This window comes from Pseudomonas juntendi, from assembly GCF_021560075.1.
Taxonomy (GTDB): domain Bacteria; phylum Pseudomonadota; class Gammaproteobacteria; order Pseudomonadales; family Pseudomonadaceae; genus Aquipseudomonas; species Aquipseudomonas juntendi.
Genome location: NZ_CP091088.1, coordinates 169,786 through 225,573 on the forward strand (window position 1 = coordinate 169,786; position 55,788 = coordinate 225,573).

General features: G+C 63.0%; 52 protein-coding genes and 1 tRNA gene (2 of these 53 cut by a window edge). 29 read left to right on the forward strand and 24 right to left on the reverse strand.

Annotation, left to right across the window (positions count from 1 at the left end; translation table 11 throughout):
• From L1P09_RS00705 to L1P09_RS00735, 7 genes are all read left to right on the forward strand, one after another.
• Positions 1 to 258: the 3' portion of a tetratricopeptide repeat protein gene (locus tag L1P09_RS00705; protein ID WP_192441389.1), read on the forward strand. 537 nt of this gene lie to the left of the window's left edge; 258 of the gene's 795 nt are visible here — the last part of the coding sequence; its start codon lies beyond the left edge, outside the window; the stop codon is at positions 256 to 258.
• 210 nt (positions 259 to 468) lie between these two features.
• Positions 469 to 921: a MarR family winged helix-turn-helix transcriptional regulator gene (locus tag L1P09_RS00710; RefSeq protein ID WP_029885345.1), complete on the forward strand. Its 453-nt coding sequence runs from the start codon at positions 469 to 471 to the stop codon at positions 919 to 921.
• Positions 918 to 3,005: an FUSC family protein gene (locus tag L1P09_RS00715; protein WP_235768311.1), complete on the forward strand. Its 2,088-nt coding sequence runs from the start codon at positions 918 to 920 to the stop codon at positions 3,003 to 3,005. Before L1P09_RS00710 ends, L1P09_RS00715 begins: the two co-directional genes overlap by 4 nt.
• Positions 3,002 to 3,214 (forward strand): DUF1656 domain-containing protein, encoded by a 213-nt coding sequence (locus tag L1P09_RS00720; protein WP_009682394.1) that lies wholly within the window; start codon positions 3,002 to 3,004, stop codon positions 3,212 to 3,214. The genes L1P09_RS00715 and L1P09_RS00720 overlap by 4 nt, the downstream gene beginning before the upstream one ends.
• Entirely contained in the window at positions 3,211 to 4,086 is an 876-nt protein-coding gene (locus L1P09_RS00725; RefSeq protein ID WP_009682395.1) for an efflux RND transporter periplasmic adaptor subunit, read from the forward strand. The genes L1P09_RS00720 and L1P09_RS00725 overlap by 4 nt, the downstream gene beginning before the upstream one ends.
• Positions 4,083 to 5,501, forward strand: a complete 1,419-nt coding sequence (locus L1P09_RS00730) for an efflux transporter outer membrane subunit (protein ID WP_029885348.1) — start codon at positions 4,083 to 4,085, stop codon at positions 5,499 to 5,501. Before L1P09_RS00725 ends, L1P09_RS00730 begins: the two co-directional genes overlap by 4 nt.
• 229 nt (positions 5,502 to 5,730) lie before the next feature.
• Positions 5,731 to 6,678, forward strand: a complete 948-nt coding sequence (locus L1P09_RS00735; RefSeq protein ID WP_029886225.1) for an IS110 family transposase — start codon at positions 5,731 to 5,733, stop codon at positions 6,676 to 6,678.
• A 406-nt stretch (positions 6,679 to 7,084) separates the two neighbouring features.
• On the opposite strand, the gene L1P09_RS00740 is transcribed toward L1P09_RS00735, so the two are convergent.
• Positions 7,085 to 7,540 (reverse strand): REP-associated tyrosine transposase, encoded by a 456-nt coding sequence (locus tag L1P09_RS00740; RefSeq protein ID WP_235768312.1) that lies wholly within the window; start codon positions 7,538 to 7,540, stop codon positions 7,085 to 7,087.
• A 218-nt stretch (positions 7,541 to 7,758) separates the two neighbouring features.
• Here L1P09_RS00740 and L1P09_RS00745 point away from each other — a divergent pair, with 218 nt between their 5' ends.
• A complete protein-coding gene (locus tag L1P09_RS00745) occupies positions 7,759 to 9,702 on the forward strand; it encodes a cytochrome c/FTR1 family iron permease (RefSeq protein ID WP_235768313.1) in 1,944 nt (647 codons plus the stop codon).
• Between the two features lie 155 nt (positions 9,703 to 9,857).
• On the opposite strand, the gene L1P09_RS00750 is transcribed toward L1P09_RS00745, so the two are convergent.
• Positions 9,858 to 10,103 carry a TIGR02647 family protein gene (locus L1P09_RS00750; protein ID WP_054905600.1) on the reverse strand — a complete coding sequence of 82 codons (246 nt, stop codon included), beginning with the start codon at positions 10,101 to 10,103 and terminating at the stop codon, positions 9,858 to 9,860.
• A 69-nt stretch (positions 10,104 to 10,172) separates the two neighbouring features.
• On the reverse strand, positions 10,173 to 10,472 hold the full coding sequence (locus L1P09_RS00755; RefSeq protein ID WP_054905599.1) for a hypothetical protein: 300 nt from the start codon (positions 10,470 to 10,472) through the stop codon (positions 10,173 to 10,175).
• A 149-nt stretch (positions 10,473 to 10,621) separates the two neighbouring features.
• Here L1P09_RS00755 and L1P09_RS00760 point away from each other — a divergent pair, with 149 nt between their 5' ends.
• A complete protein-coding gene (locus L1P09_RS00760; RefSeq protein WP_192441396.1) occupies positions 10,622 to 11,284 on the forward strand; it encodes a glutathione S-transferase in 663 nt (220 codons plus the stop codon).
• Between the two features lie 89 nt (positions 11,285 to 11,373).
• Here the strand turns inward: L1P09_RS00760 and argH are convergent, their stop codons facing one another.
• Positions 11,374 to 12,768, reverse strand: coding sequence for an argininosuccinate lyase (gene argH, locus L1P09_RS00765; RefSeq protein WP_029887272.1), 1,395 nt, complete (start codon positions 12,766 to 12,768; stop codon positions 11,374 to 11,376).
• A gap of 296 nt (positions 12,769 to 13,064) precedes the next feature.
• Between argH and L1P09_RS00770 the strand changes: the two genes are divergently transcribed.
• The 7 genes from L1P09_RS00770 (at position 13,065) to L1P09_RS00800 (ending at position 19,487) form a co-directional block, all read left to right on the forward strand.
• On the forward strand, positions 13,065 to 13,808 hold the full coding sequence (locus L1P09_RS00770; protein ID WP_009682195.1) for a LytR/AlgR family response regulator transcription factor: 744 nt from the start codon (positions 13,065 to 13,067) through the stop codon (positions 13,806 to 13,808).
• Positions 13,809 to 13,971: 163 nt separating this feature from the next.
• The gene (gene hemC / locus L1P09_RS00775) at positions 13,972 to 14,913 is read left to right on the forward strand and encodes a hydroxymethylbilane synthase (RefSeq protein WP_110678957.1); all 942 of its coding nucleotides are present in this window, start codon (positions 13,972 to 13,974) and stop codon (positions 14,911 to 14,913) included.
• A complete protein-coding gene (locus tag L1P09_RS00780) occupies positions 14,910 to 15,677 on the forward strand; it encodes a uroporphyrinogen-III synthase (protein WP_054905596.1) in 768 nt (255 codons plus the stop codon). Before hemC ends, L1P09_RS00780 begins: the two co-directional genes overlap by 4 nt.
• Positions 15,678 to 15,722: 45 nt before the next feature.
• Positions 15,723 to 16,823, forward strand: coding sequence for a uroporphyrinogen-III C-methyltransferase (locus L1P09_RS00785; RefSeq protein WP_235768314.1), 1,101 nt, complete (start codon positions 15,723 to 15,725; stop codon positions 16,821 to 16,823).
• Entirely contained in the window at positions 16,820 to 18,058 is a 1,239-nt protein-coding gene (locus L1P09_RS00790) for a heme biosynthesis HemY N-terminal domain-containing protein (RefSeq protein WP_029887267.1), read from the forward strand. The genes L1P09_RS00785 and L1P09_RS00790 overlap by 4 nt, the downstream gene beginning before the upstream one ends.
• A gap of 221 nt (positions 18,059 to 18,279) precedes the next feature.
• On the forward strand, positions 18,280 to 18,786 hold the full coding sequence (locus tag L1P09_RS00795; protein ID WP_054905595.1) for a disulfide bond formation protein B: 507 nt from the start codon (positions 18,280 to 18,282) through the stop codon (positions 18,784 to 18,786).
• 230 nt (positions 18,787 to 19,016) lie between these two features.
• A complete protein-coding gene (locus tag L1P09_RS00800; protein ID WP_054905594.1) occupies positions 19,017 to 19,487 on the forward strand; it encodes an Rsd/AlgQ family anti-sigma factor in 471 nt (156 codons plus the stop codon).
• 9 nt (positions 19,488 to 19,496) lie between these two features.
• Here the strand turns inward: L1P09_RS00800 and L1P09_RS00805 are convergent, their stop codons facing one another.
• Entirely contained in the window at positions 19,497 to 20,135 is a 639-nt protein-coding gene (locus L1P09_RS00805; RefSeq protein WP_054881269.1) for an FKBP-type peptidyl-prolyl cis-trans isomerase, read from the reverse strand.
• Between the two features lie 270 nt (positions 20,136 to 20,405).
• On the opposite strand from L1P09_RS00805, the gene L1P09_RS00810 reads away from it, so the two are divergent.
• Entirely contained in the window at positions 20,406 to 21,365 is a 960-nt protein-coding gene (locus L1P09_RS00810; RefSeq protein ID WP_235768315.1) for an AlgP family protein, read from the forward strand.
• On the opposite strand, the gene L1P09_RS00815 is transcribed toward L1P09_RS00810, so the two are convergent.
• Complete coding sequence (locus tag L1P09_RS00815) at positions 21,341 to 21,823, reverse strand: TIGR02444 family protein (protein ID WP_009682207.1); 483 nt, start codon at positions 21,821 to 21,823, stop codon at positions 21,341 to 21,343. The two genes, L1P09_RS00810 and L1P09_RS00815, sit on opposite strands and share 25 nt — an antisense overlap.
• 50 nt (positions 21,824 to 21,873) lie before the next feature.
• On the opposite strand from L1P09_RS00815, the gene L1P09_RS00820 reads away from it, so the two are divergent.
• The 5 genes from L1P09_RS00820 (at position 21,874) to L1P09_RS00840 (ending at position 26,238) form a co-directional block, all read left to right on the forward strand.
• On the forward strand, positions 21,874 to 23,784 hold the full coding sequence (locus tag L1P09_RS00820; protein ID WP_009682208.1) for an ATP-binding cassette domain-containing protein: 1,911 nt from the start codon (positions 21,874 to 21,876) through the stop codon (positions 23,782 to 23,784).
• The gene (locus L1P09_RS00825; protein ID WP_009682209.1) at positions 23,784 to 24,371 is read left to right on the forward strand and encodes a mechanosensitive ion channel family protein; all 588 of its coding nucleotides are present in this window, start codon (positions 23,784 to 23,786) and stop codon (positions 24,369 to 24,371) included. The genes L1P09_RS00820 and L1P09_RS00825 overlap by 1 nt, the downstream gene beginning before the upstream one ends.
• A gap of 103 nt (positions 24,372 to 24,474) precedes the next feature.
• A complete protein-coding gene (locus L1P09_RS00830; protein ID WP_054905592.1) occupies positions 24,475 to 25,107 on the forward strand; it encodes a LysE family transporter in 633 nt (210 codons plus the stop codon).
• Between the two features lie 180 nt (positions 25,108 to 25,287).
• Positions 25,288 to 25,530, forward strand: a complete 243-nt coding sequence (locus L1P09_RS00835) for a DUF2789 domain-containing protein (RefSeq protein WP_029884786.1) — start codon at positions 25,288 to 25,290, stop codon at positions 25,528 to 25,530.
• Positions 25,531 to 25,599: 69 nt separating this feature from the next.
• Positions 25,600 to 26,238 carry an NADH:ubiquinone oxidoreductase subunit N gene (locus L1P09_RS00840; protein WP_235768316.1) on the forward strand — a complete coding sequence of 213 codons (639 nt, stop codon included), beginning with the start codon at positions 25,600 to 25,602 and terminating at the stop codon, positions 26,236 to 26,238.
• Between the two features lie 6 nt (positions 26,239 to 26,244).
• On the opposite strand, the gene L1P09_RS00845 is transcribed toward L1P09_RS00840, so the two are convergent.
• The 3 genes from L1P09_RS00845 to L1P09_RS00855 all read right to left on the reverse strand — a co-directional run bounded on the left by L1P09_RS00845 (position 26,245) and on the right by L1P09_RS00855 (position 28,871).
• A complete protein-coding gene (locus tag L1P09_RS00845; protein ID WP_009682213.1) occupies positions 26,245 to 26,682 on the reverse strand; it encodes a CBS domain-containing protein in 438 nt (145 codons plus the stop codon).
• 220 nt (positions 26,683 to 26,902) lie between these two features.
• Positions 26,903 to 28,633 (reverse strand): dipeptidase, encoded by a 1,731-nt coding sequence (locus L1P09_RS00850; protein WP_235768317.1) that lies wholly within the window; start codon positions 28,631 to 28,633, stop codon positions 26,903 to 26,905.
• Between the two features lie 161 nt (positions 28,634 to 28,794).
• Positions 28,795 to 28,871, reverse strand: a tRNA-Arg gene (locus tag L1P09_RS00855).
• A gap of 315 nt (positions 28,872 to 29,186) precedes the next feature.
• Between L1P09_RS00855 and gabD the strand changes: the two genes are divergently transcribed.
• From gabD to L1P09_RS00870, 3 genes are all read left to right on the forward strand, one after another.
• Positions 29,187 to 30,629: an NADP-dependent succinate-semialdehyde dehydrogenase gene (gabD, locus tag L1P09_RS00860; RefSeq protein ID WP_009682215.1), complete on the forward strand. Its 1,443-nt coding sequence runs from the start codon at positions 29,187 to 29,189 to the stop codon at positions 30,627 to 30,629.
• Between the two features lie 182 nt (positions 30,630 to 30,811).
• Positions 30,812 to 32,089: a 4-aminobutyrate--2-oxoglutarate transaminase gene (gene gabT / locus L1P09_RS00865; protein WP_029884784.1), complete on the forward strand. Its 1,278-nt coding sequence runs from the start codon at positions 30,812 to 30,814 to the stop codon at positions 32,087 to 32,089.
• Between the two features lie 135 nt (positions 32,090 to 32,224).
• Positions 32,225 to 33,487: a response regulator gene (locus L1P09_RS00870; RefSeq protein WP_232892835.1), complete on the forward strand. Its 1,263-nt coding sequence runs from the start codon at positions 32,225 to 32,227 to the stop codon at positions 33,485 to 33,487.
• A 21-nt stretch (positions 33,488 to 33,508) separates the two neighbouring features.
• On the opposite strand, the gene L1P09_RS00875 is transcribed toward L1P09_RS00870, so the two are convergent.
• Both L1P09_RS00875 and desA read right to left on the reverse strand, forming a co-directional pair.
• Positions 33,509 to 34,537, reverse strand: coding sequence for a GGDEF domain-containing protein (locus tag L1P09_RS00875; protein ID WP_054905588.1), 1,029 nt, complete (start codon positions 34,535 to 34,537; stop codon positions 33,509 to 33,511).
• A gap of 99 nt (positions 34,538 to 34,636) precedes the next feature.
• On the reverse strand, positions 34,637 to 35,821 hold the full coding sequence (gene desA, locus L1P09_RS00880) for a delta-9 fatty acid desaturase DesA (RefSeq protein WP_232892834.1): 1,185 nt from the start codon (positions 35,819 to 35,821) through the stop codon (positions 34,637 to 34,639).
• A gap of 146 nt (positions 35,822 to 35,967) precedes the next feature.
• Here desA and dibA point away from each other — a divergent pair, with 146 nt between their 5' ends.
• Positions 35,968 to 37,863, forward strand: a complete 1,896-nt coding sequence (gene dibA / locus L1P09_RS00885; protein WP_054905586.1) for a phosphodiesterase DibA — start codon at positions 35,968 to 35,970, stop codon at positions 37,861 to 37,863.
• Between the two features lie 31 nt (positions 37,864 to 37,894).
• Here dibA and L1P09_RS00890 read toward each other — a convergent pair whose 3' ends face one another.
• From L1P09_RS00890 to tcyJ, 9 genes are all read right to left on the reverse strand, one after another.
• On the reverse strand, positions 37,895 to 38,539 hold the full coding sequence (locus L1P09_RS00890) for a methionine ABC transporter permease (RefSeq protein WP_054905585.1): 645 nt from the start codon (positions 38,537 to 38,539) through the stop codon (positions 37,895 to 37,897).
• Positions 38,529 to 39,638 (reverse strand): methionine ABC transporter ATP-binding protein, encoded by a 1,110-nt coding sequence (locus L1P09_RS00895; RefSeq protein ID WP_110678933.1) that lies wholly within the window; start codon positions 39,636 to 39,638, stop codon positions 38,529 to 38,531. The genes L1P09_RS00890 and L1P09_RS00895 overlap by 11 nt, the downstream gene beginning before the upstream one ends.
• 1 nt (position 39,639) lies before the next feature.
• Entirely contained in the window at positions 39,640 to 40,440 is an 801-nt protein-coding gene (locus tag L1P09_RS00900; protein ID WP_029884778.1) for a MetQ/NlpA family ABC transporter substrate-binding protein, read from the reverse strand.
• On the reverse strand, positions 40,433 to 41,830 hold the full coding sequence (locus L1P09_RS00905; protein ID WP_054905584.1) for an LLM class flavin-dependent oxidoreductase: 1,398 nt from the start codon (positions 41,828 to 41,830) through the stop codon (positions 40,433 to 40,435). The genes L1P09_RS00900 and L1P09_RS00905 overlap by 8 nt, the downstream gene beginning before the upstream one ends.
• On the reverse strand, positions 41,830 to 43,011 hold the full coding sequence (locus tag L1P09_RS00910; protein ID WP_054905583.1) for an SfnB family sulfur acquisition oxidoreductase: 1,182 nt from the start codon (positions 43,009 to 43,011) through the stop codon (positions 41,830 to 41,832). The genes L1P09_RS00905 and L1P09_RS00910 overlap by 1 nt, the downstream gene beginning before the upstream one ends.
• A 150-nt stretch (positions 43,012 to 43,161) precedes the next feature.
• Positions 43,162 to 44,403 carry an SfnB family sulfur acquisition oxidoreductase gene (locus L1P09_RS00915; protein WP_197886234.1) on the reverse strand — a complete coding sequence of 414 codons (1,242 nt, stop codon included), beginning with the start codon at positions 44,401 to 44,403 and terminating at the stop codon, positions 43,162 to 43,164.
• Between the two features lie 300 nt (positions 44,404 to 44,703).
• Positions 44,704 to 45,462 carry an L-cystine ABC transporter ATP-binding protein TcyN gene (gene tcyN, locus L1P09_RS00920; protein ID WP_029884774.1) on the reverse strand — a complete coding sequence of 253 codons (759 nt, stop codon included), beginning with the start codon at positions 45,460 to 45,462 and terminating at the stop codon, positions 44,704 to 44,706.
• 2 nt (positions 45,463 to 45,464) lie between these two features.
• Positions 45,465 to 46,133: a cystine ABC transporter permease gene (gene tcyL / locus L1P09_RS00925; protein ID WP_009682229.1), complete on the reverse strand. Its 669-nt coding sequence runs from the start codon at positions 46,131 to 46,133 to the stop codon at positions 45,465 to 45,467.
• Positions 46,130 to 46,924 (reverse strand): cystine ABC transporter substrate-binding protein, encoded by a 795-nt coding sequence (gene tcyJ, locus L1P09_RS00930; protein ID WP_235768318.1) that lies wholly within the window; start codon positions 46,922 to 46,924, stop codon positions 46,130 to 46,132. Before tcyJ ends, tcyL begins: the two co-directional genes overlap by 4 nt.
• Before the next feature lie 307 nt (positions 46,925 to 47,231).
• Here tcyJ and epsC point away from each other — a divergent pair, with 307 nt between their 5' ends.
• Both epsC and betT read left to right on the forward strand, forming a co-directional pair.
• Positions 47,232 to 48,164, forward strand: a complete 933-nt coding sequence (gene epsC, locus L1P09_RS00935; protein ID WP_235768319.1) for a serine O-acetyltransferase EpsC — start codon at positions 47,232 to 47,234, stop codon at positions 48,162 to 48,164.
• A 329-nt stretch (positions 48,165 to 48,493) separates the two neighbouring features.
• Complete coding sequence (gene betT, locus L1P09_RS00940) at positions 48,494 to 50,455, forward strand: choline transporter BetT (RefSeq protein WP_192441754.1); 1,962 nt, start codon at positions 48,494 to 48,496, stop codon at positions 50,453 to 50,455.
• 123 nt (positions 50,456 to 50,578) lie between these two features.
• On the opposite strand, the gene tauD is transcribed toward betT, so the two are convergent.
• From tauD to tauA, 4 genes are read right to left on the reverse strand one after another with little or no spacing between them, the layout of a single operon-like run.
• On the reverse strand, positions 50,579 to 51,412 hold the full coding sequence (tauD, locus tag L1P09_RS00945; protein WP_110678917.1) for a taurine dioxygenase: 834 nt from the start codon (positions 51,410 to 51,412) through the stop codon (positions 50,579 to 50,581).
• 48 nt (positions 51,413 to 51,460) lie between these two features.
• On the reverse strand, positions 51,461 to 52,300 hold the full coding sequence (tauC, locus tag L1P09_RS00950) for a taurine ABC transporter permease TauC (RefSeq protein ID WP_192441411.1): 840 nt from the start codon (positions 52,298 to 52,300) through the stop codon (positions 51,461 to 51,463).
• Positions 52,297 to 53,085, reverse strand: coding sequence for a taurine ABC transporter ATP-binding subunit (gene tauB / locus L1P09_RS00955; protein WP_029884770.1), 789 nt, complete (start codon positions 53,083 to 53,085; stop codon positions 52,297 to 52,299). Before tauB ends, tauC begins: the two co-directional genes overlap by 4 nt.
• A gap of 13 nt (positions 53,086 to 53,098) precedes the next feature.
• Positions 53,099 to 54,070 (reverse strand): taurine ABC transporter substrate-binding protein, encoded by a 972-nt coding sequence (tauA, locus tag L1P09_RS00960; protein ID WP_235768320.1) that lies wholly within the window; start codon positions 54,068 to 54,070, stop codon positions 53,099 to 53,101.
• A gap of 604 nt (positions 54,071 to 54,674) precedes the next feature.
• On the opposite strand from tauA, the gene L1P09_RS00965 reads away from it, so the two are divergent.
• Positions 54,675 to 55,788: the 5' portion of an OprD family porin gene (locus L1P09_RS00965; RefSeq protein WP_009682238.1), read on the forward strand. 218 nt of this gene lie beyond the right edge of the window; 1,114 of the gene's 1,332 nt are visible here — the first part of the coding sequence; it begins with the start codon at positions 54,675 to 54,677; its stop codon lies beyond the right edge, outside the window.

Consider the following 55,788-nt stretch of genomic DNA (forward strand, 5'->3'; position numbering starts at 1 on the left):
GAGCGTGGCGAAGCGCGTTGCCGCTTCGAGGTGGGTTATCGCTTGATGCACGGGTTGTATGTGGAACCCGACATCAAGGCTGCATTGTACTGGCTGGAACTGGCGGCAGCCGCAGGGGTGGTACAGGCGGCCGAAGAGCTGGCGGTGCATTTCAGCAGCCGTGACAGCGTGCGCTACCTGCAGTGGCGCGACCGCGCCTTGCAGATGGGCAGCACACTCGCCCTGACCATGAAGCTGGAAGACCAGATACACTCCTGATTCCCTCGCTCGCACAGGCGACCACAGGCTGCAGTATGTGTGCAATACCTGTGGGAGCCGGCTTGCCGGCGATAGGGCCAGCACAGGCAATACACCCTCCAGCATGCACAACCATTCATCCATACCCCTCGTCACCCGCTGTTGACGACAGGGGGAGGTACGAGCGTATATTGATAGTTAGCAAACTATGAATATACCTGGATACTGTTCATGTCCCTTGATCTCCTGCGCCTGCAGGTCAGCAGTGGCATGGTAGTTGCGGCTCGCCATTGGCGGCGCATCTGCCATTGCGCGTTGACCAGTTACGGCATCTCCGAGGCCTGCGCTGCGCCGCTGCTGATGATCGTGCGCCTCGGCGACGGTGTGCATCAGGTAGCGGTGGCCCAGGCAGCCGGCCTGGAAAGTCCGTCACTGGTACGCCTGCTCGACCAACTGTGCAAGGCCGGCCTGGTCTGCCGCAGTGAAGACCCCCTGGACCGTCGCGCCAAGGCCCTGAGCCTCACCGCTGAAGGCCGCCGCTTGGCCGAAGCCATCGAAGCCGAACTGGTGCGCGTGCGCAGGGATGTGCTGCAAGGCATCGACCAGGCTGACCTGGAAGCCGCCTTGCGCGTGCTGCGCGCCTTCGAGGCTGCCGGCCTGGGCGGTGCAGGCGGGGTGGCATGAACGGCTTCTTCAGCTCGGTCCCCCCGGCGCGGGACTGGTTCTACGGTGTGCGCACCTTCGCGGCCTCGATGACCGCCCTGTACATTGCCCTGCTCATGCAGTTGCCGCGGCCCTACTGGGCCATGGCCACGGTGTACATCGTTTCCAGCCCCTTCGTTGGCCCAACCAGCTCCAAGGCGCTGTACCGTGCCGTGGGCACCTTGCTCGGTGCCGGGGGGGCGGTCCTCCTGGTGCCACCGCTGGTACAGTCGCCGTTGCTGCTGAGCATTGCCATCGCCCTGTGGACCGGCACCCTGCTGTTCCTTTCGCTGAACCTGCGCACGGCCAACAACTACATGCTGATGCTGGCCGGCTACACCTTGCCGATGATCGCACTGGCGGTTGTGGATAACCCCCTGGCGGTGTTTGAGGTCGCGTCTTCCCGCGCCCAGGAAATCTGCCTGGGGATTGTCTGCGCAGCCGTCGTTGGCGCCATTTTCTGGCCTCGCCGGCTGGCCCCAGTGGTGGTCGGCGCCACCGGCAACTGGTTTACCGAGGCCCTCAACTACAGCGATACCTACCTGGCCCGCGCTGGCAGCACCGACAAGGTCGGCGGCATGCGCGGGGCGATGGTCACCACCTTCAACTCGCTGGAGCTGATGATCGGCCAGCTCGGCCACGAAGGGGCTGGCCCGCACACCCTGAAAAACGCCCGTGAGCTGCGTGGGCGGATGATTCACCTGCTGCCGGTCATCGATGCGCTCGATGATGCGCTGGTCGCCCTGGAGGGCCGGGCCCCGGCCCAGTTCGCCCAGTTGCAGCCTGTGCTCGCCGCCGCTCGCGAATGGCTGCAAGGGACTGCCGCCAGCCCCTCTGTCGCCCGCTGGGCTGCGCTGCACGAGCAGATCGAGCGCCTGCAGCCCGCTGCCGCCATGCTCGACCAGCGCGCCGAGCTGCTGTTATCCAACGCCCTGTACCGGCTGACCGAATGGGCCGACCTGTGGCAGGACTGCTGCACCTTGCAACATGCCCTGCGCACTGACGATGCCACGCCCTGGCGGGCCGTGTACCGGCACTGGCGCCTGGGCCGCCTGACACCGTTCTTCGACCGTGGCCTGATGCTGTACTCGGTGGCCACCACGGTGCTGGCGATCATCGTCGCTTGTGGCCTGTGGATTGGCCTGGGCTGGAACGACGGCGCCAGCGCGGTAATTCTCGCGGCCGTGTCGTGCAGTTTCTTCGCGGCCATGGACGACCCGGCACCGCAGATCTACCGGTTCTTCTTCTGGACCTTGCTGTCGGTGATCTTCTCCAGCCTGTACCTGTTCCTGGTGCTGCCCAACCTGCACGACTTCTCGATGCTGGTGCTGGCCTTTGCCGTGCCGTTCATCTGCGTCGGCACCCTGACCGTGCAACCGCGTTTTTACCTGGGCACGTTGCTGACCATCGTCAACACCTCGACTTTCATCAGCATCCAGGGCGCCTATGATGCCGACTTCTTCACCTTCCTGAATTCCAACCTGGCCGGCCCTGTCGGCCTGCTGTTCGCCTTCATCTGGACGTTGGTCATGCGCCCCTTTGGGGTAGAGCTGGCTGCCAAGCGCATGACCCGCTTCGCCTGGCGCGACATTGTCGAAATGACCGGGCCGGCGACCCTGGCCGAACACCGCAAGCTTGGCGTACAGATGCTCGACCGCCTGATGCAGCACCTGCCGCGCCTTTCGCAAACGGGCCAGGACAGCGGTGTAGCGCTGCGTGACCTGCGTGTGGGGTTGAACCTGCTCGACTTGCTGGCCTACCTGCCGCGCGCTGGTCAGCAAGCCCGTGACCGCCTCAACACCGTGGTTACCGAGGTGGGTGCGCACTACGCCGCCTGCCTGCATGCTGGCCAGCGCCTGCATGCGCCGGCCGCGCTGCTGCGCAACATGGAGCGGGCGCGGCTGGCGCTGAACCTGGATGAACTGTACGAGCGTGGCGATGCCCGCACCCACCTGCTGCATGCGCTGAGCGGCCTGCGCCTTGCCCTGCTGCCAGGTGTGGAGGTGATGCTCGAACCCGACGAACAACTGCAACTGCCTGCCGGCCTCGACGGAGCGCCCCTGTGATTGGTGAACTGGATATCAGCGGGGTGTTCCTGCCCACGCTGTTGGTGATGATGCTTGGCACCTACCTGCTGTTCCTTGGGCTGCACGCGGTGCTGGTGCGCATGCATTTCTACCGCCTGGTCTGGCACCGGGCGTTGTTCAACGTTGCCCTGTATGCCGTGCTGCTTGGCGCGGTGGACCACTTTTGCCGAAACCTGATGCTGCCATGAAAAAACCTTTGCTGACCCTGGGCCGTGTGGTCCTGACCTTGCTGGTAGTGACCTTCGCCGCCGTGCTCGTGTGGCAGATGGTCGTCTACTACATGTTTGCACCCTGGACGCGTGACGGCCATATCCGCGCCGACGTGATCCAGATCGCCCCCGATGTGTCGGGCTTGATCCAGAAAGTCGAGGTGCACGACAACCAGACAGTCAAGCGCGGCGACGTGCTGTTCACCATCGACCAGGACCGCTTCACCCTGGCCCTGCGCCAGGCCAAGGCCACCCTCGGCGAGCGCCAGGAAACCCTGGCCCAGGCCTCCCGCGAAGCACAGCGCAACCGCAAGCTGGGCAACCTGGTGGCGGCCGAGCAACTGGAGGAAAGCCAGTCCCGCGTGGCCCGCGCCCGCTCGGCCGTCAGCGAGGCACAGGTGGCAGTCGATACCGCCCAGCTCAACCTCGACCGCTCGGTGGTACGCAGCCCGGTGGACGGTTACCTGAACGACCGTGCGCCGCGTAACCACGAATTCGTCACCGCCGGCCGCCCGGTGCTGTCGGTGGTCGACAGTGCCTCGTACCACGTCGACGGTTACTTCGAAGAAACCAAGCTTGGCGGCATCCACCTCGGCGATGCCGTGGATATCCGCGTGATGGGCGACAACACCCGCCTGCGCGGCCATGTGCAGAGCTTTGCCGCCGGCATCGAAGACCGCGACCGCAGCAGCGGCGCCAACCTGCTGCCCAACGTCAACCCGGCGTTCAGCTGGGTGCGCCTGGCCCAGCGTATTCCGGTGCGCATTGCGTTTGATGAAGTGCCAGAGGACTTCCGCATGATCGCCGGGCGTACCGCCACGGTGTCGATCATCGAGGGCCAGCACCCATGAAACAGCTCATCCTGGCTGGCCTGTGCCTGTCGCTGGGGGCCTGCATGATGGTCGGCCCCGACTATGAGGTGCCGAAGGACGCGGCGGTGCAACGCAGCGACCTTAATGGCCCGCTGCGCCAGGATGCCGACAGCGTGGTTTCGGCGCCGGTGCCCGAGGACTGGTGGCAGCTGTATCAGGATCAACGGCTGAACGAGCTGGTGCGCCAGGCCCTGAGTGCCAATACCGAGCTGCGCGTAGCCGCGGCCAACATCGCCAAGGCCCGCGCCCAGGTCGAAGTGGCCGAGTCGCAAGGTGGCTTCAACGGCGGCGTCAAACTGGGTGCCCAGCGCTTGCAGGAGTCTGGCGAAGCTTTCCTGCAGCCTGAGAAGGTGCCGGTGGCCAACATTGGCGAGGCCATCATCAGCGCTTCGTATCAGTTCGACCTGTGGGGCACGTTCAAGCGTGGTACCGAGGCTGCAAAGGCCAATGCAGACGCGGTGCAGGCTGCTGCCGATACCGCCCGCATCACCTTGGTGGCCGACGTGGTCAAGGCGTATACCCAAGTGTGCTCGGCCAACGAGGAATACCACATCGCCCGCCAGTCGCTCGACTTGCAGGAGCAAAGCGTAAAGCTTAACCAGCGCTTGCGTGATGCAGGTCGTGGCGATGAAACCCAGGTCACCCGCTCGCAGACCCAGTTCAAGTCCTTGCGCGCCGAACTGCCGCGCTTCAAGGCCGAACGTGAAACCGGCCTGTACACCTTGGCTGCGTTATTGGCCAAACCGGTAGACCAGTTGCCCGCCGGAACCGCCGATTGTGCCGAGCTGCCGCACCTGAACCAGTTGGTGCCGGTGGGCGACGGTGCTGCGTTGCTCAAACGCCGGCCTGATGTGCGCCAGGCCGAACGCCAGCTGGCCGCAGCAACTGCCTCTATCGGGGTTGCTACCGGCGCGCTGTACCCGGACATCAGCATCGGTGCCCAGGTGGGCACGATTGGTATTCTGGAAAACCTTGGTGAGCCGTCGACCAACCGCTGGGGTTTCGGCCCGCAGATCAGCTGGAGCATCCCCACCAACGGCACACGCGCCCGCATCCGCATGGCCGAAGCCTCTACGCAAGCAGCCTTGGCGAATTTCGACGGTGTGGTGCTGAACGCCATCCGCGAGACCCAGACTCGCCTGGCGCAGTACAGTGCCCTGCTGGACCGGCGTGACGCACTGGCCGAGGCAGAGAAGTCGGCCAAGGATGCGGCTGACCAGACGCACCGGTACTACCAGGCCGGGCGTGAGTCGTTCCTGGCGGACTTGCAGGCGACCCGCACCTATACTGACATGCGCGCGCAACTGGCAGCGGCCGATAGCCAAGTGGCGTTGGGGCAAATTGGTGTGTTCCTCGCCCTCGGTGGCGGCTGGAAGGACACCTCAAAGCCTTGAGGCCCAATCGCCGGCAAGCCAGCTTGTATGGTTAGACTTGAAGGGAGGAGGAGGGACAAAGCCAGCTTCTGACTGTTAGCGCAGTACAGACCGTGGGAGACCTCGCCCCTCCTCCCTTTTCACCCAAGCGCCGATAAAGAATGCTTCCGGGCTCGGACCGACGAAAGACACAAGCCAGCGCCTCTGGGTGACCCTTCAAGTACTCCAACACTATCGAGGAGAGTTGCTCATGGCAATGGTGGTTGCTGATTCAAAGCGGCTGATTGGCGTGGATGTGGCCAAAACAGAATTGGTCATTTGGGACGATGAATCAGCAGAACTCATAGCAATCCCCAATACTAAAGCAGCTATCAAGAAATGGCTCAAAGGCCTCTCGGGTGCGATGTCCGTCGCTATCGAAGCGACCAACATCTATCACGTCCTGTTTACGGATCTGGCCTTTGAGTTCGGGCATACGATTTACGTGGTAGATGGGTACGCCCTGAGCCATTACCGTAAAGGTGTCAACGTACGCGCTAAGACAGATGCAATTGATGCCCAGCTGTTGGCCCGCTATCTGAAGAACGAAGGGCAGGACCTAACGCCCTGGGCGCCGCCACCGGCTATCTATCGACAGCTTCTGAGCTTGTTCCGGCGACGTGCAGGACTGGTCCAGGCACGAACCAGCCTGACTCAGGGGTGGGCCAATGAACCGCTACTCAAAGCCGCCTTCAAGACGCATCTGCGTGCGATGCAGCGGCTTGAGCTGCTGGTGGAGAAGATGATCAAGGGCCTGCTGGAAAAGGCCGGGCTGATGCCTCAGGTAAAGCGCTGCATGAAGGTCGAAGGGGTGGGTTTTCTAACTGCTGCTCGCCTGACAGCGACGTTTCAGCGTGGCAACTTCAGCGGGGGTGATGCGTTTATCGCCTTTTTGGGTATGGATCTGAGGATTGCGCAGTCGGGGCAGAAAAAAGGGCAATCCAAGCTCACGAAGCGAGGAGACCCCGAAGCTCGACGCCTCCTTCACAACGCGGCTATGTCAGCATCCCGCACAGCAGCATGGAAGTCGTACTACGAAGAGCGCCTGGCGCGTGGTTTTAGCACGACAGCATCGCTTGTCATGCTCGCACGCAAACTGGCGCGAGTAGTATTTGCCCTACTGAAAAGCGGAGACGAGTATCGGTCAAAAGCCGCTTAAAAAACTTCCCTAAAACCATAGAATCTCCCACAGGGATCGCTTTAGGGCTGACAGGTGTTTGCCACAAGGTATGGCAGCGCCTGTGAGATCGAGCGCCGCCCGCGCGGCGCAATCGCGAGCTGCGCTCGCTCCTATGTTTGTTTCGGGCCAGTAACCCCTGTGCCAGATGCGCGCGGCCGCCTTGTTCGTACGACGCGATTTTGAGGCATGCGCCAAGGCGTTCGCGCGCAAATCCCACAGGAATAATTGGCCCGAAACAAACGTAGGAGCGAGCGCAGCTCGCGATGCGCCGCGCGGGCGGGGCTCGCTCTAACAGGCGCTGCATACCTTGTGGCAAACACCTGTCAGCCCTAAGGCGATCCCTGCGGGGCTTGCCTGCGATAGGGCCCCCGCAGGCAACATCTGGTCAGAGCCAAATCGCATCCCAATGCGGATAATCCCCAGCCCTCGCAACAAGACCCGCCCGCTTGGGGTTCATGACGATATACCGCGCCACATCCTGCACATCCTCCTCACGCCGCACGGCCCGGTCATGAAACCCCTTCTGCCAGAGCTGGCCGCTTCGCCCTCGATGCCTGTTGATCATCATGGTGCTATGGGACTTCACCCTGCGCATCAGCCGCTTCAGGCTGGCCGGCCCGAGCTCGACCAACCAGTGGAAATGGTCAGGCATCACCACCCAGGCAAGCGATCGGGCGCTACCTTCCTCTTCAGCCTGGCGGAGCTCGGCCACCAGCAAGCGGGCTGAGCGAAAGTCATTGAAGATTGGGGCTCTTGCCAGGGTGGTGCTGGTAAGCAAATACAACCGACGGGTTTCCGAAAACCGGCCAAGCCGTAGCTGCTTTGAATGGGGACGATCCATGTTCCCTGCCTCTTGAATAGTGGCTCAACAGGCTAGTGGGTAGGGGCCTACCCGCGGTGAATTATTTGGTACCCGGTGTTTCCTGTCGCATAGGTGCCTCCTTCATCGCCGGCAAGCCTGCTCCCAGGTACCGTGCCATCCCGCGTGATCTTATTTGTACCAGGATTTTTCATGAAATCCGCCCAGCACCCTTGAGTGAAGCAAAGTGGAAGTGAACAATGTTCTCTTTCGCATTCCCTTCGAGACTGGCCATGAAAACCCGTTCCCGTCCGCTTGCCTGGCTGCCGGCTTTATTGCTCGGCACGGTGCTGGCGCTGTGCAGCGCTGCGGCACAGGCTGAAGCCCCTGCCGAAGCTACCAAGGCCCTGCACCTGCTTGACTACATTGGTGCCGACTACCCGCCAACCGTGAGTGACGGCAAGGTGGTCGACAGCGGCGAATACGACGAGCAGCGCGAGTTCGGCGCGGTAGTGGCCGAACTGGTCAAAGGCCTGCCTGCAAATGCCGAGCACGCGGCACTGGAGCAGGGCGTGCACGCGCTGCGCCAGGCCATCGACCAGCGCCTGGACGGCCCAGCGGTATCCAGGCAGGCCCGGCAACTGGGCGCACGCCTTGCGGTGGCTTATGAGGTGAGCCAAGCCCCGATAATCACCCCGGACCCGGCCCGTGGTGCTGCCCTTTACGCACAAAACTGTGCCATCTGCCACGGTGAAAGCGGCGCGGGCGATGGCCCGGCAGGCGTCGGCCTGGAGCCCGCGCCGGCCAACCTGCGCGACGTCGCGCGCCTTGACCAGTTGAGCCTGTTCGACCTCTACAACACCCTTGCCCTGGGCATCGACGGCACCGAGATGCCGTCCTTTGCCGACCAGCTGGACGACCGCCAGCGCTGGGACGTGGCGGCCTACATCGCCAGCTTCACCGCCAAGCCGGAAGCCGGCAAAGGCGACAAAACCTGGAACATCGCCGACCTGGCCCGCCAGACCCCGGCCGAAATCGCCGCCAACGAAGGCACAGCGGCCGTGGAGGCATTCCGGGCCCAGCGTGCCCAGCCGCCGCAGGTCAAGCGTGGCCCTGCGCAATTGCTCGAATACACCGCCAGTACGCTCGACAAAAGCCTGGCCGCTTACCGCGCAGGCGACCGCGACCAGGCCTATGACCTGTCGGTTGCGGCCTATCTTGAGGGCTTCGAGCTAGTAGAAAGCTCGCTGGACAACATTGATACCCAGGCGCGCAAGGCCACTGAAAAGACGCTGATGGCTTACCGCCAATCCTTGCAGGATGGCCTGCCCGTGGGCCAAGTCGAGCAGCGCCTGGGCAAAGCCAAGGTCAAGCTTGAGCAAGCGGCAAAGCTGCTGGGTAGCGACGGCCTGAGCTGGTCGCTGAGTTATGTCTCAGGCCTGCTGATTCTGTTGCGTGAAGGCCTTGAGGCGATTCTGGTGCTGGCGGCGATCCTGGCGTTCCTGCGCAACACCGGCCAGCAGTCAGCGGTACGCAGTGTCAACATTGGCTGGGGCCTGGCGCTGGTCGCCGGCTTCGCTACCTGGGCGCTGGCCGCCTATGTGATCGATGTCGGTGGTGCCCAGCGTGAGTTGCTGGAGGGCTGCACGGCGCTGTTTGCGGCCGTGATGGTGCTGTGGCTTGGGGTATGGATGCACGACCGACGCCACGCCGCTGCGTGGACGGACTACATCAAGAACAGCCTGGTCAGTGGTGGCGGGCGCTTTGGCTTCGCGGTGCTGGCGTTCTTCTCGATGTACCGCGAGTTGTTCGAAGTGATCCTGTTCTATGAAACCTTGTGGCTGCAGGCGGGCCCTGCCGGGCACCAGGCGGTGCTGGCAGGCGGCGCCACGGCGCTGGTGCTGCTGGTGGGCCTGGCTTGGGTGATATTGCGCGGTTCGGCCAAGCTGCCCCTGACGCTGTTCTTCAGCATCAATGCGGCACTGCTGTGCACGTTGTCAGTGGTGTTCGCCGGGCACGGCGTGAAGGCGCTGCAAGAAGCTGGGGTGCTGGGCACGCGCCCGGTAGCGTTCTTCGAGTTTGACTGGCTGGGGATTCATCCCGACGTCTACTCGCTGTCGGCGCAGGCGGTGGCGTTGCTGGCGATCATCTTGCTGTACGGGCGCTCGCGCCTGGCAGAGAAGCGCAGGGCAACTGCTAACTAAAACCTTGCGCCGTCCCCCTGTAGGAGCGGCCTTGTGTCGCGATCGGGCCGCAAAGCGGCCCCAGGATTTCGGCAGCGCTGCACAAATTGTCGGGGCCGCTCTGCGGCCCGACCGCGACACAAGGCCGCTCCTACACACTTGACCGCGAAGGGCACTCAGGCCGGCTGTGGCGCCTTGAGAATGTTCTGCAACAGCTGCACACTTTCAACCGCGTCGTGACCCAGGCTGGTCAGGTAGCCGCCATCCGGTTGATCGGTCAGCCCCTTTTCATGCAGGCGCTGCGCAGCGGCGATCAGGGAGGGGGATGCAGTGCTGGTTATCTTGATGCCTTCCTGGCTGCTGTCGTGCTTGAACAGCGCGAGTACTTCCATTTCATCGATAAGATCGGGGGTAAAAGGCATGGTAACTCCTGACTTCCAGACGAGGATTACGGCACTTTCTACGGTGCCTGATCTTCGAGTGTAGCCGGGTTATTCGTCCTCGCCTTGATCCATCTCAGGTGGCAGCTCGGGCAGCGCACGCAGGGCATTTTCGTACCACTCGCCGTTGAACGCGCGGTCTTCTGCCAGCATGTTGTCAATCTCGTAGGCCAGCACATGGGCCATCACGTTGAGAATGTCTTCACGTTTCCAACCAACCAGCGTCAGCTTGTTGAAAGTGGCCTTGGCCGCCGGCGGCTCGCCGCTTTCGATCTGGTTTTCGATGGCTTGGGTCAGTGTTGCCTCGGCGAAGGCTTCGTCGTCATTGTCGATGTCGGTGGGCTCGCTCATTGGCGGTACTCCTGTGGTGGGATGCACAGTGTGCCACGCCTGTAGCGGCAATGCCCGGGCATTGACGAGGTGCATGACGCTGGTCAGGAACAGGCTTACGGTCTATAAATGCCGAGCCAAACCCCTTACGGCCCGGAGGCTGTTACCTCATGCTCAAGCTTCATGGATTCTCGGTCAGCAACTACTACAACATGGTCAAGCTGGCGCTGCTGGAAAAAGGCCTGCCTTTCGAAGAGGTCACCTTCTACGGCGGCCAGGCGCCAAAGGCGCTGGAAGTGAGCCCGCGGGGCAAGGTGCCGGTGCTGGAAACCGAACACGGCTTTATCAGCGAAACCAGCGTGATCCTCGACTACATCGAGCAGACTCAGGGCGGCAAGGCGCTGCTGCCGGCCGACCCGTTCCAGCAGGCCAAGGTACGCGAGTTGCTCAAGGAAATTGAACTGTACATCGAGCTGCCAGCCCGTACCTGCTACGCCGAGTCCTTCTTTGGCATGGCGGTAGAACCACTGGTCAAGGATAAGGCACGTACCGACCTGCTGGCCGGCTTCGCCACGCTCAAGCGTAACGGGCGCTTTGCGCCGTATGTAGCGGGTGAGCAACTGACGCTGGCAGACCTGATGTTCTGCTTCTCGGTCGATCTGGCTTATGCGGTGGGTAAGAAGGTGCTGAACATCGACCTGCTGGCGGACTTTCCGCAAGCCAAGGCGTTGCTCCAGCTGATGGGTGAGAACCCGCACATGGCGCGGATCGTGGCAGACAAGGAGGCAGCGATGCCGGCCTTCATGGAGATGATTCGCAGCGGTAAGCGCTGAGCCTGGTGTTGAGCCCTTCGTGGGCACGCCCGCTCCCACTGTGGGAGCGGGCGTGCCCACGAACGAGGGCGAAGCCCTCGCCTTGGGGCTTAGCGAGACGCCAACAGGGCTTTGCCACGAACAACGGCAGCCCGCACCTGCGCCGGCGCCGTACCACCAATATGGTCACGCGCATTCACCGACCCTTCCAAGGTCAGTACGGCAAACACATCCTGCTCGATCTGGTCGCTGAACTGGCGCAGTTCGTCCAGGCTCATCTCGGCCAGGTCCTTGCCGGTATCCACCCCATACTTCACCGCATGGCCAACGATTTCGTGGCAGTCGCGGAACGGCAGGCCACGGCGTACCAGGTAGTCGGCCAGGTCGGTTGCCGTGGAGAAGCCACGCAGCGCCGCTTCACGCATGATGGCGTGCTTGGGCTTGATCGCCGGGATCATGTCGGCAAAGGCACGCAGCGAGTCGCGCAGGGTATCGGCAGCGTCGAACAGCGGCTCCTTGTCTTCCTGGTTGTCCTTGTTGTAGGCCAGCGGCTGGCCTTTCATCAGGGTCAGCAGGCCGGTCAAGGCACCGAACACGCGGCCGGTCTTGCCACGTACCAGCTCTGGCACGTCGGGGTTCTTTTTCTGCGGCATGATCGAGCTGCCGGTGCAGAAGCGGTCCGGCAGGTCGATGAACTGGAACTGCGCGCTGGTCCACAGCACCAGCTCTTCGGAGAAGCGCGAGAGGTGCATCATCGCCACGCTGGCTGCAGCGCAGAATTCGATGGCGAAGTCACGGTCCGAAACGCCGTCCAGCGAGTTGCCGCCCACGGCCTCGAAGCCCAGCAGCTTGCAGGTCAGTTCGCGGTCGATCGGGTAGGTGGTACCGGCCAGTGCGGCGCTGCCCAGCGGCATGCGGTTGGTGCGCTTGCGGCAATCGACCAGGCGCTCGTAGTCGCGGCTGAGCATTTCGAACCAGGCCAGCAGGTGGTGGCCGAAGGTGACCGGCTGCGCGGTCTGCAGGTGGGTGAAGCCCGGCATGATGGTTTCGGCTTCGCGCTCGGCCTGCTCCAGCAGGCCCTGCTGCAGGCGGGTGATTTCGGCCAGGATAAGGTCGATTTCATCGCGCAGCCACAAGCGGATATCGGTTGCCACCTGGTCGTTGCGGCTACGGCCGGTGTGCAGCTTCTTGCCGGTGATGCCAATGCGGTCGGTCAGGCGTGCCTCGATGTTCATGTGCACGTCTTCAAGGTCGACGCGCCAGTCGAAGTTGCCGGCCTCGATCTCGGCCTGGATGGTTTTCAAACCATCGATGATGGTGTCGCGCTCGGCATCGCTGAGCACGCCGACTTGCGCCAGCATGGTGGCATGGGCGATCGAACCCATGATGTCGTGGCGGTACAGGCGCTTGTCGAAATCGACCGAGGCGGTGAAGCGGGCGACGAAGGCGTCGACGGGCTCACTGAAGCGGCCGCCCCAGGACTGATTGGTCTTGTCGGTGCTCATGGATTCACTCATTGCAGGCGTGAACGAAAAAGTGGCGCCGATAATAACAGGGTTGGGACGGCTGCCGCAGGGCGCCGGTCGACAGAAATGCCCGGAAAATGGCAGTGAATCATTTGAAGGAATGAACGGCAGTGTTCCACGGACCGTCTACAGTTGGACAGAAGACTGGCAGTGAATCTGCCGTCCGAGTGAATCTTTGGCCATCGCACCGGTCTAGAGCGTGACCGCAGTGTCGCTCGAACCACACCTGTCTACGCTATACCTGTGCGAGACTCATTCAGGAATCCAGCGCAATTATGAATGTCCTGATCGTTGATGACGAACCCCAAGGCCGTGACCGCCTTAGCCGGCTGCTCGGCGAACTGGAGGGTTACACCGTGTTGGAGCCCAGCGCTACCAACGGGGAAGAGGCCCTGACCCTGATCGACAGCCTCAAGCCCGACGTGGTGCTGCTGGACATCGCCATGCCAGGCCTGGACGGCTTGCAGGTCGCGGCCCGCCTGTGCGAGCGCGAGGCGCCGCCAGCGGTGGTGTTTTGCACCGGGGATGACCAATACAGTGCCGAGGCATTCAAGGACAGTACCCTCAGCCATGTCGCCAAACCTGTTCACCCTCAGGCCCTGCGGGATGCACTGCGCAAGGCCGATAAACCCAACCGGGCGCAACTGGCGGCACTGACGCGGCCAGCCAATGAAGGCGGTGGCCCGCGCAGTCATATCAGCGCCCGCACCCGCAAAGGCATCGAGCTGATTCCGTTGGACCAGGTGGTCTACTTCATTGCCGACCACAAGTACGTGACCTTGCGCCACGACGGTGGGGAAGTACTGCTCGACGAGCCGCTCAAGGCGCTGGAAGACGAGTTTGGCGACCGTTTTGTACGTATTCACCGCAATGCCTTGGTTGCCCGGGAACGCATCGAACGCCTTCAGCGCACGCCCCTGGGCCACTTCCAACTGTTCCTCAAAGGCCTGAACGGCGATGCCCTTACCGTAAGCCGGCGTCATGTGGCCGGTGTGCGCAAGATGATGCAGGCCCTCTGAACCGGTGCCCGCATGGCAAGGGCTGGGCCCTTGCTGGCCGGCAGGTCGGCCCCACCGTCAGGGTGCAGGGCAGCCCTGAAGGGGCCCTTAGCTGATCCACATCTGCTAGCGATCCTTGCGATGCTGTTATGATCCACGGCATTTCTCTGGATCGGGGCGTTTCATGTCCACTCGCGAAATCCGCATTGCCACCCGTAAAAGCGCCTTGGCCCTGTGGCAGGCCGAATACGTCAAAGCCCGCCTCGAGCAGGCCCACCCTGAGCTGCGGGTGACCCTGGTGCCCATGGTCAGCCGCGGGGACAAGCTGCTCGACGCGCCGCTGGCAAAAATCGGTGGCAAGGGGTTGTTCGTCAAGGAGCTGGAAACCGCCCTGCTGGACAACGAAGCCGACATCGCCGTGCATTCGATGAAGGATGTGCCCATGGACTTCCCCGAGGGGCTGGGCCTGTACTGCATCTGCGAGCGGGAAGACCCGCGTGACGCCTTTGTCTCCAACCATTTTGCCAGCCTTGAAGCGTTGCCTGCCGGCAGCGTGGTCGGCACCTCCAGCCTGCGCCGCCAGGCCCAACTGCTGGCGCGTCGCCCCGACCTGCAGATCCGCTTCCTGCGCGGCAACGTCAACACTCGCCTGGCCAAGCTCGACGCCGGCGAATACGACGCCATCATCCTCGCGGCCGCCGGCCTTATCCGCCTCGGCTTCGAAGACCGTATCACCGCCACCATCAGTGTCGACGACAGCCTGCCTGCCGGTGGCCAGGGGGCGGTAGGCATCGAGTGCCGTAGCGCCGACCACGCGATCCATGCCTTGCTGGCGCCGCTGCACCACCGTGACACGGCTGACCGGGTGGTGGCCGAACGTGCCATGAACAAACGCCTGAACGGCGGTTGTCAGGTGCCGATCGCTTGCTACGCGGTGCTGGAAGGCGACCAACTGTGGTTGCGCGGCCTGGTCGGCCAACCGAGTGGCGGCACCCTGCTGGTGGCCGATGCCCGGGCCCCCCGTGCAACTGCCGAGGCCCTTGGTGTAGAGGTCGCCGAACATCTGCTGGGGCAGGGTGCCGAGGCCATCCTCAAAGAGGTCTATGGCGAGGCCGGCCACCCGTGAGCCAATGGCGCCTGTTGCTGACCCGGCCTGCCGAGGACTGTGCGGCGCTGGCGCAAAGCCTGGCGGCAGCGGGGGTGGCCAGCCACTGCCTGCCGTTGCTGGAGATCGAACCCGTGCAAATCCAGGCTGGGCAGCGCGCGTTGCTGCAGGGCCTTGGTGGCTACCAGGCGATCATCGTGGTCAGCAAGCCAGCTGCACGGCTGTTGCTGGAACAGTTGGCCAACGCCAGCCTGCAGCCGCCCGTTCAAGGCTGGTTCACCGTAGGCGAGGCCACTGCCGCAGTGTTGCAGCAGGCGGGTCTGAGGGTGAGTTGCCCGCCGCGTGGCGACGACAGTGAAGCACTGCTGATGCTGCCGGCACTGCGCCAGGCGGTTGCCGTGCCAGCAGCGCGAGTATTGATCGTTCGCGGCGTTGGAGGTCGCGAACTGCTGGCAGAGCGTCTTGCAGAGCAAGGTGCTAGTGTCGATTATCTGGAACTGTATCGTCGCTGCCTGCCGGTTTACCCCACAGGCACGCTGATGCGCCGCATCGAAGCGGAACGCCTCAATGGCCTGGTGGTCAGCAGTGGGCAGGGTTTGGAACATTTGCAGCAACTGGCTGGCGCCGATTGGCCACAGCTGGCCCGGTTGCCGTTGTTCGTGCCGAGCCCGCGGGTAGCCGGGCAGGCCAGGGCCGCTGGGGCCCAACAGGTTGTGGATTGCCGTGGCGCCAGTGCCGCGGCCTTGCTGGCAGCTGTGCAGTCTTGCACTGCACCTGCCTCTTAAGGCGCTAAGCTGAACGCGATGCGCCCCCATGCAAAGGATGGATACGTGAGCGAGACTGTCTTGTCCAATAACGATCAGCCGTCGGCGCAAACGCCGGCGGATCCCGTTACCACCCCGCCTGCCAAGCGCTCCGGCAATGGCCTTGCTGCGCTGGCCTTGCTGCTCGGCGCGGCCGGGGTGGCGGTAGGTGGCTGGGGTGCCTGGCAGGTGCGTCAACTGCAAGGCAGCGAGTTCGACCAGGGCCAGCACATCGAGGCGCTTAACCAGCGCGCCGAGGCCTTGCAACAGCGTGAGCAGCAGATCAGTGCGCAACTGGCCAGCCTGCCAGCCGCCAGCGAACTGGAAGACCGCCGGCGACTGGTAGCGCAATTGCAGGGCGACCAGCAGCGCCTCAGCCAGCGCCTGGAAACCGTGCTCGGCGAAAGCCGCAAGGAGTGGCGCCTGGCAGAAGCCGAGCACCTGCTGCGCCTTGCTACCCTGCGCCTGTCGGCCTTGCAGGACATCACCAGCGCCAAGGCCCTGGTCGAAGGTGCCGACGAGATCCTGCGCGAGCAGAGCGACCCAGGTGCCTTTGCCGCTCGCGAGCAACTGAACCGCAGCCTGGCCACGCTCAACAGCACCCAGCAACCAGACCGCACGGGCCTGTTCCTGAAGCTGGCTGCGCAGCGTGACTTGGTCCAGCAACTGAGCGCGCAGTCGCGGGAGTTCGACAGCAATGCCGATGCCCTCGGCGCCTTGACCGCCGATGGCGACGGTGTCAGCCGCCTGTCGCAGTGGTGGGCGGAAATCTCCAAGTATTTCCAGGTTGACTTCAATGCCGACGAAAACGTGCGCCCATTGCTGGCCGGGCAGCAACTCAACCAGTTGCGCCTGGCATTGAGCCTGACCATCGAGCAGGCCCAGTGGGCGGCGCTCAATGGCGACGCGAAGGTCTATACCCAGGCGCTGGATGATGCCCGCAGCGTGCTGCTGGCCAACTTCAATGCCGACAACCCGCAAAGCAAGGCCATGCTCGACAGCCTGAATGCCTTGGCCGAGCAGCCAGTGTCGGTGGTCACCCCTGACCTCAGCGAAAGCCTGGCAGCCGTGCAGGCCTACATTCAGCGCCGCCATCTGCCGGCCGAGGCCGAGGGGGGCAAGCCATGAAGCGAGTCTACCTGCTGGCCGTACTGGCCATCGTGGTCGCTGCTGCGCTGGGTGTCGCCGTCGCCAAGCACAGCGGTTACGTACTGGTTTCCTACGGTGGTTTCCGTTATCAATCGGGGCTGTGGGCGGCGCTGGGTGGGCTGCTGGCGGTCGTTCTGGTGTTGTGGTTGCTGCGCTACCTGGTGGGGCTGTTGCTGACCTCCAGCGGCGTGGTCAACCCTTGGTCGCGGCGCAACCGCCGCCGGCGTATTCGCCTGGCAATCGAACAGGGCCAGCTGGACCTGGCCGAGGGTCGCTGGGCCAGCGCCCAGCGCCATTTGCACCGTGCCGCGGAGGCCGAGCGCCACCCCCTGCTGTACTACCTCGGTGCAGCGCGTGCCGCCAACGAGCAAGGTCGCAGCCAAGACAGCGACAACTTGCTGGAGCGTGCCCTTGAGCGCCAGCCACAGGCAGAACTGGCCATTGCCCTGACCCATGCCCAACTGCAGATGGACCGGGGTGAAAGCGATGGCGCGCTGGAGACCTTGCTGGCCATGCAGGAGCGCCACCCGCACAACAGCCAGGTCCTGCGGCTGTTGCAGCGCCTGTACCTGGAGCGCGGTGACTGGTCCGCCTTGATTCGCCTGTTGCCCGACCTGCGCAAGGGCAAGGTTCTACCGGCCGCCGAGCTTGCTGCCCTCGAGCAGCGTGCCTGGGGCCAGAACCTGAGCCTGGCGACAACCCGTGGCGAGGACGCGCAAAGTGCACGGCAGGCCCTGGAGCGCGCCTGGCAGCAACTGACTGCCGCCCAGCGTCAGGAGCCGCAACTCGTGCTGGCCTACGCTGAACAGCTACGCCAGGTAGGTGCCGAGAGTGATGCCGAACAGGCATTGCGCACGGCTCTCAAGCGGAACTATGAAAGCCATCTGGCTCGCCTGTATGGCCTGGTGCGTGGCGATGACCCGGTACGCCAGTTGCAAACCGCCGAAGGCTGGCTCAAAGACCACCCGCAAGATGCCAGCCTGTTGCTCACCCTTGGCCGCCTCAGCCTGCAGAACCGTCTGTGGGGCAAGGCGCGCGATTACCTCGAAAGCAGCCTGCGCATGGAGCGCAACCCCGAGGCTTGCGCCGAACTGGCGCGCCTGCTCGCCGGCCTGGGTGAGACGGAGCGCAGCAACCAACTGTTCCAGGAGGGCCTTGGCCTGCTCGACGAACGCCTGCTGGCGTTGCCGCTGCCAGAAGGCGTACGCGCCTGACCTACCCCAAAGCCCGCGGCAAGGCGCGGGCTTTGGGGGCTGGTGATTTATCTTCCGTTGCATGCTGAATATGCATTCCCAGTCCTCAGTCGCCTCCTATCGAATAGACGGAAATTTCTTACGCGTTTCAGCGACTTGTCGTTGCTGTAGCGCCTTGAAACAAAGCCCGTCTTTCCTCTACCGTTCCAGGCCACACTCTCATCCCGGGACCTTCACCACCCATGCTGCTGGCCCGTTTGCGCACCTTGTTTCTTCCTGCTTGCCTGGCCGCACTGGCGGTGCTGGCTGCGTCCTTTCAGTTGGATAACATGCTTGGGCTGGTGCCATGCCCGTTGCGCTTGAGCCAGCGGTTGCTGCTAGCCCTGTATGCCCTGCTGAGCCTGGCGAGCGTGCTGCAGGCACCGCGTGCACGTGGCCTGCGGCGTTACGCATGGGCTACGTTGGCCTGCTCGCTGGGCGGGGCGGCGCTGGCCGCGCGGCAGGTCTGGCTGCAGGGTGCTGAAAGGGTTGTAGATGCATGCCCGCTGCCGATCGGGCGTGTGTTCGAGCAGGGTTGGGTGGAGGCGGCCCGGCAACTGCTATTCGGCGGCCCGGAGTGCAGCGCGCTGAGCTGGAGTTTTCTCGACCTGACCGTTCCCGAGTGGAGCCTGTTGGCTTTCCTGCTGCTGGCGGCGCTGCCCGCGAGCTGCCTGCTGGCGTATCGTTTCCGCACCCTGGCAGGCGCTTGACCTGGCGCAAGGTTGGGTCATCAGAATGACCAATGGCCATGTAACACGGTATTAAACACTTGTATGAAGTTTGTCCACTGCGTACCTTGAAGGGCAACACGTGCGGGAATAATCTCGCAGCACGGATACTCAAAACACAACTGCTCGATGCCGTCCTGCTGATATCACCTTTGTGCGCGCCGTCGCAGCGCGAGGTGCAGCGGCATCTACCCAGAAGGGAAGAGATCGCCATGCTCGATAGTTGTCAGAACGCTCAGGAACGCTGGGGTGGGGTTCACGAACTTATTGATCGTTGGCTTAAGGCGCGCGAGGAATTGGTGCATTCTTTCCGCGCGTTGCGCGCCCAAGAGCTGGCCTTCGCCGACAAGGATACGAACGGGGATTTCTGTGGTCTGCTCGTGGACTACTGTTCGGCGTGGCACTTCGAGGTCTGCGAGCAGCTGGTCAGGGAAGCCAAGGCTTTCGGTGACGAGAAGGCACTGAAGCTGGCCGAAGAGATCAACCCACGCATCAATGACATCACGCAGATCGCGTTGGCTTTCAACGACCATTGTGCGAAAGCTGAGTGCAAGGACACAGAGCGCTTTGCCGAAAAACTGGGCAAGCTCGGTGGCCTGCTGCATGAGCGCTTCGAACTGGAAGACTGCCTGATCGAAGTGCTGCACAACGCGCACAAGGAAGAGGGCGCGGTACAGGCCTGATGGTTGGCGTCAGTCGCCAACCCCCAGCAGTTCGATTTCGAACACCAAGGGGGTATAGGGTGGAATCAAGTCGCCTGCGCCCTCGGCCCCATAGGCTTGTGCGGACGGAATGACAAGGCGCCACTTGGCGCCGACGTGCATCTGCGGCAACGCTACCTGCCACCCCTCGATCACCGAACCCAGGCTGAACCACTGTGGCGTCTGGTTCTGGTCGAATACCGAGCCGTCCGGCAACCTGCCTACGTAGCGCACCTGCACTTTGCCACCGGCTTTCGGCTGCGCGCCACTTCCTGCCTGCAGTTCGTTGTAAAGCACGCCCTCTGGCAACTCATGCACGCCAAAACGCCCCCGCTCATTAGCCATGAAGCGTTTTTCCGCCGCTTGCTGCTTTTGCGCCTGGTCATCGCTTTCCTGTGCATCATGCTGCTGCAGCACGGCCTGCATGCGTGCCTTGTCGAGCTTCAGCGGCTGCCCTTGGTAGGCCTGGCGCAAGCCATCGACCAAGGCATCCAGTTGCAGGCCCGGCATGTCCTGGCGCAGCCGCTCGCCCAGGCTGGCCCCAAGGCTGTAGGCGAGATCGCGTTCATCACTGTCGGCCAGGGCGAGGGGCGCCAGCAGGCATAAACCTAAAACAAGAAATCGAGGCATGGTCAGTTCCTGCGCCAATGAGCGTGGAAGTATGCCAGTGTTGAATATGTGTATTGGCTTTTTCGCGGCTTTGCGTGGGCGCGGCTTTGAGTCGCAACAGGGCAGCGGCGCGGCGAGGCTTTGTCCAGCATCTACACTTACCCGCAGCTGCAAGCTTACAACGTTGCCCAGGCATGCAACGCGGCGTAACTATTACGGTCAACATGCCCTAGCGGCGGTAGCAGCAGAAGCATAGTATGAGCCGCACTCTCGTCAGCCAGGAGGTAAACCATGTCGGCCAAAAAGAAGCCAGTAAGTACGCCGTTACACCTGCTCCAGCAACTTTCGGGTAGCTTGCTCGAACATTTGGAAGAAGCCTGCTCGCAAGCGCTGGCTGATGCGGAAAAACTGCTGGCAAAGTTGGAAAAGCAGCGTGGCAAAGCGCAGGAAAAACTGCACAACGCTCGCTTGAAACTGCAAGGTGCAGCCAAGGCCGGTAAAGCCAAGGCACAGACCAAAGCGCAAAAAGCCAGCGCTGAACTTGAAGAACTGCTGGACTCCCTCAAGGAGCGTCAAACCCAGACGCGCGCCTACATTCAGCAACTCAAGCGCGATGCCCAAGACAGCATCAAGTTGGCCCAAGGTGTAGGCAAAGTGCGTGAAGCCGCGACCAAGGCCCTTGACCAGCGTGCAGCCAAAACGGCCAAGCCAGCTGTTGCCAAGCCGGCGACCAAGCCAGCCGGTCGAGCCACTACCGCAGCCAAGCCAGCAGCTAAAGCCACCGCTGCCGCAAAACCTGCGCCCAAGCCAGCCGCCAAGGCCACTGCTGCCGCGAAACCTGTGGCCAAGCCAGCCGCCAAGGCCACTGCCGCCGCTAAACCTGCGGCCAAGCCAGCCGCCAAGGCCACTGCCGCCGCTAAACCTGCGGCCAAGCCGGCCGCCAAGGCCACTGCCGCCGCAAAACCTGCGTCCAAGCCAGCCGCCAAGGCCACTGCCGCCGCAAAACCCGCAGCCAAGCCAGCCGCCAAAGCAACAGCCGCCGCTAAACCTGCGGCCAAGCCAGCTGCAGCCAAGGCGCCAGCACGTACCGCAGCGAAACCGGCTGCCAAGCCTGCCGCCAGCAAGCCAGCCGCTGCCAAACCGGCTACACCTGCCCCCAGCACTCCGGCCGCTGATGCCAACTCGGCCACTTCGGTAGCGCCATCGGCGCCGGCCAGCACGCCTGCTCAGGCACCGTCTTCGGCGTCCTGAAGCGCTGCAGCCGCGGCGCGTAGCTGCAGCAACGCGTCATGTTGTCGGCCCTGGTCCGGCACCAGCCGGGCCAGCCAGTCGCCCGTGGGCTCAGCAGAGTCCGCGGGCCACTGCTGGGCACGTTCTTGCAAGCGTTCCAGCAACGCTCTTTCTGCCTGTAATTCCAACCCTTTCACTTGCTCGCGCACAAGTGCCAGCCGGCTATCCAGCTGTGCTGCCGCGCGCCATTGCTGGCGCAGGTCGCGTAGCGGGGTGACCACTGTCCGTTGCCAGGGGTCGGCAATGCCGTGCAATGCCTGCGCGCGCTGGTCCGTCACGGCAACCCCACGCGCCTGCAACCACGTGGCGCACAGCAGCAGGCAGACATCGCCACCCAGTGTTTGCAGTTCAAGGCAGGCGGCTTCTACGCCAGGCCTGGCGTACAAGGCCAGGGCGTGATTCCACAGGTCGGTGTGCATGGTTCCACTCGCGCTATGGGCCGAGGAAGCTGGTAGACTCCGCGACCATCATGATCAGACTATCCAACCTCACTTTACAGCGTGGTCCGCAGCGCTTGCTAGAAGGCGCCGAGATGACCCTGCACGCCGGTCACAAGGCCGGTCTTATTGGCGCCAACGGTGCCGGCAAATCCAGCCTGTTCGCCTTGCTGCGCGGTGAGCTGTCGCCCGATGCCGGCGACTGCCAGCTGCCCGGCGACTGGCGCATCGCCCACATGCGCCAGGAGGTTGATACCCTCGATCGCCTGGCCGTGGACTATGTGCTCGACGGTGACGTGCGCCTGCGCAAGGTCCAGGCCGAATTGGCGGCTGCCGAGCAAGCGCACGACGGCACCGCCCTGGCGCGCCTGCACAGTGAGCTGGAAAGCGCTGACGGCTACACCGCCGACGCTCGCGCCCGCAAGCTGCTGGCCGGCCTGGGCTTTACCAACGAGCAGATGGACCGCCGAGTCGGTGACTTCTCTGGCGGCTGGCGTATGCGCCTCAACCTGGCCCAGGCGCTGATGTGCCCGTCCGACCTGCTGCTGCTCGACGAGCCCACCAACCACCTGGACCTCGACGCCATTCTGTGGCTGGAAGACTGGCTCAAGGGCTACCCTGGCACGCTGCTGCTGATTTCCCACGATCGTGACTTCCTCGATGCGGTGGTCGACCATGTGCTGCATGTAGAGCAGCGCAAGCTGAACCTCTACAAGGGCGGCTATACCGCCTTCGAGCGCACCCGTGCCGAACGCCTGGCGCAACAGCAACAGGCCTACGAGAAGCAGCAGGCGCAGCGCGCGCACATGGAAAAGTACATCGCCCGCTTCAAGGCCCAGGCCACCAAGGCGCGCCAGGCGCAGAGCCGGATCAAGGCCCTGGAGCGCATGGAGGAGCTGTCGGCGGCGCACGTCGATTCGCCATTTGACTTCGTCTTCCGCGAGTCGCAGAAAATCTCCAGCCCGCTGTTGAGCATGTCCGAAGGCCGGCTGGGGTATGGCGACAAAGCCATCCTCGACAAGGTCAAGCTGCAACTCACCCCGGGCGCGCGTATTGGCCTGCTCGGCCCGAATGGCGCAGGCAAGTCGACGCTGATCAAGAACCTTGCCGGTGAGCTGGCGCCGTTGTCCGGCCGGCTGGTCCGCGGCGAGAACCTGGCCGTGGGTTATTTTGCCCAGCACCAGCTGGACTCGCTGGACGACAAGGCCAGCCCGCTGCTGCACTTGCAGCGCATTGCCCCCGCCGAGCGCGAGCAGACCCTGCGCGACTTCCTGGGAGGCTTCGATTTCCATGGCGCCCGTTGCGACGAGCCGGTGGTGAACTTCTCCGGTGGCGAGAAGGCACGGCTGGCGCTGGCGCTGATCGCCTGGGAACGGCCGAACCTGCTGCTGCTCGACGAACCCACCAACCACCTCGACCTGGAAATGCGCCTGGCGCTGACCATGGCCTTGCAGGAGTTCGCCGGCGCCGTGGTAGTGGTATCCCACGACCGTCACCTGCTCAAGAGCACCACCGACGACTTCCTGCTGGTCGCTGACGGCAAGGTCGACACCTTCGACGGTGACCTGGACGACTACAGCCGTTGGCTGGTCGAGTATCGCCAGCGCAGCGCGCCGGCCAGTACTGCACCGGTCAACCCGGACAAGACCGACAAGAAAGCCCAGCGCCAGGCCGCCGCGGCCTTGCGCCAGCAATTGGCCCCGCACAAGAAGGCCGCTGACAAGTTGGAAGCCGAGCTCAATCAGGTGCACGCGCAGTTGGCCGAAATCGAGACGGCGCTGGGCGACGCTGGGCTTTACGACGCGGCGCGCAAGGACCAATTGCGTGACCTGCTGGCGCGCCAGACCAAGCTCAAGCAACGTGAAGGGGAGCTGGAAGAGGGCTGGATGGAAGCACTGGAAACCCTCGAAAGCATGCAAGCCGAGCTTGAGGCGCTGTCCTGATGGAGGAGCTGCGTGGGTTGCTGCCTGGGCAGTGGATGGACACCTTATGGCTGGGCTTGCAGATCCTCCTTATCCTGGCGGTGGCTTTTGTCCTGCAGCGCATCGTGGCCCGTGGCCTCAGCCGCCTGGGCCAGCGCTACCCCTTGCCACCGGAGTTGCTGGTGCCCGTGCGCGGTGGCCTGCGCTGGTTGATCATGGGCAGCGCGCTGCTGTTCGTGCTGGAGCGCCTGGGGGTTTCGGCAACGGTGCTGTGGACGGCCCTGTCCGGTTTCGTGGCGGTGGCGGCGGTGGCGTTCTTCGCCATGTGGAGCGTACTGTCCAACCTGCTGTGCGCGGTGCTGATCTTCACGGTCGGGCCGTTTCGTATTGGTGATGTGGTCGAGCTGGTCGACACCCTCGACAAGCCGGGCGTAAAGGGCCGGGTAATCGCCATCAACCTGCTGTTCACTACCCTCCTGGAAGTGCCCGAGGCGGGCGGGGCATTGGTGCAGGTGCCGAACAGCCAGTTCTTCCAGAAGTCGGTGCGGCGCTGGCGCGGGGCCGAAGTGCAGGCCATGCACAAGGACGTGTTGCTCGAGGCGGACTGACATGGCCCGCATAAGCACGCTGAATTCTGCAAAATTTGCTGGTCATATTTTCACCAACACCTTAGCTTAATCTTTTGCAACATTAGTGCGAGCGAGGTGTGTGATGTCGATGGAAGTATGGTTGGGCTTTTTTGCCGCCTGCTGGGTGATCAGCCTTTCCCCTGGCGCCGGGGCGATTGCCTCGATGTCCAGTGGCCTGCAATACGGCTTCTGGCGCGGTTACTGGAATGCCCTGGGCCTGCAACTGGGCCTGATTTTGCAAATCGCCATCATCGCCGCCGGCGTGGGCGCCGTGTTGGCCGCCTCGGCCACGGCGTTCCAGTTCATCAAGTGGTTTGGCGTCGCTTACCTCGTTTACCTGGCGTACAAGCAATGGCGTGCGCTGCCAATGGACATGACCGATGAGTCGGGCGTGCGCCCCATCGGCAGGCCGTTGAGCCTGATGTTCCGCGGTTTCCTGGTCAACGTCAGCAACCCCAAGGCGCTGGTGTTCATGCTTGCGGTGCTGCCGCAGTTCATCAACCCGCATGCACCGCTGCTGCCGCAGTATGTGGCAATCACCCTGACCATGGTCAGTGTCGACCTGTTGGTAATGGCGGGCTACACCGGCTTGGCCGCACGGGTATTACGCCTGTTGCGTACTCCCAGGCAGCAGAAGCGCTTGAACCGCACGTTTGCCGGGTTGTTCATTGGTGCGGCGGCGTTCCTGGCGACCTTGCGCCGCGCACCCGTCTGACAGGCGCGCTGCGATAAATGCAGGTTCGATCGAGTCTTGTCCGTCGGGGTGCTGTCTATCAGGGGGCGGATGATCACGATCATCCGTTTCACATGAGCATGGAGCCGAACCTGCAACTGGTGCTCTCAACCCATGCCGGGCCGGCAGCTTCGATGCACGCCCCGGCACCGAGGAGGAAACATGGACAAGCCGATTCATCCTTTGTCGGAAATCTTCAAACAGTTGGGGCTGTCTGACGACCCGGTCGAAATCGACCGCTTTATCACGACACACTCACCGCTCGAGGACGATGTCAAACTGGTCGATGCGCCTTTCTGGAGCGATTCGCAGCGCGCGTTCCTGAAAGAAAAATACATCGCCGATGACGACTGGATCCCGATGATCGACCAACTCAACGAGGCGCTTCACCCCCAGAAAAAATAAAGCGCCGAGCGGCACCTGACGTGTGAATGGCCGTTGCTATGCTCAGGAAAACAATCGGGGGATAGCGCGATGAAAGATCCCTACGTATCAGGTTTCTGGTGCTCCGTTTCCATCCTGGGCATTCTGACGGCCAGCTACTTCTACGGCATCAGGCAGGCGCATCAACTGAACCAGGCGGTGCAGTTCCTCTACGCCGCCGCCGCCGTCACCGTGGCTGTCGCCGTGGTGGCGCTGGCTTGGGTCGCCTGGCAGCAGTTGCACCTGAACAAGCGCGAAGTGATCCAGGGGCGCACGTTGCTGACCATCTGGAACACCAAAGTTGCGCTACGCCGCGTGGAAACGGTCTTCGATCGTTATTTCTGGGGCAGCTACTGGCATTCGGGGCGCACTTTCGAAGAGGTCATGGGCGAACTCAAGGGCACCCCGCTGGAGCAAAGCCTTGATGCGCTGAAGCGCCAGTGCCGGGTGCTCGACCGCGAGATCCACGACCACCATCATCATTGGCTGGCCAACGCCCGCGACCTGTCCAGCGTGGCCCAGGCCATGGCCCGCGAGCGCTACCAGCTGGACCTGGGCGAACCCACGAAAAGCGGGCATGGCAATACCGCTGTGCTCAATCGCGACCTCGAAGTGCTGGTCTACACCTGGTCGGCGCGCCTGCGCAGTTTTGACCACCAACTGGACGAACTGGAGCGCGGCTATCACTGAAAGCGCTTATTCGCCGCGTATGTATTGCTCCAGCTGCTTGATCAGGCTGGCTTGCTCGGCAATGGTTTCCTTCACCAGGTCGCCGATCGACAACAGCCCTAGCAGCTCGCCATTGCTCACGACCGGCAAGTGGCGCAGGTGACGGTCGGTCATCAGGTTCATGCAGTACTCGAGGTTCTGCCTGGGCTCGACCGTGACCACTGGTGCACTCATGATTTCCCGTACCGGGGTGGCGGCAGAAGAGCGGCCCTTGAGCACCAGCTTGCGTGCATAGTCGCGCTCACTGACGATACCCACCACCTGCTTGCCCTCGACTACCGGCAGTGCGCCGATGTTTTTCTCCGCCAGCATTTTCAGGGCGTCGAGCACCGAGTCATCCGGGCCGATGGTGTACACGGTCTGGTGCTGGGACTTGGTCTTGAGGATTTGTTCGACGGTCTTCATACGGGCCTCTGCGGGTGGAAAAGCGCTGTCTCGGTGTAACTAAAGCATCCGGTACGGCGCTCTGCACGGCAATGCAGGAAACGGCATGGAGTCGATTGAAAAACGTCATCGGTGTTCGCCTATGCGGGCCTCTTCGCGGCTAAAGCCGCTCCCACAGGTGTGTCATTGGCCTCAGAGCCTGTGATGCACCCTATGGGAGCGGCTTTACCGGTGCAGCCGATCAGAGCTTCGGCATTTGCCCGATCCGCGCGACCATTTCGCTGACGACCTGCAGGTCCAGCATGAACTGCTCTACCGTCTTGAACTCGTTGTCGTTGTGCCCGGTGTACTTCACGTCTGGCATGGCCAGGCCGAACTGCACGCCGTTAGGCAGGTCGTGGACCGACGTGGCACCCGCCGAGGTGCCGAACTCATGCTTCATGCCCAGGTTCTCGCTGGCCACCGCCAGCAGAGCCTTCACCCACTCGCCCTCGGGGTTGCGATACATCGGTTCGTCCAGGCTGTAGTCGAAGGCTACCGAGGTGCGGCTCTGCCGGGTCCATTTGTCCAGTCTGGTGGCCAGTTCGTCCTTGATCGTGGCAAGCGGCTTGCCCTTGGGAATGCGCAGGTTCACCGCCAGTTTCAAGCCTTTTTCGTCCACCCCTACATAGGTCAACGACGCGGTCAGCGGGCCCATGAACGGGTCTTTGAAGGCCACGCCCAGCTTGTTGCCCAAGTAGTCCAGGCCCCAGTTGTCGGCAGCGTAGCGGGCGGCGTCGGTGAATTGGTTGTGCTTGAGCGGTACCTGCTGGCCCAGGCCAGCAAGGAAGTCGAGCATGCGTGCAACCGGGTTTACCCCGGACTCCGGCTCCGAGGAATGCGCGGAAACCCCGGTTACTGTCAGCACCACCTGCTTGCCGTCGGCCTTGGCGTCGATGCTGAAGTCACCACCGTGCTGCTTTACATACCCGGCGCCGGCTCGCTGTAGTTGGTTGGCGAGTGCTGCCGGGTTGTCGGTGGCCAGGGTTGCGACCGAGGTGGTGGGGATCTGGTTGGTGGCCAGCCCGCCTGTCAGGTTGATGATTTCAGCACCTTCACCCGTGGCCGGGCGTTTGCTGAAGCTGGCCATGATCGTACCGTAGCCCTTTTCGGCAATGACCACCGGGTAGCCGCCATCCAGCGCCAGGTTGTAATCAGGCGTAGGGTTGCGCTCGAAGTAATAGGGGATCGCATCCCCACTGGTTTCTTCCGTCGTGTCGATCAGCAGCTTGAATTGCCGGGCCAGTGGCAGGTTCTCGTCCTTGGCCACTTTCAACGCATACATCGCGACAACGATGCCGTTCTTGTCGTCTTCGGTGCCGCGGCCATACATGCGGTCGCCAACCAGGGTGACCTTGAACGGGTCCAGGCGGGTGCCGTCGGCCAGCTTCCAGTTGTCCGGATTGACCGGCACCACATCGGCGTGGGCATGGATGCCGATCACTTCCTTGCCGCTGCCGAGCGAAATTTCGTAAACCCGGTTATCGATGTTGCGGAACGCCAGGCCGAAACTGTCGGCCAGTGCTTTGATCTTGTCGGCGATTTTCAGGAACGCCGGGTTTTCGTACTGCGGCGTACCCTCGACGTTGTAGGTTGGAATAGCCACCAGTTCGCGCAGGGTTTCAGTGGCAGCCTTGCCGTACTTGATGCGGGTATACAGACCAAGCAGGCGGTTGATCTCGTCCTGTTGCCCGGCGGCCAGCGGTTTGCCGTTCAGGTAAGCCTGCAGTGTCGCCTCAAGGTTATCGGCCTTGGCCAGGTCACTGCCTTTGAGCTTGCCGAGGAACTGCTTGAAGTCACGCGGGTCGCTGCCGTCGAAGGTTTTGACGATTGCCGCGGCCTGTTGCTGAGTGAGGTTGGCCTGGGCCGGTTGGGTGAACAGGCCGATGCTGGCCAGCAACAGGGTGGTGGCGGTGAGTTTTTTCAGGTGCATGGTTGCGCGCATTCCTTCGCCATGGATTGTTATGGGGTACCCGTTGGAGCAACGGGAGGACGCCCACGCTAACATCAATGGCCAGTGGCACGGGAGTGCCAGAAACGCGACATGTCGCACAAATGAAAAAGCCCCGGGCACAGGCCCAGGGCTTTTTGATATGGCGCACTCGGCGGGATTCGAACCCACGACCCCTGCCTTCGGAGGGCAGTACTCTATCCAGCTGAGCTACGAGTGCAACGCGCACGCATGATACCCATCTGCGCCGGTCGCGTCCATCGCCTTGATCTGTAGCCTTTTTTCCCGGTTGCCTGTGCCGGCCGGTTCGCGGCTGAAGCCGCTTCCGCCCAGTGGGAGCGGGCGTGCCCGCGAAAGGGCCGGTTGCCAGTACGCAGATGATGACTTTTCCGCCAGGCTGTTCAACCATTCGTTCTTTTTTTCGAACAGCCTATTGTCCAACACCCCAGCAGCCGCTTAGCATTCGTTTGAGATTTCAAACGCTCGATGCCCTGCCTTGGGCGCTTTTCAACAATCAACAATTCGGGAAGCCGACATGCAGCTCAAAGACGCTCAGTTGTTCCGCCAGCAAGCCTACATCAACGGTGAGTGGCTGGATGCGGACAATGGCCAGACCATCAAGGTGACCAACCCGGCCACCGGTGAAGTCATCGGTACCGTGCCTAAGATGGGCACCGCGGAAACCCGCCGCGCCATCGAAGCTGCCGACAAGGCCCTGCCGGCCTGGCGTGCCCTGACCGCCAAAGAGCGCTCGACCAAGCTGCGTCGCTGGTTCGAACTGATGATCGAGAACCAGGACGACCTGGCTCGCCTGATGACCACCGAACAAGGCAAGCCACTGGCCGAAGCCAAGGGCGAAATCGCCTACGCCGCCTCGTTCATCGAGTGGTTCGCCGAAGAAGCCAAGCGTGTCTATGGCGACACCATTCCGGGCCACCAGCCAGACAAGCGCCTGATCGTCATCAAGCAGCCAATCGGCGTAACCGCGGCCATCACCCCGTGGAACTTCCCGGCTGCCATGATCACCCGTAAAGCCGGCCCGGCCCTGGCCGCTGGCTGCACCATGGTGCTCAAGCCTGCTTCGCAAACCCCGTACTCCGCCCTGGCCCTGGTCGAACTGGCCCACCGTGCCGGTATCCCGGCTGGCGTGCTGAGCGTGGTTACCGGCAGCGCTGGTGAAGTGGGCGGTGAACTGACCGGCAACTCCCTGGTACGCAAGCTCTCCTTCACCGGCTCGACCGAAATCGGTCGCCAGCTGATGGAAGAATGCGCCAAGGACATCAAGAAGGTTTCCCTGGAGCTGGGCGGCAACGCCCCGTTCATCGTGTTCGACGACGCCGACCTGGACAAGGCGGTCGAGGGCGCGATCATCTCCAAGTACCGTAACAACGGCCAGACCTGTGTCTGCGCCAACCGTATCTACGTGCAGGACGGCGTCTACGACGCGTTCGCCGAGAAGCTGGCGGCTGCGGTGGCCAAGCTGAAGATCGGTAACGGCCTGGAAGATGGCACCACCACTGGCCCGCTGATCGACGGCAAGGCTGTCGCCAAGGTTCAGGAGCACATCGAAGACGCCGTTTCCAAAGGCGCCAAGGTGCTGTCCGGCGGCAAGCTGATCGAAGGCAACTTCTTCGAGCCGACCATCCTGGTTGATGTACCGAAAACTGCTGCTGTCGCCAAGGAAGAGACCTTCGGCCCACTGGCGCCGCTGTTCCGCTTCCAGGACGAAGCCGAAGTCATCGCCATGTCCAACGACACCGAATTCGGCCTGGCTTCGTACTTCTACGCCCGCGACATGAGCCGTGTGTTCCGTGTTGCCGAAGCCCTGGAGTACGGCATGGTGGGTATCAACACCGGCCTGATTTCCAACGAAGTGGCGCCATTCGGTGGCATCAAGGCTTCTGGCCTGGGCCGCGAAGGTTCCAAGTACGGTATCGAGGACTACCTCGAAATCAAATACCTGTGCATCAGCGTTTGATCGCACGGTAACGGCTTTACCTCTGCCAGCGGGGCGCGAGAGCGACGTCTCGCTGGCCTTTTTTACATTGCAGTACCTGGTGGCCAGGGCGCTTGTGGCAGTCGATCAACGAATACTGTTCGCGAGCACTCCCAGCCACCCCCGAATAAAAGCGCCATTACTGTCGGCGCAATGAGGGCATTATGAGCAAGACCAACGAATCCTTGATGCAACGTCGTGTAGCTGCCGTCCCGCGTGGCGTTGGCCAGATTCACCCGATCTTCGTCGACAGCGCGAAGAACTCGACCGTGATCGACGTTGAAGGCCGCGAACTGATCGACTTCGCCGGCGGCATCGCAGTGCTGAACACCGGCCACCTGCACCCGAAAGTGGTTGCAGCCGTGCAAGAGCAACTGACCAAGGTCAGCCACACCTGCTTCCAGGTGTTGGCCTACGAGCCTTACGTCGAGCTGTGCGAAAAGATCAACAAGCTGGTTCCAGGCGACTTCGACAAGAAGACCCTGCTGGTCACCACCGGCTCCGAAGCCGTTGAAAACGCCGTGAAAATCGCCCGTGCCGCCACTGGCCGTGCCGGCGTTATCGCCTTCACCGGCGGCTACCACGGCCGCACCATGATGACTCTGGGCCTGACCGGCAAGGTCGTGCCGTACTCCGCAGGCATGGGCCTGATGCCAGGCGGCATCTTCCGCGCCCTGTTCCCGAGCGAGCTGCACGGTGTCAGCGTTGACGACGCCATCGCCTCGGTCGAGCGCATCTTCAAGAACGACGCAGAGCCACGCGACATCGCTGCAATCATCCTGGAGCCTGTACAAGGCGAAGGCGGCTTCCTGCCAGCGCCTAAAGAGCTGATGAAGCGCCTGCGCGCCCTGTGCGACCAGCACGGCATCCTGCTGATCGCCGACGAAGTGCAGACCGGCGCTGGCCGCACCGGCACCTTCTTCGCCATGGAGCAGATGGGCGTTGCGCCTGACCTGACCACCTTTGCCAAGTCCATCGCCGGCGGCTTCCCGCTGGCCGGTGTATGCGGCAAGGCCGAGTACATGGACGCTATCGCTCCGGGCGGCCTGGGCGGCACCTACGCCGGCTCGCCGATCGCTTGCGCCGCAGCCCTGGCCGTGATCGAAGTGTTCGAAGAAGAGAAACTGCTGGACCGCAGCAAGGCAGTAGGTGAGCGCCTGACCACCGGCCTGCGTGAAATCCAGAAGAAGCATCCGATCATCGGCGACGTTCGTGGCCTGGGTTCGATGATTGCCGTCGAGGTCTTCCAGAAAGGCACCCACACCCCTGACGCTGCTGCTGTTGGCCAGGTTGTGGCCAAAGCCCGCGAAAAAGGCCTGATCCTGCTGTCTTGCGGCACCTACGGCAACGTTCTGCGGATTCTGGTTCCGCTGACCGCCGAAGACGCGCTGCTGGACAAAGGCCTGGCCATCATCGAAGAGTGCTTCGCTGAACTTGCCTGATGTGATGCGCTTCAGAAAAAACCCGCCTCGGCGGGTTTTTTTATGCCCGGTGATGCGTCGGAGGCTATGGTTGTTGGATGATGCGCCCAGCACGTTGTAAAAGGCTGAGGCAAGGATTTACAGGAGTAGTTGGCGATGAACGCTGCAGAGCCCACCCCACCGAGCGTACTGATCGTCGAAGGCGACCCGTGGGTACGCGACATGCTCAGCGAGATGCTGCTGAGCGTTCGCTGCGATGCCCGCCTTCAGGTCTGCGCCGACGGCTCGCAGGCGCTCAGCGCCCTGGCCGCCAAGCCGGACCTGATCATTGCTGCACGTGAGCTGGCTGGCATCGACGGCCTCGACCTGCTGCGCAAAGTCCGCGCCAAAGGGTCGGGGTTGCCGTTCATCCTCATGAGCAACCGCAGCGACAGTGCAAGTGTGCGCGAAGCCCTGCCGCTGCACCCCACGGCGTACCTGAGCAAGCCCCTGAACCTGGGTAACCTGCGCAAGCGCCTGGAACAGTTGCTGCTGGGCGTGGGCGAAGAAATCGCCTGCCCGGTGCCGCCCTTGCAGCCCGGTGCCAGCCTGCGCGCTTACCTCGAACAGCGCCGGGCTACTGCCGATGGCGGGCCGCTGCTGGCCGACTTGCAGGTGGCGATCAAGCGAGCCCTGAACCCTGAAGGCCTGAACCTGAAGGTGCTGGAAGAAGAAGTCTGCCGTGACCCGCAAGTGACCGCGGTGCTGATAGCGGCTGCCAACAGCGCAGCCCTGCACCGTGAAGCACCGGTGCAAACCCTGCTGCAAGCCCTGAACAAGCTGGGCAGCACACAAAGCATGAACCTGATTCTGGGCATGACCCTCAAGCGCAGCGCCCGCCTCAGCGACCCCTTGCTGGCGCAGCATGCGGCGCAGTATTGGGACTTGTCCCTGCACACCGCCGAATATGGCCGTACGCTGGCGCGCCTGCTGGCGCTGGACGAAGGGCTTTGCTATTGCGCGGGGTTGCTGCATTGCCTGGGTGACCTGGCGGTGCTGCGCTGCCTGCAGGAATGGCGCCTGGCGGGTGGCGAGCTGGACGAAGACAAGGTCCAGTTGTCGCTCAACGAGTTCGGTGCCGCTTTCGGCTCGGCGCTGCGCACCCGCTGGCGCTTGCCGTTGGCTTTACGCGAGCTGATCGCGGCGATCTATCAACTCGGTGGCGGGGTGTACTCGCGCGATATTCTGGCCATGAACCTGGCCGGGCAGTTGGCGCGGCTACCGGCTGAGCAGGGGCTGGCGAAGATTGCCAGTGACAAGACAGCGCGTTTGCTGAAGATGGGCTTGCCGGAGCTGACCCGGTTGCGCAAGGTGGAGAACCCCGAAACCAGTTCGCAGCCCGCGGCTGAAGGCCCGATACAAGCCGACGATGTTCCTTGAGCCGGGCAGGCGTAAGGGGGTTCAACCGCGCACGATCTGGTTCTTGCCCTGCCGCTTGGCCTGGTACATCGCCGCATCGGCGCGGGCATACAGGCTGTCCAGCGCCACATCTTCACCGGTCAACCCGGTAAGCCCCTGGCTCACTGTTACCCCGTAGGTGTGCGCCCCATGGCTGAAGCTCAAACGCTGAATCTGCCGCTGTAGCCGCTCGGCTATCTGCCCGGCCAGCTCGGCACTGCACCCTGGGAAGACTGCCGCGAACTCTTCGCCGCCAATACGCCCGAACAGGTCGCCACGGCGCAACACGGCCTTGCCGCTGTCGGCGATGTGCTGCAGCACCTGGTCGCCTTCCTGGTGGCCATAGCTGTCGTTTATCTGTTTGAAGTCGTCGATGTCCAGTAACAGAAAGGCCAACGGCGTGCCGTTTTCCCGGGCGCTGTCAAACGCCGCTTGGGCGCATTCGAAGAAGTGCCGGCGGTTGCTGCTTTGGGTCAGCACGTCAATGGTGGCCAGGCGCTGCAACTCGCCTTCCAGCTGCTTTTTCTCAGTGATGTCTTCGGCAATGCCGACGATGATCACGCGGTCGCCGTCATGCTGCTGGTTGATGTAGCACTTGTCGCTCAACCAGCGCACTTGCCCGTCAGCATTGATGATACGGTACTCGCGGTCCTCGACCGCGCTTTTGAGCAGCACCTGGGCCAGGCTGCGCTCGGCGTATTCCAGGTCGTCGGGGTAGATGCTGTCGCGCCACTCGTTGAAGTCGGCCAGTACCAGGCTGGCCGGGCGGCCGAAGATGCGCTCGTAGGCAGGGCTTACGTACAGCACTTCGCGTGTTTCCCAATCGAAAGCCCAGAGCACCGCGTTGACACTCTCGAGCAACGAGCTGAACAGCTGTTCGCGTTCGCTCAGGCGGGCGACTTCACCTTGCGCATGAAGGAGCGCCAGTAAAGTGCGGGCGGCTCCCGGTGGTACCGGGCCCGGCGATGTCATTGGAATATTCTTGGCCATGTGCACGTAGCGAGTCTCGACGTGAAAGCGTGCGGCCAGCATCCTGCCCGCCACGCGGGCGATGTGCGGGGTTTGAGTGGGGGCGAGGTGGTTAAGTTCCAGCTGGCACGCCCCATGCTGGGGCGTGCCGATCAACGGCGATCAGGCGCCGACCGGGCGCAGGGAATAGGTTTTCAGCTGTGCCGCGAAGTCGCGCAGGGCTTGAATGCCACTGGTTTCGGCTTCGTGTACCCAGTCCTTGATGGCGGCCAGCATGTCATGGCCGTTGGCGCTGGTGCGGGCCCAGATCTGCTGCAAGGCCAGGCGCTTTTCGTAGATGGTTTTCAAGGCCTGGCTGTGCGCAAGCATCGATTCGATGCGCACATGGTGGCGGTCTTCGAGCAGGCTGGTTTCACGGGATAGCAGGCGCTTGGCACGGCGGAAGTGGTGGCGCACCGAGGCGTCGACACGCGCCAGTTCCAGCTTGACCAGCGGGGCGATCACCAATTTGCGGTACTGGGCCATGATCTGGAAGCGGTTGTTGAGGATCGCCATGGCGGTGTCCATGTCCAGGCTACCTTTGCCTTCCACCCGATGGGCAATCGGCGCCACACGCTGCACCTTGGCCAGGCGCAGCAGGCAGAACAGGCGGATCCACGCCCAGCCCATGTCGAACTCCCAGCGCTTGACCGACAGCTTGGCCGAATTGGGGTAGGTGTGGTGATTGTTGTGCAGCTCTTCACCGCCGATCACGATGCCCCACGGCACCAGGTTGGTGGCCGCGTCACGGCATTCGAAGTTGCGGTAGCCGAACGCGTGGCCCAGGCCGTTGACGACACCGGCAGCCCAGAACGGGATCCACATCATCTGGACCGCCCAGACGGTGATACCGAGGGTGCCGAACAGCAGCAGGTCGATCACGGCCATCAGCGCGATGCCGCCCAATTTGTAGCGCGAGTAAAGGTTGCGCTCGATCCAGTCATCAGGGCAGTTCTTGCCGTAGATGCGCAGGGTGTCTGGGTTGCGGGCCTCTTCGCGATACAGCTCGGCGCCTTTGCGCAACACCGTGCTCAGGCCTTTGTGCACGGGGCTGTGCGGGTCGTCGGGTGTTTCGCACTTGGCGTGGTGCTTACGGTGGACCGCCGTCCACTCGCGGGTGTTCTGCGCCGTGGTCAGCCACAGCCAGAAGCGGAAGAAATGCTTGAGCGCGCCGTTGAGCTCAAGGGCTCGGTGCGCAGAGTAGCGATGCAGGTAGACCGTGACGCTGACAATGGTCACGTGGGTCATCAACAGGGTGATGCCGACCAGTTGCCAGGCCGACAAGTCGAGCAGGCCGTTGTACCACATAGATGTAAATGCCCTCGAAATGCGGGGGGAAGGGTCGATTATCCCTTGGTGGGGAAATAAAACCAGTCAACTGTTCAGACAGGAGGTCACGACATGTTTCAGCCTTTATAATGCCCCTTTCTTTTCAATGGGCTATCCCACCCGACATGTCTGTTTCCGTTCGCGACGCCTTGCGCATGGCCGCGCTCTATGTGGTGCTCTCGATCCTCTGGCTGGTGCTGGCCGAGGTGATGCTGCAGAGCATGACCGACGACCCCCTGGCATTGACCGTGGGGCGGCAGATCAACGTGGTGGTGTGGGTGCTGTGCAGTGCCTTGCTGATTTATCTGTCCCGGGTGCGGCTGCTGCATTTCATCGGCCATGGCGCGCGGTTGCGCTGCGAAGACCGGGAACGCCTGCGCATGGCCGCCGCGGTGTTCGACAGTACCCTGGAAGGGGTGCTGGTAACCGACCGCCAGGGCCTGATCGTGCACGTCAACCGTGCCTTCATGCGCATTACCGGTTACCAGCAGCACGAGGTGATCGGCCAGCGCCCGAGCAAGTTCAAGTCGGGCCGCCATGGCCAGGCCTTCTACCAGCAGGTCTACGCCACCCTGGCTGAAAAGGGCGAGTGGAGCGGCGAAATCTGGAACCGGCGCAAAAGCGGCGAAATCTACCCGCAGTGGCAGACTATCTGCGCTATTCACGATGACGAGGGTGAGCTGAGCCATTACGTGGCCGTGTTCAGTGACATCAGCGCGATCAAGCATTCGGAGCAGGAACTGGCCTACCTGGCCCACCACGACCCGCTGACCGGCCTGCCCAACCGCTTGCTGTTCAACGACCGCGTCGAGCAGGCCCTGGCCGCGGCGCAGGCCAACAAGCGTGGGTGCGCCCTGCTGCTGCTGGACCTGGACCACTTCCAGAGCATCAACGATGGCCTTGGCCACACCATCGGTGACCAGTTGCTGAGGCTGGTGGGGGAGCGCCTGGGCAAGATATTGGGCAATGGTGTGACCTTGGCCCGGCTGGGCGGTGACGAGTTCGGCGTGCTGGCCGAAGGCTGCCAGCAAGTCGGCCAGGCAGGCAAACTGGCGCAGGGCATCATCGAGCGCATGCGCGAGCCGTTCCTGTTCGATGGCCATCGGTTGTTCATCAGTGTCAGTGCCGGTATCAGCCTGTTCCCCAGCGATGCCTTGTGTGCCGAACAGTTGCTGCGCAACGCCGATTCGGCGTTGTACAAGGCCAAGGGCAATGGGCGAGCCTGCTATGCGCTGTACACCGAAGAACTGACGGCCCACGCCCAGCACCGGGTTGAAACAGCGGGCGAGTTGCGCCGCGCACTGGAGCATGACGAACTGCGGGTGTTTTTCCAGCCGGTACACGACCTGGCGACCGGCAGCCTGGTCGGGGTCGAAGCGTTGGTGCGCTGGCAGCATCCGCAGCGCGGCCTGGTGCCGCCGGGCGAGTTCATCCCGATCGCCGAGCGTACCGGCCTGATTGCCGAGATCGATGCCTGGGTGCTGCGCCAGGCCTGCCGGCAAATGGTGCAGTGGCAGGCGCAAGGCCGGCAATTGGCGTTCGTGGCGGTGAACATCTCCAGCCGGCTGTTTGGCCAACATGAGTTGTACCGGCAAGCGGCCGACGTCCTGCACGACACCGGCCTGGCCCCCGCCTTGCTGGAGCTGGAAGTGACCGAAAGCGCTGTGATGGAAGACCCGGAGGTGGCGCTGGAGCAACTTCACCGCTTACGTGAGCTTGGCGTGACCCTGGCCATTGATGACTTCGGCACCGGCTACTCTTCGCTGCTGCGGCTCAAGCGTTTGCCCGTTCAGAAGCTGAAAATCGACCAGGGCTTCGTTGCCGGGTTGCCGCTGGATGAGGATGACATCGCGATCGTGCGGGTGATCATCGCCCTGGCCCGCAGCATGGGCATGCAGGTGCATGCCGAGGGTATCGAGCAGGCAGAGCAGGCCGCCTTCCTGCTGCAGCAGCAGTGCCAGCTGGGGCAGGGGTACTGGTTCGGGCGGCCGGTGCCGGCTGCGGATTTGCACTGGGATTGAGGGCCTCTTCGCGGGTTTGCCCGCGAAGAACTCAACGCTTGTTCAAGCCTTTTGCCAATCGGTCGCCACCCAGCTGGATCAACGCCACCAGCGCCACCAGCATGGCGATCACGGTCAGCATGATCTGGCTGTCGAAGCGCTGGTAGCCATACCGGTAGGCGATGTCGCCCAGCCCTCCGGCACCGATCGCCCCGGCCATGGCCGAGGAGTTGATCAGGGTCACCAAGGTGATGGTGAAACCGCCGACAATGCCCGGCAACGCTTCGGGCAACAACACATGCCAGACAATGTGCCAGCGCCGGCAACCCATGGCCTGCGCGGCTTCCACCAAGCCATGGTCGACTTCGCGCAGGCTGACCTCGGCGATCCGGGCAAAGAACGGCGTGGCGGCGATGGTCAGCGGGACAACCGCCGCCCACACACCATAGGTCGTACCCACCACCAGCCGGGTGAACGGGATCAGCGCGACCATCAGGATCAGGAACGGGATCGAGCGGAACAGGTTGACGAAGGCGCCCAGTAACCGGTTCAGCAAGGCTGCCTCGAATATGCCACCCCTGCCGCTGGTGACCAGCAGCAGTGCCAGGGGTACCCCCAGCAGCAAGGCGATAAGCGACGACACGCCAACCATCAGCAGGGTATCGAGCAAGCCTTCCAGCAGACGATCAAACCACATGGCCCAGCACCTCCACGTTGTCCGCCCAACGGCGGGCGCGTTGCAGCAATTGTTGGGTATCGTGCGGTGCGTGCTGCACCGACAGGATCAACTGGCCCAGGGCGTGCTCGCCAATGGTCGCCACGCCGCCCTGCAGCAAGCGCACGCGACCGCCCAGGTCGTGGAACAGGGCAGACAGTTCAGGCTCGCCAAGTACACTCAGTTGCAATACCACGGCGCAGTCACGGCTTGTGGGGTGGGCCTGCAGGCTGGCTTGCAGCGCCGCAGGCAGCCGCGCTTGCAGCGGCGCAAGCAGGGTTCGGGTGACCTCGTGGTGAGGGGCGCCGAAGACACGCCAGACTTCGCCCTGCTCGACCACCTCGCCGCGGTCCAGCACCACCACCCGGTGGCAGATATCACGGATGACCGCCATCTCGTGGGTAATCAGCACGATGGTCAGGCCCAGGCGCCGGTTGATATCGCGCAGCAGTTCCAGGATCGAGGCCGTGGTCTCCGGGTCCAGCGCGGAGGTGGCTTCGTCGCACAGCAGGATCTCGGGGTCATGCACCAGTGCCCGGGCAATGCCCACGCGCTGTTTCTGCCCGCCTGACAATTGCGCGGGGTACACGTGGTGTTTCTCCTGCAGGCCGACCAGTGCCAGCAGCTCCCGGACCTTGCGTTGTCGCTCGCCCTTGGCCACGCCCGCCACCTTCAAGGGCAGCTCGACGTTCTGCCACACCGTCTTCGCCGACAGCAGGTTGAAATGCTGGAAGATCATGCCGATACGCCGGCGCAGCGCCACCAGCTGGTCGTCATCGAACGCCGCGATGTCCACTTGGTCGATCAGTACCCGGCCGTGGCTGGGGCGTTCCAGGCGGTTGATGGTGCGTAGCAACGAAGATTTGCCGGCGCCGCTGCGGCCGATGATGCCGAACACTTCGCCCTGGCGAATGTTCAGGTCAATGCCGTGCAAAGCGGGTTGCGCCTGCCCAGGGTAGGTCTTGCCCAGGCCGATGAAGCGTACATGGGCTTGATTGATTTCCGGGTGCAGGGCGTGCTCCCTGGCCGTTGACGCTCGCGGTTGGGGGGTGGGCGCCTTGAATGCGCTGGCCTGGCTCATGTCAGCCTTCCCAACCGGCCTGGTACAGCTTGCCGTGAGCCTTGTCCAACGCTGCGCGTACGGCAGGCGAATGTTGGTAGATGTCGACGAACTGTGCCAGGCGTGGGTCGTTTTTGCTCTGCGGGCGAATCACGAATTGAATCACGTACTCCTTGTTTTCCAGACCGTCGAACAGCAGCGCTGAACTGGCATCGAAGCTGTTGGCCAGGCGAATGTATGCCGGGTACCCCTGCACCAAGTCGGCGTCGTCATAGGCACGCACCAGCTGCACGGCTTCGACTTGCAGGATCTTCAGCTTTTTCGGGTTGGCGACAATGTCGTCCTCGGTGGCTTTGTAGCCAACCCCTGGCTTGAGCGTGATCAACCCGGCCTTGGCCAGCAATTGCAGGCCGCGGCCGCTGTTGATCGGGTCGTTGGCGATGGCCACGCTCGCCCCTTCAGGCAGGTCGGCGAAGCTTTTGTACTTTTTCGCGTACAGGCCCACGTTGTTGATGATGCCCGGTGCATAGGGCACCAGGTCGAAGCCCGCAGCCGCCTTGGCATTCTCCAGGAACGGGATGTGCTGGAAGTAGTTCACGTCGATGTCGCCGCTGTTGAGGCTGACATTGGGCGCGATCCAGTCGCTGAACTCGATCAGCTTCACCTCCAGGCCTTGCTTGTGGGCTTCTTCCACGGCGGCTTCCAGCGGGATCGCAAAGGCCGAGGTAGTGCCGATCTTCAGGGGTTCGGCGGCCTGGGCAGTGGCGCACAGGCCGAGGGACAGGGCGATGGCCACGACGGGCCGGAACAGTTTTTCAAGCATGGTGCAGGGCTCCAGTCGGTGCAGGGGTAGGGGTGCGGTTAAAGCGGTAAGCCGAACCAGGGTGGTCGGCGGGCAAGTGCGGGTGGTCGGCCTGGAACAGTTTCTGGCGCAGGGTGCCCTCGGCGTACGCGGTCTTGTAGCGGCCGCGTTGTTGCAGTTGAGGAACGACCAGGTCGATGAAGTCCTCAAAGCTCTCCGGGGTGACGGTGCGGGTCAGGTTGAAGCCGTCCAGGCCGGTCTCGTCGAGCCAGGCGATCAACTGTTCGGCGACCTGCTCGGGGTCGCCGACGACCTTCACGTAGCGCCCGCCCAGCGCGTGCTGTTGCAACAGGCGCCGGCGGGTCCAGGCGTTGCCCTGCAACTGGCGGGTGGCTGACTGAATGGCGTTGCCCTGGCTGAAGGGGATCGGCTCGTCCAGTGCATAGGCCGCGAAGTCAATGCCGGTCGAGGCCGCAAAATGTGCGACGCCGGCCTCGGCGCTGGCATGCTGCAGATACTCGGCATGCTTGGCCTGGGCCTGTTGCTCGGTCGCCGCGACGATCACCGTGATGCCCATGAAGACCTTGACCGCCTGCGGGTCGCGCCCGGCAGCCGAGGCAGCCGCGCGTACCTGCTCGACCTGGGCGCGGGCCGCGGTCTTGTCCTGAGCGCTGATGAACACACATTCGGCATGTTGCCCGGCGAAGCCCAGGCCGCGTTGCGAACTGCCTGCCTGGAACAGTACCGGGGTGCGCTGCGGCGAGGGCTCGCACAGGTGGTAACCGTCGACCTTGTAGAACTCGCCATGGTGCTGCACCTTGCGCACCTTGTCGGGGCGGGCATAGATGCGCTGCTCGCGGTCAGCGACCACCGCGTCGTCAGCCCAGCTGCCCTCCAGCAGCTTGTACAGCACCTGCAGGTATTCGTCGGCCTGGTCGTAGCGGCGGTCATGTTCGGGTTGCTGTGCCAGGCCCATGGCGCGGGCGGCACTGTCGAGGTAACCGGTTACGATGTTCCAGCCAACCCGGCCCTGGCTCAGGTGGTCCAGGGTGGATAGGCGTCGGGCGAACAGGTAGGGCGCCTCGTAGGTCAGGTTGGCGGTAAGGCCAAAACCCAGGTGGCGAGTGACGGCGGCCATGGCCGAAACCAGCAGCAAGGGGTCATTGACCGGCAACTGGATGGCCTCTTTGAGGGTGACGTCCAGCGATTGCCCGTAGATATCGTAGGTACCGACGATATCGGCGATGAACAGCCCATCGAACAGGCCCCGCTCCAGCAGGCGTGCGAGCTGGGTCCAGTACTCCAGGCTGGTGTACTGGGTCGAAGTGTCCCGTGGGTGGGTCCACAGGCCGTGGTTGATGTGCCCGACACAGTTCATGTTGAAGGCATTGAGCAGGATTTGCTTGGCCATCAGAGCGTCCCCCGGCGTGGCGGGTTGACGTCGTTGAGGTAGTAATTGCCGATGGCGTGGTATTTCCAGCGGACCGGGTCGTGCAAGGTGTGCACGCGGGCGTTGCGCCAATGGCGGTCGAGGTTGTGCTCGGCCAGCGTCGCTTGGCTCCCACTCAGTTCGAACAGGGCAGTGCCGGCGGCAAGCGCGATTTCCGTGCTGCTGGCACGCGCTTCGGCCACGGCGATGGACGCCGCGGCGACGGTGTCGGCGGTGCTGTCGTTGCGGGCGCGGTCGAGGTATTCGCCAGCGCGTTCCAGCAGGGCTTCGGCCGCGTGCAGGCGGATCGCCAGGTGGCCGAAGCTTTTCAGCGTCAGTGGGTCATCGCTTGCCTTGTCCAGGCCTGCGTCGACCCATGGTCGGCTGCGGGTGCGCACGAAGTGCAGGGCATCCTCGTAGGCGGCGCGGGCGATGCCGGTGTCGATGGCGGCGTGAAGAAGCTGCGCCAGCGGGCCGACCGGGGTGGGGCGCTCGAAGGCGCTCTGGAAAGGCACCACGTCCGCTGCGCTGACGTAAACGTTGTCCAGCAGAACCGAGCCACTGCCGGTGGTGCGCTGACCAAAGCCGCTCCAGTCGTCGATCACCTGCACGCCCTGGCTATCGGCCGGCACGAACACCAGGTGCTGCACGCCCTGTTCATCGACCACCGACGTGGGAATACGCTGGGCGTAGATGGCGCCAGTCGCGTAGAACTTGCGGCCATTGATGCGAAAGCCGTCACCGTCACGGCTCAGGCGGGTGGTGCGTTCGTTGGCGGTCTTGGTACCCAGCTCGGCCAGGGCATTGCCGAAACGGCGGCCGGCCAGTACTTCGCCATACAGCCGCTTCTGTTGTTCGGGGCTGCCGTTTACCCGCAGTACTTCCAGGCTGTAGAAATGATTCTGTGGGATCTGCCCCAGCGAGCCGTCGGCCTGGGCGATGCGGGCGATGACCTTGGCCAGGGTGACGTTGGACACGCCAGCGCCGCCGAAGGCCTTGGGCACACTGATGGCCCACAGGCCGGAGCGGGTGAACAGGTCCAGTTCGCTGTGCGGCAGCCGGCGTTCGCGGTCGCGCAGGGCGCTGTCGCGGCGCAGTTGTTGGGCGATTTCGTCGGCGACATGCAGGGCTTGGGTGTCGCTGGTGATGATTCTGATGGTCATGGGTTTCTCCGGGCCTTGGGAGCGCGATGCGGCCCATCGCGACACAAGGCCGCTCCTGCAGGGATACGCGGTTCCATGCCGGTCCGCGCCACGGGTAGGAGCGGCCTTGTGTCGCGATGGGCTGCAAAGCAGCCCCCAAGGCCATTGAATTCAGATCCAGGAATGCCGCGCGGGCAAGGTCCCGTTAAGGTGGTAAGCCCCAACCGCGTGGTACTTCCAGCGCACCGGGTCATGCAGCGTGTGCACCCGGGCGTTGCGCCAGTGGCGGTCGAGGTTGAATTCGGCAAGGGTGGCGCGGCTGCCAGCCAGCTCGAACAGCTTTTCGCTGGCCTGCAGGGCAATTTCAGTGGTCAGCACCTTGGCTTCGGCCACCGCAATGGACGCGCGCGCAGCGCTCGCGGCATCCACGGGCGCGGCGCTGACCTCGTCAAGCACCTGCGCGGCCTTGCGCAGCAACGCTTGCGCCGCATGCAGTTCAAGCTTCAGGCGCCCGACGTCAGCGATCACGTAAGGATCGTCGCTGGCGCGCTCGACATTGGCGTCGACCCAAGGCCGCGACTTCTCGCGAACGAACTTGATCGCATCTTCGATGGCCGCTTCAGCGATACCTGCATCGATTGCTGCCTGGATCAACTGCGAGACCGCGCCCTGGGTATTGGGTATATCGCGCTGGCGCCAGTTGTCGATCACCAGCGCCGCCTCCACCGGCACCTGGTCCAGCAGTACCGTGCCGCTAGCAGTGGTGCGCTGGCCAAACCCGGACCAGTCATCGACGATGCGCAACCCCGGGCTGCCTCTACGTACGAACGCCAGGCGCTGACGGCCGTCGTCGTCCAGGGCTTTGACCGCCACCCAATGGGCGAACAGGGCGCCGGTGGAATAGAACTTCTCGCCACTGATGCGATAACCGTCGCCGTTGCGGGTGATACGCGCGGTGAGCGTGAGGGTGTCCTTGGTGCCGCGCTCGGGCCCGGCATTGCCGATGCGCCAGCCTTCGAGCACGCTGCGGAAAACAAACGCCTGTTGCGCTTCGCTTGCCGTCAGGCGCAGCAATTGCAGGATGCCGAACTGGTTCTGCGGGATCTGCCCCAGGGCCGGGTCGGCGGCGCTTATCAGGCGGAACACTTCGGCGATGGTGGCGAACGAAACATCGGGGCCACCGTGGGCCTTGGGTACGCTGATGCTACCCAGCCCGCTGCGGGTGAACAGCTCGACCTCCGCCCATGGCAGCTTGCGTTGCTGGTCGCGGCGGGCGGCATGCTCGCGGGCGACCTCGGCCAGTTCGCGTGCCGCTTGCAAGGCTTCGGCGTCGTTGCGCAACACCTTGGCTGGCAGCAACGGGGGAGCGCTGTCGAGATCGCTGTGTAATAGGCTGTTGGGTTGGCTGGACATCAGTACCGCTCCTTGGCTGTACTCAATGCCCTGGCGTTACGCACTGGGGAAATTGTGATGCTTACCATTCCTGACCTCGCGAAAAGTAAAGCCGCTACAGCTGGTCGCGGCGAACGTGTGCTGGTCCGGTGGTCCGGTTGATATACCCTAATGCTTTATAAAAATTTAATGAACTAACTCTTTGGAATATATATAGAAGGAGAGATTTCCGCGGCTACGCCGACCTCTTCGCGGATGAACCCGCTCCCACAGCGTTAACCCTGAGGGAGCGGGCGAGCCCGCGAAGGGCCCAGAGCAGGCCTACTCGGAAGCAGCAGTCCCAAGGAACTTGCGCAAGAACTGCCGGGTACGCTCTTCCTTCGGCGCCGCAAACAGCGCTTTGGCCTCGCCTTGCTCCACGATCACGCCTTTGTCGAAGAAGATCACCCGGTTCGCCACGTCCCGGGCGAAGCTCATTTCGTGGGTGACGATGACCATGGTGCGCCTTTCTTCGGCCAGGCCGCGAATAGTCGCCAGCACTTCACCCACCAGTTCCGGGTCCAGCGCCGAGGTCGGCTCGTCGAACAGAATCACCTCGGGCTCCATGGCCAAGGCACGGGCAATGGCCACCCGCTGCTGCTGGCCACCGGACAGACGCCGCGGGTAGGCATCTTCCTTGCCCGCCAGGCCAACCTTGGCCAGCAAGCGGCGGCCCAGTTCGACAGCCTGTTCGCGCGGGGTCTTCTTGACGATCACCGGCCCTTCGATCACGTTTTCCAAGGCTGTGCGGTGCGGAAACAGGTTGAAGTTCTGGAACACAAACCCCGCCTGCTGGCGCAACCGGCGGATTGCACTTTGCTGCCCCCCCAGCGGGCGGTTGGCATCGATGCTGATGGCGCCGATCTTTATCTGCCCGGCGTCGGGCGTTTCCAGCAGGTTCAGGCAGCGCAGGAAGGTGGTCTTGCCCGAGCCGCTGGGGCCGATGATGGCCACCACCTCGCCAGGCTGTACGGTCAGGTCAATGCCGTTGAGCACGGTCTGGCCCTTGAACCGCTTGGTCAGGCCTTTGACTTCAATCATGCTCAATGCTCCTGGTCATGCTGGTTGACCCGCGCTTCCATACGGTTCTGGAAGTGCGCGAGGATGCTGCACAGCACCCAGTAGATAACCGCAACCGCTACGTACATGGTGAACACTTCGAAGGTGCGTGCGGTAATCAGCTGGGCCTGGCGGAACAGCTCGGGTACCTGGATGGTGGCTGCCAGGGCGGTGTCCTTGACCAGCGAAATGAAGCTGTTGCCCAGCGGTGGCAGGGCGGTGCGCAGGGCCTGGGGCAGGATCGCCCGGCGCATGGCCTGCACCCGGGTCATGCCGATGCTGGCCGCAGCTTCCCATTGGCCACGGTCAATCGATGAAATCGCCGCGCGCAGGATTTCGCAGATGTAAGCCGCCATGTTCAGCGACAGGCCAATCAGCGAGGCCGGGATAGGGTCGAGTTCGATCCCGATCTGCGGCATGCCGAAATAGATCACGAACAGTTGCACCAGCAGCGGCGTGCCGCGAAAGAACGACACATAGATCCGCGCCAGCCAGTTGAGCGGCAATACCTTCGACAGCCGCATCAGCGCCAGGGCAAAGCCCAGCACCAGGCCGAAGAACATGCCGCCCACGCTGAGCAGTACGGTGTAACCCGCGCCCTTGAGCAGGAAGGGCGCGGAGTCGGCTACGAGTTGCAGGCTTTCAGCGATCATTTAGTGACATCGGCACCGAAATATTTTTCCGACAGCTTGGCCAGCGTGCCGTCAGCCTTGAGCTTGTCGATGGCCTTGTTGATGGCCGCCAACAGTTCAGGCTCGCCCTTGCGCAGAGCCACGCCGCTTTCCAGGCGCGAGAAGGCAGGGCCGGCCAGTTCGGTGTCCTTGGCTTTTTGCGCGTATTCCAGCGCCGCCAGGCGGTCGATCAGGATGGCGTCGATGCGGCCGTTGCGCAGGTCGGCGAATTTGCTCGGGTCGTCTTCATAAGTGCGCACCTCGGCTTTCGGTACGTCTTGTTTCACCCACTGCTCGTAGTTGGTGCCCAGACCCACGCCGACTTTTTTGCCGGCCAGATCCTGTGCACCATTGATATTCAGCTGCTCGGCCTTCTTCTTGAGAATCAGCGCCTGGATGCCGGAGATGGTGTAAGGCTCGGAGAAGTCATACTTCTTCTTGCGTTCTTCCGAAATGGTCACCTGGTTGACCACGATGTCCAGCCGTTTGGACTCCAGCGCGGCGAGAATACCGTCCCACTTGGTTGGCTGGATCTTGGCCTTGACCCCCAGCTCTTTGGCCAGCAGTTCGGAGAGCTCGACTTCAAAACCGGTCAGCTTGCCGTTTTCATCCTGAAAGCTGAACGGCGGGTAGGTGCCTTCGAGGCCGACGTTGATCACGCCTTTTTCCTGAATGGTTTTCAGCTCTTCGCCGGCGAAGGCCTGGCCGAGCAGACCAGCACCCAGCACAAGGGCCAGGCTGGCATTGAGTAGCGGTTTGACGAACTTCGACATGGCAGAGCCCCGCGCGTGTTGTGTAGGGAGAGGGTGGCGACTATAGAGCTGGCTTTTAAGGCCTGGAAATAATAAAAAAATATTTTGTTACTTCCATTTTATTCGTTATCAGAGCGTGATTGCTTTGAGGGTAGGCGAGGTTGCCTGCGCCGTCACCGCAGGGTGTGCCCGACATGGCGCAGGATGGAATAAAGCGTAGTTTTTTCCAAGAGGCGGATTTGCCGTAGAGTGGATTGCACGCAGGCACGCCCGGCCCTTTCGCGGGCATGGCGAAACAACCCGATGGCCTATACGGCAGGAGAAAACCGTGAGCGAACAACCATTATCCGGGCGCTGGCAGTTGCAGAGCATCGTAACCGGCCTGCGCGGCGCGCGTGAGCAGTGGCGCACCCGCAATGGCCGCAGCAGCGGCGAGCAGGGTGGCCGCGAGCTGCCGTCGCGCGAGGCGATGCGGCAGATCCTCGAGCAACTCTGTGGTGCGCTGTTCCCTATGCGCCTGGGCCCGGTCGACCTGCGCGAAGAAAGTGAAGATTTCTACGTTGGCCATACCCTCGATGCCGCCCTGACCGCCTTGCTGGCCCAGGCCCGACTGGAGCTGCGTTACGCCGCCCGGCAAAGCCAGGCCGAGCTGGCCGGTGTGGATGCTCACGCGCTGAGGCTGGTACAGGATTTCGCGGCAGCCTTGCCAGCGCTGCGGGTGTTGCTCGACACCGATGTGCTGGCTGCCTACCACGGCGACCCGGCGGCCCGTAGCGTCGATGAGGTGCTGCTGTGCTACCCCGGCGTTCTGGCGATCATCCACCACCGCCTGGCGCACCATCTGTACCGGGCAGGCCTGCCACTGCTGGCGCGCATCAGTTCGGAACTGGCGCATTCAGCCACAGGTATCGACATTCACCCTGGGGCGCAGATCGGGCCGGGTTTCTTCATCGACCATGGTACGGGGGTGGTCATTGGCGAAACCGCGATCATCGGCGAGCGCGTGCGTATCTACCAGGCTGTGACCCTTGGCGCCAAGCGTTTCCCAAGCGACGAGTCGGGCACCTTGCACAAAGGCCTGCCCCGCCACCCAATCGTCGAAGACGATGTGGTGATCTATGCCGGCGCCACGGTACTGGGGCGCATCACCATCGGTAAAGGCTCGACCATTGGCGGCAACGTGTGGCTGACCCGCAGTGTGCCAGCCGACAGCAACATCACCCAGGCCAACCTGCAGCTGGATTGCCAGGACAAGCATTGACCTGAAATTTGCCTGGCGTGCACCGGCACTTTTCAAGGTGAAACGGGCTCTTACAAGGAACGCACAGCGAGCGACCGATGTGCACGCCAGGCGCGGGTTCACCCGCGAAAAGGCCGGGCCAGAAGCGCGCCAGTCGGCGCCCCAATTCGCATTGAACACCGATCCATGTTTAACTTGAACGCTTGTTCAATGAAAAACGCTGGTCCGCTGCCGGTGTTCAACAGGAGGATTCCTTTGCTGAACCCGTTCATTCCGAACCTCACGTCTTTTGACGAGGTGCCTGCCCCATGAGTGCACCGACCCCATCCCTTTCCACTGGCAAGATCCGCATGAACCCGCCGGTGTTCTACTTTGCGGCAAGCTTCATCCTCATCTTCGGCCTGGTGGTCATCTCCAACCCGCAAACCGCAGGCGACTGGTTGCTGGCGGCGCAGAACTGGGCGGCCAATACGGTCGGCTGGTACTACATGTTGGCAATGACGCTGTACCTGGTCTTCGTGGTGGTCACCGCCTTGTCCGGCTACGGCAAGATCAAGCTCGGTGCCGACCACGACGAGCCCGAGTTCAGTTACCTGTCATGGGCCGGCATGCTGTTTGCGGCTGGCATCAGCATTACGTTGTTCTTCTTCTGTGTGTCCGAACCGCTGACCCATATGCTGCAGCCGCCCCAAGGCGAAGCGGGCACTGCCGAGGCCGGGCGCCAGGCCATGCAGATCCTGTTCCTGCACTGGGGGTTGCATGGCTGGGGCGTGTTCGCCTTCGTCGGCATGGCGCTGGCCTACTTCGCCTACCGCCATAACCTGCCGCTGGCGCTGCGTTCGGCGCTGTACCCGCTGATCGGCAAGCGCATCAACGGGCCGATCGGTTATGCGGTGGACGGCTTCGGCATCATCGCCACCGTGTTCGGCCTTGGCGCCGACATGGGCTTTGGCGTGCTGCACCTGAACGCCGGCCTGGATTACCTGTTCGGCATCAGCCACAGCCAGTGGGTGCAGGTGATCCTCATCACCCTGATGATGGGCGCGGCGGTGGCCGTAGCCGTTGCCGGGGTAGAGAAGGGCGTGCGGGTAATGAGCGACATCAACCTGTTCCTGGCCTGCGCATTGCTGCTGTTCGTGCTGTTCGCCGGGCCTACCCAGCACCTGTTCAACACCCTCATCCAGAACCTTGGCGATTACCTGGGCGCCTTGCCGCGCAAGAGCTTCGACGTGTATGCCTACGGTGAGAACCGCGACTGGCTGGGTGGCTGGACAGTGTTCTACTGGGCCTGGTGGATTGCCTGGGCGCCGTTCGTGGGCTTGTTCATTGCGCGCATTTCCCGCGGCCGTACCATCCGCGAGTTCGTCTTTGGCGTGCTGCTGATCCCGCTGGGCTTTACCCTGGCGTGGATGTCGATCTTCGGCAACAGTGCCCTGGACCAGGTCATCAACCACGGCATGACCGCGCTGGGCCAGTCGGCCTTGGACAACCCGTCCATGAGCCTGTACCTGCTGCTGGAAACCTACCCCTGGAGCAAGGTGGTGATCGCCACCACGGTGTTCATCAGTTTCGTGTTCTTCGTCACCTCGGCCGACTCTGGCACCGTGGTGCTGTCGACCTTGTCGGCCACCGGTGGGGATGCCGATGAGGACGGGCCGAACTGGCTGCGCATTTTCTGGGGCGCGATGACCGCGCTGGTCACCAGTGCGCTGTTGTTCGCGGGCAGCATCGATTCGCTGAAATCGGCGGTGGTACTGACCTCGCTGCCGTTCTCGTTGATCTTGCTGTGCATGATGTGGGGGTTGCACAAGGCGTTCTACCTGGAGTCGCAACGGCAGATCGCGCAAATGCACTCGCTGGCACCGTTCGCCCAGTCACGCCGCGGCCGCGGCGGCTGGCGCCAGCGCTTGAGCCAGGCGGTGCACTTCCCGTCGCGTGACGAGGTGTACCGCTTCATGGACGATGTGGTGCGCCCGGCGATTGCCGATGTGCGTGAGGTGTTCGAGCAAAAAGGCCTGGTGCTGATTACCCAGGATGACCCAAGCCACGACAACGTCAGCCTGAAAGTGGGGCATGGTGAAGAACAGCCGTTCATTTACCAGGTGCAGATGCGTGGCTACTTCACGCCATCGTTCGCCCTGGGTGGGCTGGGCACGCAGGAGTTGAAGAACCGCCGCTACTACCGGGCGGAGGTGTACCTGAGCGAAGGCAGCCAGAACTACGACCTGGTTGGCTACAGCAAGGAGCAGATCATCAACGACATCCTCGACCAGTACGAGCGGCACATGCAGTTCCTGCATCTGGTCCGCTGACCAGGCTTTCCTGTTCTGGCCTCTTCGCGGGCACGCCCGCTCCCACAGGTACATCGCAGGTTTCGAAACCGGTGCCGGACCTGGGAGCGGGCGTGCCCGCGAAGAGGCCAGAACAGGCAACAACTAAAAGGGCACATCCCCGAGGATCGTCGCGCGGTGCATCACCCGCCGATTAGGCCGGTAGTCATCCACGGCAAAATGCTGGGTCACGCGGTTGTCCCAGAACGCCACGTCATGCTCCTGCCAGCGCCAGCGAATGCTGAACTCCGGCCGTGTGGCATGGGCGAACAGCAGCTTCAGCAACGCCTCGCTCTCCAGCTCGCTCAGCTCATTGATGCGCGTGGTAAACCCCTCATTGACGAACAACGCCTTGCGCCCGCTCACCGGATGCGTCCGCACCACCGGGTGCGACAGGGGCGGGTTGTTGCGCCGCGTGGCTTCCCAGCGCGCCAGGTCTTCAGCGGTGGTGCCAAAGCGTTCCAGCGGGAACGACTTGGTGAAGTCGTGAGTGGCGGTCAGCCCGTCGAGCATGCCCCGCAGCGGCGCCGACAAGGCTTCAAAGGCAGCGATGCCGCTGGCCCACAAGGTATCGCCACCGTAGGCCGGCAACTGCTTGGCACTGAGCACCGCACCCAGTGCCGGGGTTGGCAGGAAGGTCACGTCGGTGTGCCACACGGCGTTGTCGCGTACATCGGTGACCGCCGTGTCGAGCACCAGCACCTGCGGGGTGTTCGGCACATTGGGGTAGATCGGGTGAATGTGAAGGTCGCCGAAGCGGGCGGCAAAGCGCGCCTGTTGTTCCGGGTTGATCGGCTGGTCGCGGAAGAACAGCACCTGGTGCTGCAGCAGCGCCTGTTCAATGGCGTCGCGTTGTGCTGCGGTGATGTCGCGGCTGATGTCCACGCCGCTGATCTGGGCGCCGAGCGCGGGGCTGAGGGGAGTGATGGTCAGGCTCATGTCAGTCTCTTCAATCAGGCGCCAGTGTGCTGGCGTGGACAATGGGGTTCAGTGGCTTTGCCCGTGCCAGGGCACCAGCTTGCGCTGCAGGGCGCGCAGGCTCATTTCCAGTGCGAAGGCGATCAAGGCGATCAGCAGGATGCCCAGCACTACGACGTCGGTAACCAGAAACTGCGCCGCCGACTGCACCATGAAGCCCAGGCCACTGGTGGCGGCAATCAGCTCGGCGGCGACCAGCGTCGACCAGCCAACCCCTAGGCCGATGCGGATCCCGGTGAGGATGTCGGGTAGCGCGCTCGGCAGGATCACGTGACGGATCAGCTGAGCCTTGCTTGCGCCCAGCGACTGCGCTGCACGCAACTTGGCCGGGTCGACGGTACGTACGCCGGTGGCGGTGGCAATGGCGATCGGCGCAAAGATCGCCAGGAAGATCAGCAACACCTTCGACAGCTCGCCGATGCCGCACCAAATGACAATCAGGGGCAGGTAGGCCAGCGGCGGGATCGGCCGGTAGAACTCGATCAGCGGGTCGAGGATGCCGCGTGCCACGCGGTTGTAGCCGATGGCGATGCCCACCGGGATGGCGGTCAGCGCGGCGGCCAGCAGGGCCACGCCGATGCGCCCCAGGCTGGCGCCCAGGTGCTGCCACAGGCTGGCATCCATGTAACCCTGGGTCAGCAAGGTCCAGCCCTTGGCCAGGATGTCGCCGGGCGAGGGCAGGAACAGCGGCTCGACCCAGCCGGCGGCAGTCACCAGCCACCACGCCAGCAACAGGCTGGCGAGGGTCAGGGTGCTGATCCAGCGGGTGGAACGTGGGCGGCGCAGCTTGATGGCTGGCCGGGGTTGGGCGTCGTGTTTGCCGGTAACCGGCAGGTCCAGGCTGCTCATGCGCGCTCCTGCAGGCTTTGGCGTTGGGAAAACACCCGCGCCAGTACGTGCTCGCGGGTTTCGATGAAGGCCGGGTCGGACTTGATCGCCCGGGCCGATTCGCCAGCGGCATAACGCTGGCCGAAGTCCAGTTGCAGGCGTTCCACCACGCGCCCCGGGTTGGGCGCCAGCAGTACCAGTTCGCTGGCCAGGAATACCGCTTCTTCGATGTCGTGGGTAATCAGGAACACCGGCTTGGCGGTGCGCTGCCATACCTGCAGCAGCAACGCCTGCATCTGCTCGCGGGTGAAGGCATCGAGGGCGCCGAACGGTTCGTCCATCAATAGCACCCGTGGGTCGGCTGCCAGCGCCCGGGCCAGGCCCACGCGTTGCTTCTGGCCGCCGGACAACTGCCAGATGCGCCGCTCGCCGAAGCCGGCGAGGTCGACCAGGGCCAGCATCTCGCGGGCTTTGGCTTCACGCTCGGCGCGTGGTACGCCGGCCAGCTCCAGGCCGAATGCGACGTTGCCCAGCACGTTCTGCCATGGCAGCAGCGCGTCGTCCTGGAACACCACACCGCGCTCGGCTCCAGGCCCTTGCACCGGTACACCGTCGAGGGTGATGCGGCCGCCACTGGGGGTAACGAAGCCGGCGATCAGGTTGAGCAGCGAGGTTTTGCCGCTGCCGGATGGCCCCAGGGCCACCAGCAGTTGGCGCGGCCCCAGGCTCAGGTTGATGTCGGCCAGCACCGGGGTGGCGGCACCGGGGTACTGTGCGCTGATGCGCTCCAGTTCGAGCAAGGCCATGGCGGGCTCCGGTTCAGTTTGGAAGGAACTTGGCGCTGACGTACGGCGAGTAGTCCGGCAGTACGGCGTCAACCTTGCCTTGCTGCTTGAGGAAGTTGGCCGTGTCGGTCAGTGCCTGGGTGGTGGGTGCGCCCAGTGCGCTGGCCTGGTCGGCGGCCAGTGGGTAGACGTTGCCCTGCAGCAGCACGGGAATGTCGCTGGCCTTGGCGCCGGACAGCTTCACCAGTTTGTCTACGTTGCCCTTGTCAGCCAGCCAGGCTTGCGGGTCTTTGCGGTATTCGGCGTAGGCATCGAGGGTGACCTTGGCGAAAGCCTTGACCACGTCGGGGTGCTTCTCGGCGAAGTCCTTGCGCACGATCCAGGCATCGAAGGTGGGTGCGCCTTTTGCGGCCAGCTCGCCCGAGGTGATCAGCACCTTGCCGTTCTCCTTGGCCACGCCCAAGGCCGGGTCCCAGACGTAGGTGGCGTCGATGTCGCCGCGTTTCCAGGCGGCAATGATCGCAGGGGGCGCGAGGTTGAGTATCTGCACCTTGGGGGGGTCGATGTTCCAGGTCTTCAGGGCTGCCAGCAAGCTGTAGTGGCCAGTTGAAACGAAGGGCACGGCGACTTTCTTGCCGACCAGGTCTTGTGGCGTCTTGATGCTGTCGCGGGCGACCAGAGCCTCGCCTGCGCCGATCTGCGTTGCGATCAGAAACGTTTCGACCGGCAGCTTGCGGGTGGCGGCGGCGGCCAGCGGGCTGGAGCCCAGGTAGCCGATCTGCACGTCACCGCTGGCTACTGCGGTGATCACATCGGCGCCGTTATCGAACTTGCGCCAGTCAATGCTGGCCTTGCTGGCTTTTTCGTAGTCGCCATCTACCTGCGCCACCTTGGCGGGGTCGACGGTGGTCTGGTAGGCGACGGTCAGGTCGGCCGCCTGGGCCAGCCAGCTGGCGCTGGCGAGGGTCAGGGCGCCGAACAGGCGCAGCGGGGCATGCGGGATCATGGTGAACCTCTCAGGCAAACTGGGGTATGCGAGAAGGCTAAATGATCTAAAAAATTTAAAATAAATAACTTTTTTGCATTAGCTTAGGAGGTAAAGCTGTAGGAGCGGCCTTGTGTCGCGATGGGGCGCGAAGCGGCCCTGACGATGGCTGCTGCGACGCTGAGCGTTCAGTGCAGCTTCGCGCCCCAGCGCGACACAAGGCCGCTCCTACAAAGCCTGCGAAGGGTCATAACCTGGGTCAATAGCGAAATCAGATCAGCCTGCTAGGCTTCTCCGTCCCTATAGAACATTAAGGAATTAGGTTATTAGCAAACGTTTGCAAATAGCTAAATGCTATTAGAACCCGTATAGCTACAACGATTGGTTGCAAAGGTTCGTTACATATTCCCTAAAAATCTTAGAAATTCACAAAACGGTCATTTTGGATTTATAGGATTGTCATTATCCTGTAGCGCAGGTGGCGCCTTAGACCAAAGTCGAGAAACGTTTAGAAACGTTTGACTTACCAGTCACACTTTGGGACTAAATCGCCAATCCACGGTGAGCGGGGCACAAGACCCTGCCGCCAGAGATACACAAAAATTAGAACGTAGAGGAGCACAACATGTACAAGTCCAGCCTGGCCGTGGCCGTGGCACTGGGGGTTTTCGCCCAAACAGCAGGCGCTGCCGGTTTCGTGGAAGACAGCAAACTGTCCCTCAGCTCGCGCACCATGTATTTCAACAACGACAACCGCGATGGCGGTGCTGACAACCGCGAGTCGGGTCAGGGCTTCAAGCTCGATTACATCTCTGGTTTCACTGAAGGCACCGTTGGTTTTGGTGTCGATGCCCAGGCCTTGTGGGGTATCCACCTGGACGGTGGCCGTGGCAAACACCCTGACAATAGCAGCTTCTTCCCAAGCGACTCGGACGGCTCGGCCGCTAGCCAGTGGGCACGTTTTGGCGCCAACGCCAAGGCTCGCTTCTCCAAGACCGAAGTGCACTTCGGTAGCGCCCTGGCGCCAAACCTGCCGATCCTGGTCTCCAACGACGGGCGTCTGCTGCCGCAAACCTTCGAGGGTGGCACCATCCAGTCGAAGGAAATCGACAACCTGACCATCAACGCCGGTCAGCTGACCCACGCCATGGGTCGTGCGTCGAGCAACCGTACCGGCCTGTCGGTCGCTGGCGCCACTGCCGACAGCAACAAGTTCCGCTACGGCGGCCTGGACTACAAGCTCACTCCAGACCTGACCCTGCAGTACTACTACTCGAACCTGGAAGACTTCTACAAGCAGCACTTCCTGGGTGCCACCCACGTCTTCAAGATCGCCGACGACCAGTCGTTCAAGACCGACCTGCGCTACTTCGACAGCAGCAGTGACGGCAACAACGGTCACGGCGGTGGCTACAACTTCAGCAACAACGGTGGCTACGCCAAGAACACTGGCAAGGTCGACAACAAGACCTGGACCGCCATGTTCACTTACACCCTTGGTGGCCACGCGCTGATGCTCGGTCGTCAGCAAGTTAGCGATGACGGCGGTTTCGTCTGGCTGAACCAGGGCAACGTGGTTGACGGTAACGGTCGCCCTGAAGGCGCTGCCGGTTCCAGCTTCTACCTGTTCACCGACAGCATGATCAACCAGTTCGCCCGTGCCGGTGAGAACACCAACTTCGGCCAGTACTCGTATGATTTCGCCTCGCTTGGCGTTCCGGGCCTGAAGGCTTCGGTTT

Excerpts from the sequence above, each read along its gene's own strand:
- L1P09_RS00915 (WP_197886234.1), bottom strand. The coding sequence starts at position 44,403 with ATGTCCAGCCAACCCAACAGCCTATTACACAGCGATCTCGACAGCGCT.
- L1P09_RS00760 (WP_192441396.1), top strand. The coding sequence starts at position 10,622 with ATGCTCAAGCTTCATGGATTCTCGGTCAGCAACTACTACAACATGGTC.
- L1P09_RS00715 (WP_235768311.1), top strand. The coding sequence starts at position 918 with ATGAACGGCTTCTTCAGCTCGGTCCCCCCGGCGCGGGACTGGTTCTAC.
- argH (WP_029887272.1), bottom strand. The coding sequence starts at position 12,768 with ATGAGCACCGACAAGACCAATCAGTCCTGGGGCGGCCGCTTCAGTGAG.
- tauB (WP_029884770.1), bottom strand. The coding sequence starts at position 53,085 with ATGGCCTTGCTCGAACTGGAGCGCATCAGCGCACAGTACCCCGGTGCC.
- tauD (WP_110678917.1), bottom strand. The coding sequence starts at position 51,412 with ATGAGCCTGACCATCACTCCCCTCAGCCCCGCGCTCGGCGCCCAGATC.
- L1P09_RS00755 (WP_054905599.1), bottom strand. The coding sequence starts at position 10,472 with ATGAGCGAGCCCACCGACATCGACAATGACGACGAAGCCTTCGCCGAG.
- gabD (WP_009682215.1), top strand. The coding sequence starts at position 29,187 with ATGCAGCTCAAAGACGCTCAGTTGTTCCGCCAGCAAGCCTACATCAAC.
- L1P09_RS00730 (WP_029885348.1), top strand. The coding sequence starts at position 4,083 with ATGAAACAGCTCATCCTGGCTGGCCTGTGCCTGTCGCTGGGGGCCTGC.
- L1P09_RS00710 (WP_029885345.1), top strand. The coding sequence starts at position 469 with ATGTCCCTTGATCTCCTGCGCCTGCAGGTCAGCAGTGGCATGGTAGTT.
- tcyJ (WP_235768318.1), bottom strand. The coding sequence starts at position 46,924 with ATGTCGAAGTTCGTCAAACCGCTACTCAATGCCAGCCTGGCCCTTGTG.
- desA (WP_232892834.1), bottom strand. The coding sequence starts at position 35,821 with ATGTGGTACAACGGCCTGCTCGACTTGTCGGCCTGGCAACTGGTCGGC.
- L1P09_RS00890 (WP_054905585.1), bottom strand. The coding sequence starts at position 38,539 with ATGTGGTTTGATCGTCTGCTGGAAGGCTTGCTCGATACCCTGCTGATG.
- L1P09_RS00805 (WP_054881269.1), bottom strand. The coding sequence starts at position 20,135 with ATGCCTCGATTTCTTGTTTTAGGTTTATGCCTGCTGGCGCCCCTCGCC.
- L1P09_RS00825 (WP_009682209.1), top strand. The coding sequence starts at position 23,784 with ATGGAGGAGCTGCGTGGGTTGCTGCCTGGGCAGTGGATGGACACCTTA.
- L1P09_RS00750 (WP_054905600.1), bottom strand. The coding sequence starts at position 10,103 with ATGCCTTTTACCCCCGATCTTATCGATGAAATGGAAGTACTCGCGCTG.
- dibA (WP_054905586.1), top strand. The coding sequence starts at position 35,968 with ATGTCTGTTTCCGTTCGCGACGCCTTGCGCATGGCCGCGCTCTATGTG.
- L1P09_RS00830 (WP_054905592.1), top strand. The coding sequence starts at position 24,475 with ATGTCGATGGAAGTATGGTTGGGCTTTTTTGCCGCCTGCTGGGTGATC.
- hemC (WP_110678957.1), top strand. The coding sequence starts at position 13,972 with ATGTCCACTCGCGAAATCCGCATTGCCACCCGTAAAAGCGCCTTGGCC.
- L1P09_RS00870 (WP_232892835.1), top strand. The coding sequence starts at position 32,225 with ATGAACGCTGCAGAGCCCACCCCACCGAGCGTACTGATCGTCGAAGGC.
- L1P09_RS00850 (WP_235768317.1), bottom strand. The coding sequence starts at position 28,633 with ATGCACCTGAAAAAACTCACCGCCACCACCCTGTTGCTGGCCAGCATC.
- L1P09_RS00905 (WP_054905584.1), bottom strand. The coding sequence starts at position 41,830 with ATGGCCAAGCAAATCCTGCTCAATGCCTTCAACATGAACTGTGTCGGG.
- L1P09_RS00735 (WP_029886225.1), top strand. The coding sequence starts at position 5,731 with ATGGCAATGGTGGTTGCTGATTCAAAGCGGCTGATTGGCGTGGATGTG.
- L1P09_RS00840 (WP_235768316.1), top strand. The coding sequence starts at position 25,600 with ATGAAAGATCCCTACGTATCAGGTTTCTGGTGCTCCGTTTCCATCCTG.
- L1P09_RS00895 (WP_110678933.1), bottom strand. The coding sequence starts at position 39,638 with ATGAGCCAGGCCAGCGCATTCAAGGCGCCCACCCCCCAACCGCGAGCG.
- L1P09_RS00875 (WP_054905588.1), bottom strand. The coding sequence starts at position 34,537 with ATGCTGGCCGCACGCTTTCACGTCGAGACTCGCTACGTGCACATGGCC.
- L1P09_RS00815 (WP_009682207.1), bottom strand. The coding sequence starts at position 21,823 with ATGCACACCGACCTGTGGAATCACGCCCTGGCCTTGTACGCCAGGCCT.
- L1P09_RS00795 (WP_054905595.1), top strand. The coding sequence starts at position 18,280 with ATGCTGCTGGCCCGTTTGCGCACCTTGTTTCTTCCTGCTTGCCTGGCC.
- L1P09_RS00745 (WP_235768313.1), top strand. The coding sequence starts at position 7,759 with ATGTTCTCTTTCGCATTCCCTTCGAGACTGGCCATGAAAACCCGTTCC.
- L1P09_RS00900 (WP_029884778.1), bottom strand. The coding sequence starts at position 40,440 with ATGCTTGAAAAACTGTTCCGGCCCGTCGTGGCCATCGCCCTGTCCCTC.
- tcyN (WP_029884774.1), bottom strand. The coding sequence starts at position 45,462 with ATGATTGAAGTCAAAGGCCTGACCAAGCGGTTCAAGGGCCAGACCGTG.
- L1P09_RS00800 (WP_054905594.1), top strand. The coding sequence starts at position 19,017 with ATGCTCGATAGTTGTCAGAACGCTCAGGAACGCTGGGGTGGGGTTCAC.
- L1P09_RS00740 (WP_235768312.1), bottom strand. The coding sequence starts at position 7,540 with ATGGATCGTCCCCATTCAAAGCAGCTACGGCTTGGCCGGTTTTCGGAA.
- L1P09_RS00725 (WP_009682395.1), top strand. The coding sequence starts at position 3,211 with ATGAAAAAACCTTTGCTGACCCTGGGCCGTGTGGTCCTGACCTTGCTG.
- tauA (WP_235768320.1), bottom strand. The coding sequence starts at position 54,070 with ATGATCCCGCATGCCCCGCTGCGCCTGTTCGGCGCCCTGACCCTCGCC.
- tcyL (WP_009682229.1), bottom strand. The coding sequence starts at position 46,133 with ATGATCGCTGAAAGCCTGCAACTCGTAGCCGACTCCGCGCCCTTCCTG.
- L1P09_RS00770 (WP_009682195.1), top strand. The coding sequence starts at position 13,065 with ATGAATGTCCTGATCGTTGATGACGAACCCCAAGGCCGTGACCGCCTT.
- L1P09_RS00910 (WP_054905583.1), bottom strand. The coding sequence starts at position 43,011 with ATGACCATCAGAATCATCACCAGCGACACCCAAGCCCTGCATGTCGCC.
- L1P09_RS00790 (WP_029887267.1), top strand. The coding sequence starts at position 16,820 with ATGAAGCGAGTCTACCTGCTGGCCGTACTGGCCATCGTGGTCGCTGCT.
- L1P09_RS00810 (WP_235768315.1), top strand. The coding sequence starts at position 20,406 with ATGTCGGCCAAAAAGAAGCCAGTAAGTACGCCGTTACACCTGCTCCAG.
- betT (WP_192441754.1), top strand. The coding sequence starts at position 48,494 with ATGAACCCGCCGGTGTTCTACTTTGCGGCAAGCTTCATCCTCATCTTC.
- L1P09_RS00845 (WP_009682213.1), bottom strand. The coding sequence starts at position 26,682 with ATGAAGACCGTCGAACAAATCCTCAAGACCAAGTCCCAGCACCAGACC.
- L1P09_RS00835 (WP_029884786.1), top strand. The coding sequence starts at position 25,288 with ATGGACAAGCCGATTCATCCTTTGTCGGAAATCTTCAAACAGTTGGGG.
- tauC (WP_192441411.1), bottom strand. The coding sequence starts at position 52,300 with ATGAGCAGCCTGGACCTGCCGGTTACCGGCAAACACGACGCCCAACCC.
- gabT (WP_029884784.1), top strand. The coding sequence starts at position 30,812 with ATGAGCAAGACCAACGAATCCTTGATGCAACGTCGTGTAGCTGCCGTC.
- L1P09_RS00820 (WP_009682208.1), top strand. The coding sequence starts at position 21,874 with ATGATCAGACTATCCAACCTCACTTTACAGCGTGGTCCGCAGCGCTTG.